The organism is Ureibacillus sinduriensis BLB-1 = JCM 15800, from assembly GCF_000772955.1.
Classification (GTDB): Bacteria; Bacillota; Bacilli; order Bacillales_A; family Planococcaceae; genus Ureibacillus; species Ureibacillus sinduriensis.
This window is the reverse complement of record NZ_JPVO01000053.1, coordinates 229,937-276,785: the sequence shown is the minus strand read 5'-3', so window position 1 is coordinate 276,785 and position 46,849 is coordinate 229,937. Positions and strand designations below refer to the sequence as shown.

Here is a 46,849-nt window from a genome sequence, read left to right as displayed (position 1 = left end):
CCCAATAAGACCATTTTTGTTGAAATAAAGGGGAACTGTCCAATAGAATAGCTCAATAAGACAACTTTTGCTGAAATAAAGGGGAAGTGTCCAATAGAGCAGTCCAAAAAGACAATTTTTGTAGCAGAATACTTTCCTGAAGGTACTGTATTTTATCTTGAATCTCTTGAAATGGACGTAGCTCAAATTTATAGAGCCTTATATGGCAAATGAGACAAAATCAATGGTTTGAAAAGTGTAATGGTATTCTAAGACCGTGATTATATGAAAGTTCAGGAGACTTCACGCTACAAGATGCCTTTATAAATTTATATATCCCCATTTTCTATGAAGTCGATATTGGACATATGCCACAATTAACATTGATTAATGGGGCTATGGCTGAAATTGATTTAGCCAATGAGAAAGGGATATTAAAACTGTCTCTGATTTAATGGCCTTTTTGATTAACAATAAAGAATATGTTGGTATGTATACTGAAAAAGTGTCGATTCCTCCTGTATATAAAGGAATCGACTTTAATTTGAGAAACGTGGAACTCTTATTGACTTTAATGATAGGATTTAAATGTGATTGGATTATATTCTTTTTTTTTACATAGATCGATGATAGTTGCTGCTAGTTGTTGAATACCAAGATCGATCTTTTGTTCATTTACTTGTGAAATGCTTAATCGGATAGCTTTCCTTTTGTTTTCCGCTAAGTACATTCTTGAAGCATTGTCTACGTATATATGTTTTTCATGAAGCAGATAAATCAATTTATCGAGATCTATATGGGAAGGCAAAAAAATCGTGAGATAAAAACCACTTTTTGGTTTTGTAAATTGTACATAGTTAGGTAAAAACACTGAACAAGCTTCTATTAATGTATTCATTTTTTTAGTGTACAATTTTTTTACGCTTTCTAAATGATATTGAAACATGCCGTTCTTTAAATAGATTTCTAATGCCCCTTGTGAAAGTGGTGATGTATTGAAATCAGTGCTAAATTTATTATGAATGAAAGACGGAATCATTGTTTCAGGGAGTACTACGGTAGCAATACGTAGCCCGGGCAAAAATACTTTCGAAAAACTCTTAACATAAATGACTCTTCCGTTAGGTTCGTACACAAACAAAGGGTCTGCTTTTGAATCCGTATCTAATTCCGCTAAGTAATCATCCTCTACAATGTACACCTCGTATTTTTCTGCAAGAGCAACGATTTTTTTCTTTTCCTCATTTGTGTAATGATGTCCCAATGGGTTGTGGCTTCTTGGGATGATGTAGAAGAATTTAATATCATTGTTCCGAAACAAATGCTCAAGTCTTTCAAAATCTATTCCTTTCATTGTTAATTCAATTCCTAACGTTGTAATCTGATTTAACTGTAAAGAATCTAGCATACCAAAGTATGTGGGTTGCTCTATTAAAATAGTTTTTTTTCCATTTGGAAACGGCATGACGCACAGAATATGAAGCGCTTGTTGTGATCCAGAAGTAATGACAAGTCGATCAGGTTTCGTGAACACCTGTAAATGTTGTAAATACTTCGCAAGCTCCTTCCGTAAGGAAAGAAGACCCTGTTGTTCACTATAAGTAAATAATTGCTCTTTATAATGGTCAATCGCCTGATTAATACAATGCTGAAAATCTTCATAAGGCATGATCCGTTTATCTGGACCAGCAGATAAAAAATCAATATCATTTTCATGGGGAATAGATATTTGGTAATCGTCCACTACGCAATAGCCGCTTTTCGGTTTGGCATAGACAAGATGCTGTTTTTCCAATGCGAGTAATGCCTTAACTACCGTATTTTTACTACATTGGAATTGTTCAGCGAGCAACCGAATCGATGGTAGTTTATCTCCTGTCTTTAACTTCTCATCCTCAATTTGTTGTTTCACCCATTCTGAAATGCTTTTATATTTTGTTGTCACAACCATTCTCCTTCGCTATCTGTCCTATGACAGATGGGAAATTCTCTTGTTTTAAAAAGAGTTGATATTCATTACAATCATGCTTAATTAGCTTAATCCTGTTAACTATGATTATGGGTTTTCTTTTTATGCTTGAAAAGGGGGAATTTGAGTGGAAAATAAAATTAAAAGAGGCATGTTATTAGGTTTTATTGGAGTAGTTTGTTTTAGTCTTACATTACCAGCTACAAGGATTTCTGTTCCTTATTTTGGAGAGACGATTGTTGGGTTAGGTAGGACAGTTATTGCAGCTAGTATCGTAGCGACTATTTTTGTCGTAAAGAAGCAATCGTTACCGAATAAAAAACAACTCAAAAGCTTGCTTATAGTCGCTGCCGGCGCTGTACTTGCCTTTCCATTATTAACTACATTTGCAATGAAATCACTGCCTGTGTCACATGGTGCAATACAATTGGCTTTATTACCGCTTGCAACAGCGGGCTTTTCTTTGTGGCGCGGGGGTGATCGACCTTCAAAACGCTATTGGATCGCTAGTGCAATTGGTGCGATAACTGTCATGATATATGCACTGGATTTAGGATTGGGGCAATTTCAAAAAGGAGATATTGCAATAATTGCTGCTGTACTTGTACTTGGATTAAGTTATGCAGAGGGTGGGCAATTATCAAAAGAGCTTGGAGGTTGGCAAGTTATTGCTTGGGCTATATTGATTGGTGCCCCGTTTTTTATAGTTCCTGTCGGCTTCAGCATTTCAGTTAATATGTTACAAGCGCCTATCGAAGCTTGGGTCAGTTTGTTTTATTTAGGTGTTGTAAGTCAATTTTTAGCATATGTTGCATGGTATGGTGGGATGTCTTTAGGGGGCATTGCAAGAGTAGGGCAGATTCAATATTTACAACCCTTTCTAATGATCGGATTTTCTGTATCATTCTTAGGAGAATCGATTACTTGGCTAACGATTGTTTTAGCTATTATCGTCGTGTTATGCGTAATATTAGGAAAAAGTGCACCCATGACAAAGAAAGAGTCACATGATAAATAATGTTTCTTTATCATAGAAGTAATGACCTATAGCTAATATAAATATTGGTTAATAAATATTTATTAATTTAATGCTCGACAAGATTATGAAATAAGAAAAGCGAAAAGTAATGCTTGTCTAGAAGTCCGTTTTAAGCCTAATACTTTGACTAATTTCATATCTAAATCTCTCCCTCTATTGACATTTAGCAAATGCGTGCTAGAATGATAACTAACTTCATTGCGTTGAAGCGTTGAAGTTTAAAGCGTGAAATTATATCATCTAGGAGTATGCAAAATGTTTTCTATTGAAGCAAAAACAAAACCGTCCGTATTCGAAGCATTAATCACCGTAATAGTAGTGATTTGTATCATTTCCATTGCGATAGGCAAGCTTGATGCTGTCCCACATATCCCAATTCTTTTATCCATTATTCTTCTTATTTTTTACGGTTTGCTAAAACGTGTACCGTTTAAAGAGTTGGAAGAAAGTATGAAATCGGGAGTCATGACAGGAATAGGAGCTATTTATATCTTCTTTTTAATCGGTATCCTGATTAGTAGCTGGATTGTTGGCGGGACAATACCAACACTTTTATATATGGGTTTTACTCTCGTATCGGCTAGTTTCTTTTATGCGATTGTATTTATCATTACTGCAATTATCGGAATAGCAATTGGTAGTTCATTGACGACTGTAGCGACGGTTGGGGTCGCTTTTGTCAGTATTGCGGGGGCTATTGATGCTTCTATGGCATTGACGGCTGGCGCCATTGTATCAGGTGCGTTTTTTGGCGATAAGATGTCTCCATTGTCAGACACTACAAATTTAGCTGCGAGCATCATCAACATTGATTTATTTGTACACATAAAAAATATGAGTTGGACAACAATCCCTGCGTTCATAATTAGCGGTGTCCTATATGCTGTTTTATCCCCTTCAACTGCAGAATTCAATAACACGACCATTGCATTCTATCAGGATAGTTTAAAAGAAGGAAATTTTGTGCATTGGTATGCGATTGTGCCACTTTTAGTCTTGATTGTTTGCACATACAAAAAAGTACCGGCATTTTTAACACTTATTGCTAGTTCCCTTGCAGCGCTTTTCTTGTCGATATTCCATACAACTTTATCTGTTAGTGATTACTGTGCCATTTTATATAGTGGATACGTTTCTGAAACAGGCGTTGAAGTAATCGATTCACTCTTAACTCGTGGCGGTATCAGCAGTATGTTCTTTACAATTATGCTCGTGGTGCTCAGCCTCAGCATGGGAGGGCTAATGTTTGCTTTAGGTATAATTCAAACATTGCTTGGCAAAATTGAAAATTTATTAAATTCAGTTGGTGCATTGATTACTGGAACGGCTTTTACTGCGATTGGTATTAATCTAGTAGTGGGGGAACAGTATTTATCGATCTTATTAACAGGGGAAGCTTTCAAGCAAAAATTTAGAGACCTGGGTTTGCATCCGAAAAATTTAAGCCGGGTGATGGAAGATGCGGGTACAGTCGTCAATCCGCTTGTACCTTGGAGTGTTTGTGGTTTGTTCATTGCCTCGATGCTCGACGTTTCTGTGATCGACTATTTGCCTTTTGCATTCTTTTGTTTACTAAGTCCGGTCCTTACGATACTATTTGGCTGGTTGAACCTGACAATAACAAGAAACTAAACGAATTCTCAATAGTAGTACAAACCAAGGACATGGTTTGTACTACTATTTTTCATGTACGAAAAACAATACATTCATATAGAAGTAAATATCACAAAAAAGGTATAAGTGGTAAAATTTAGGTGTAAAGTGAACCTAGAAATCTGATGTTGGGAGTGAGGATATATGGTCAGGAAGAAAAAGACCCTACCAAAAAATTTTGATGAATTAATTGAAACAGGCGATATATCAGCATTAAAAGAAGTATTTATTCAATGTGAGTTGGATGCACGTGGCGGTTACAGTAAATCAACTGCCTTGAGCTTCAGCAATATACCGAATGATTTGATTTGCTGGCTCGTTGAACAGGGGGCAGATATAAATGCCCGCGATAATTACGGAAGAACGCCCCTACATCAGCATGCGATGAGTTGGAACGGTAATACTAGATTGCTGCTTGATTTAGGTGCGGATATAGAAGCGGTTGATTATCAGAACGAGACCCCTTTATTTGCCGCCGCAGGTTCATTTAAGCCAAGTGCAGTTCAAACGCTGGTTTCCAGAGGCGCTAATTTCAACGCAAAAAATAAAATGAAACAGACTCCTTTGGAAAAAACTCTGATCAGGTGCAGAAACATTGATATTGTCAATGTGATGGAAGTTGCTGAAATCTTGCTTAACGCCGGGTCAATTGTAACGCAGGGAATGAAAGACTCAATAATTCGCATCGGAAACGAATTTGAGTTTCACAGAATAGGCTTCAATAAAGAATATTTGAATCAAACGGATGAGGCACTTTGCCGTCTTTATGAACTATTTGAGGTTTCCCCGATAGCGAAAAGAAAGTTCCACGACGGCACCTCTCCAATAACCATATCTACTAAAGGTTGGCAGGCGCAGCATCATGAACTCTGGAACTTGCTAATTCCTTCAAAAGGTCATGCACAAACCGTACAGGGTGAGGTAATCCGTATCACTGGTAAAGTGTCATATGAAATTTTAGATAACGGCGGTATCAACTGGGACAACGAATTTCGTCAGATGCTCGATAGTTTGAACCATTACTTTAGCTTGGGTATACCGTTGCAACCTGATGTACTTCAGAATGCAGCAATATTAACGAAAAAGCTGCACAATGGTATTGGTAATGATGAACCTGCGAAACTATGTGAATTGGCAGTCCAGTGGGTACTCAGAAATCCGAATCCTATTACTCTTGATCACCCTGTCTATAGGCGGTAACTTATGCTCCGCTATTTGGGATGGTATTTTAACTTTTGAGTGTTCGCTTTGAAGTAAACAGCAGTGATGCTTTTAGCTCTTCCATTATTCGTTTCTGTGCAGGCTACAACCGAGAAGCATCATTTTTCAACGTTTACCTAGAACAGAAATTCAGTTGAAAGGGGGGATGAAAAATGAGTGAGATAAACTCTCAAACATGCAATCTGAACATATGGTATTACTTACCTGATGAAATATGGGATAAAGTAACGAATTTATATGGGAGTATGCCGGGCTGGATAGGATATAAAAAAGGAATTCCATACTGGTTCGGGTGTGAAAATGATGATGTTTTTATCATGGCCTCGGTGGAACCTAGTGGATTATCATTTTATGGCAAGATGAGTAATGATGATTGGAGTTCCTGGATAGAAAGATTTAAATCGGAGGCGACCAAAGTAGTAGGTTTTGACGTCGGTGAACCAGAAGATGGATTTATCTGACTATACTTAAGTGTTGGACCACTCCACAAAACCATCGCCCATAAATAAACACGATCATGCATTAATGGAAAAATTTCGCTTGACCTTCGAAGATTTTCCTGTTATTTTTGATAGTAACAATATGTTATTAACAATTTGTTACTAAGTTGTGTTGTCTACTCAAAATAATTGGGAATATCGGAGGGATGCAAGATGAAGAATTTAACGGGTGGCTGGAACTTGTTCGAAATTACGTGGCTGGTGCTGTTTACCTCGATTGCTGTAGGGTTTACGGTTATTTCAAAGGACTCTTTATTCGGATTTACGGTTTTCATTACCGGAGTGCTTTGTGTAGTACTTGCAGCAAAGGGTAACCTGATGAGCTATGTTTTCGGTATGTACAATACGGTTGGTTATGCTTATTTGGCTTATATTAATGGCCTGTTTGGAGAAGTAATGCTAAATCTGCTATTCTTCGTTCCTATGAATATCATAGGTTTTTATATGTGGAAAAGTAACCGTCAAGAAGACGGGAAGTTGGCTATGCGACAGATGAACAAAATGGGGCTGCTCCAACTTGTGGTCGCTTGTGTAATTGGCTGTGTGATGCTCGGATTCGGACTTTCGTTCATTCCAGCACAAAACTCGCCTTACATCGATGCCGCTACGACGGTGCTGTCTGTTGTGGCGACCTTCTTGATGGTACGTAGGTTCAAGGAGCAATGGCTCGTTTATATTGTACTGAATTTATTTACTGTGCTGCTTTGGGCGATTCGCATGCTGGAGGGCAGTGGCGAAGGCTTACTGATGATTGTGATGTGGGGCGCTTATCTGATCAATGCTATTTATGGGTACTATGTTTGGAATAAAGGAGCCAAGGAGGCAGAGGGATGAAAAAGCTAGGACTAACATTGGGGAAGTTTGCCCCGCTGCATAAAGGCCATCAATTCATGATTGAAACGGCGCTCCAAGAAGTCGATGAATTGATTGTGGTCATTTACGATACGACGGTCACTCCGATTCCGCTCCATGTACGGGCAAATTGGATTCGCAAGCTCTATCCGGAAGTTCGGGTAATCGAAGCTTGGGATGGACCGGATGGGTATTCGGATGATAGGGAGCATGAGATTCGGGAGGAACAGTATATACTTGGTTTGCTGAACGGGGAGCAGGTAACGCATTTTTACTCAAGCGAGTTTTATGGCAAGCATATGAGCCTCGCCTTAGGTGCAGTAGATCGGCGGGTGGATGAAGCCCGCACTCGCGTTCCGATATCCGCGACGATGGTCCGTTCCGATCCTTATAAATATAGAGAGTTCGTAAGTGATATCGTGTACCGAGATTTGATCACGAAAGTGGTATTCGTTGGTGCGATGTCGACGGGGAAGTCGACAATCACCGAAGAGCTGGCCAGGCGGTATCACACGACATTCGCAAGTGAATATGGTCGCGATTATTGGACCGAGCATCAGGTGGACCGCCGAATCGACCTGGAAGCGTTTGATAAAATCGCGCTCGGTCATATAGAACGTGAAGAACAGGCAATACTAGCGGCAAACCGGTTTGTTTTCGTGGATACTAATGCGATTACGACATATATGTTCGCTTTGGATTACCATGGCCGGGCTCCCGAGCAGTTAACTCGGATTGCGCTGGAGAACGCTCAGCGTTACGATCTCTTCTTTTTGTGCGATGACGATATTCCTTACGACGATACGTGGGACCGGAGTGGCGATCAGAAGCGGCATGTTTTTCATAAACAGATCATCGCGGATTTGAAGGAACGCCGGATTCCCTATATTACGCTGCGTGGGAGCCTGGAGGAACGGATACGCAAGGTTGACGAGGTGCTGGCGAAGTTCGCGCCCTACGGAAACTATTTTGGGGAGAGCTGAAAGGTTAAATCAAATATAAAGGGGGCAATTCAAGTTGAGTTTATTGGATAAGGATGGAATTACGGAAAGTGAATTTTTGGAGCAGTACCGACCAGGGGATTACGAGCGGCCATCAGTGACGACAGATATGGTTATTTTCACTGTGACGGAAGAAGAGGCTGACAGTTACCGCAAACTGCCGGAAAAAGAGCTACGTGTCCTGCTTATCCGCCGGGGAGGACACCCCTTTCTTGGCAAATGGGCGCTTCCTGGCGGCTTTGTCCGACCGGATGAAACGACTGATCAGGCGGCAGTAAGGGAACTGCGAGAAGAAACCGGAGTGGGAGAGGTTTATTTGGAGCAGTTATACACATTCAGTGATATCGGGCGCGATCCCAGAACTTGGGTCATAAGCTGCAGCTATATGGCTCTCATCAACAGTGACAAGCTGGAGCTAAAGTCGGGGGATGATGCATCAGAAGCTGCCTGGTTCAAAGTATCTTACCGACCACTGCAGGAGCAAAAAGAGCTGATTGAGGACGGGTATATCAAGACGCGGAAGTACGAACTCGAACTTAATGGTGAAGAGAAACTTTCGGCGATCGTTTCGAGGACCACGACAGTGAAGACTACATCGACTGCTACTGAATATGAAATTGTATCGAATGATGGATTGGCTTTCGACCATGCGAAAATTATCGCATACGCTATCGAGCGGCTGAGGGGAAAAGTGAATTATACCGATATTGCACTGCACTTGATGCCGAAGTATTTTACTTTAACGGAACTGCAGCAGGTTTATGAGGTGGTTCTGGATAAAGAGCTTTTGAAGGCGGCTTTTCGTCGTAAAGTAGCCGATCTAGTGGAAGAGACCGACCTTTATACCGAAAATGCGGGGCATAGGCCCTCACGTCTATATCAAAGGCACCTGGAGGATTGACGATGATCTACAATATCGATGAGTTAAGAAAAGGATATAGTGAGGGGAGCAAATTCAAATTTGTGTTTTTCTGGGGTCATACGCCATCTAAGGACGGGAGCGTCGACAAAAGCTGCTTCAGCCAATGGTGGATGTGCCCGTTTACTATAGAAGGGACGCAATACTCCTGTGCGGAGCAGTTTATGATGGCCGAAAAGGCAAGGCTGTTCAATGATGACGAGATGCTCGAGTCCATCCTTAAAGCGGAGCATCCAAAGGAGATGAAGGCTTTTGGACGTGCGGTCCGGAACTTCGACAAAGATATTTGGGATAAGGAATGTTATGGCATCGTCAAAAGAGCCAGCTTTGCTAAATTTTCGCAGAATCCGAAGCTTGCCGATTACCTCAAACTGACGAAGAACCGCATACTCGTCGAGGCAAGCCCACGGGACCGCATTTGGGGGATCGGCATGGGCCAGTCCAATCCGGATGCGGAAAATCCCATTAAATGGCGGGGCAGAAATCTGCTTGGATTCGCGCTGATGGAAGCACGGGATGAGTTGCTGCGGAGTTAGTCCTTTATTGTGGTGATTGTTTGACCTTACGCCACTCTTCAGGGAAATATATATAATTGATTAAATCAAAGCCTGACTTAAAGAATAAAGTCTTGGAATTTTGCTCTAATGTCCAGGCCATCCATCAAGCAAATTTGTCTGGAGTTATAGAAGAGGGAGAATTTGTGATTTCAATCGTGCCTCTTTAAAAAAAATATGAACTTTTCCTTCAAGTGAATGGAAGTTTTTAGCTGGTATGGATTCTAAAGAATGGGATTACCAAAGGATTATATATCGTTCAAGCGATAAACGGGAAGTATAGGGATTTCAGGAAGATTGGCAAAGATCTGCCGGTTTCTTGCATGAAAGTTGTAAATTTTTGCCCTGAGTGAAGTGTACGCGTATATCTTTGACCTGGAAAATTGGGTATTTTGGGTAGGATGCCGGAAATTACCAAATGATGATATGTTTAAAACGGTTAAGTAAAAAGTCGTTTATTAGAATGGGAGATTTATCATGATAAAATATGAAATTCCTGAACTTTTGAAAGAACATGAAAACTTAATTAGAGGAACTTTTAGGTATAGTAATGAAATCCGTTTTAAGCGTGAAGAAACAAAACCTTGGGAAAGTAAATTAGGTGGCTGTCCTTATCTGAAAGAGATTAAAGATTATCCAACCGATGAAACTGGGAAACCTATGTTGTTTTTAGCCCAAATCAATCTGGCGGACCTTGAAAGTCTAGTTGAGTTACCAGAAAAGGGATTATTGCAGTTTTATGTTGCAAACGAAGATTTATTTGGTTTGGATGACCCGATTCTAGTGAAATACATTGAAAGTTTTGAAGAAAATGAAGAACAGCTAGTAAGGAAACATCCTTATGAAAATGAAGAATATAAGAACAATCTTCCTTTCTTATACAGCGGTAAAATGTATTTCAAAACGAGAGAAATGCCTATGTCTTCCTCCGTGGAACTGTTCCATGAAACTTTTGCGAACAGGTTATCGGAAGTGGAATATGAGAAACTGAGCGAAGATTGCTATAGTAGCGAAAGCAGAATTGGCGGTTATCCTTATTTTATTCAGCATGATTATATCGGTTTTGATGATGATGATTTTCTATTATTACAACTGGATATCGATGAGGAATGCGGCATTATGTTTGGGGATTCAGGTAATTGTGTTTTCTCTATTCCAAAGGAAGCATTAAAAAATAAGGATTTTTCACAAGTAGTGTACGACTGGCAATGCTGCTAGTTTGATACCGGTTATTCGTTCTGAAGTTTACAGGATAATTACAAGAAATGTGACTATTCCGGTAAAAAAGGTTTAACAGGCGTTTGCCAAGAGCTTTGTAATAAGACACTTTTGAGTTGCTTCTATCAATACAAAAGCAAGTAACTACTAATTTATAAGCTGGAGGAGAAAAAATGACCCAAGAAGTAAATACGACAGGGTGGAATGCAATTGAAGCGGAAGTAACGAAGTTGTACGGGGAACAGGAACCAAAGCATTATGGGACAGCGATCCCTTATATGCTGGGTGGTCAAGATCCTTTGGATGGCCTAAGCGCCTATAAAGCGGAGTTGCCTTTCCCACACTGGCATATTATAACTTTTGGTTTCTCGGAGCTCTATGAGAAGGAATCGGAAAACCCCGAATATAGCGGCTATGGATTTGAACTTACTTTTCGGGTGGCCCGCAGTAAGGATGAGGAGGAGCCTCCTGCTTGGGCATTAAACCTCCTTCAAAACATGGGACGGTATGTATTCAACAGCGGAAATGTCTTTGCTTCAGGCGATTATTTAGATGCCAATGGGCCAATCTGCTTGGGAGCCGATACACAATTGACCGCCCTTGCTTTTATACCAGATCCACAACTGGCTACACTGCATACGCCTAACGGGCGCGTTGAATTTCTTCAGATGGTTGGGATTACTGAGGATGAGCTGGAAGCTATGAAAACATGGAATACTAGAAGTTTACTAGAAGCTGGGAAAACAGAATTGCCGGGGTATATTACGGACTTATCCCGAAGTTCCATTCTGCAAGTCCCCGCTGTGCAGGAAAGTGTTCAAGTTGGAATTGAGCGTGACGGTTCGAGCACCGGATTTCTCTTTGTGGATCAGCTAGCCTGGGAGCCCGGCAAGAATGGTCTGTTCAGTAAGAAGCCGGCAGTACTTACACTCGGAGCGAAGCAGGCAGGTACGATTGGAATGCTCCTGCGTGGCCGGTTGCTTAAGGGAAAAGACTTGAGTTTAATGTGCAATGACCTAAACGTAACATTGGAGCCCGCTTCAACGACTGGAATCGAAATCGAGGAGCATAGCGTCCATTTAAAACTGGATGAAGCCGTTGTTAACGAGCTCATACACAAACTTCTGCCAAAAGAAGGAGAAATTCATTTGTCTTCTTATAAACAATTAAAACTTCAAATCGTTAAAACATACATCAAGGATCAAGAGGGAAATGTGGTATCCACTATCGGGTAGGGATTGTCTTTGCATGTAGAGCTTTTTTCGTTGAAATTCCAAAGCGACAAAATATTCACTATCGAGAATTCCTGTCCTCTGTATAAGCATAGACAACAGATAGAGGAGAGATACACATGGATAAACAGTCTTATGCAAAGTATTTGCTTCAATTATTGGACGATGAGAAGGAATCTGATGAACCAGATATTGATGAAGCTCTGTTCTATGGATATTTCCAAATGTATATGCCGGACGGAAAGGGTGTAGAAGCTACATTTAAACCTCTTGAGGATGGGCCCGCTTATTTGCAGAGAATATTACAAATCTATGAAATGCTAGCTCCCGAAGAGTTTAATGGATCAGCAGCGCCTGGCTATTTTACTAGGAAAGCCGGCAATGTACCTAATGAGAGATTAATACTTTATGGAAAGCAGTTTATTCGAGGACTAAAGGAGTTACTGTTGGAAGCTTCGACGAAGGTAGATACGGTGGATTCAGCAAATTACCTACTTGGAATCGAAGAGGTTCGAATTGTGCCTCCTGGATCGCTAGATGGAATCCGTCAGCAATACGATCCTGAAATCTATGAAACGATTTTTGATATCATCAGCGAACAGAAAGAGTACGATGAGCCGATTGAAGTTCTGGATGAGGCCTATTACTCGATTGCCTGTGATTACTGGATTTCATATTATCTTCAATGGCCCCGTTATGGATTGAATGGTGATCCGTTTGCATCATACTTTAAGCTGTACAGACGTGGATACTCAGCTATCTTCTCAGAAAACAAACTGTATATCGGCTCGTAATTACGGAGGTTAAATGAGATGACGGAACGTTTACCATGTAACATGGAATATTTTGCTGATTTAGACGACTATGCGGAAGGCATATTTTATATGTTTATTTGTCAAAGGAACATCAGTACAGCAACAATTTATCAGCAAACCTGAATTTTCCATGTCCACATTTATATGAATTTGGAAGCTTCATAGCGAGATTTATATAATAAATGATTTTACTAAAGGAAGGTGTTCGGATTGCTAAGTGAAGAACATAAAAATAAACTCGAGCGAATCGTTCATGAATATCAGTTCGAACATGCGATGGAATATTTGATTGCATCTGTTCGTCAAGGCATTCGCTTGTCAAAGAAAGAAATCGAAACATACACTGAAATCGGCCCATCTCGAGTAGGGGGCGATCCGGATCTGCCCGCCATGGTAGAATGGCCAGTGGATTCAGAAGGTACTCCGATGACGTTTTTGGCCCAACTGCGTTTGCAAGACTTGGTTCCTCATGATGTAGCAAAACTGCTGCCTGCAAAAGGCATATTATACTTTTTTGTAGGAGTGGATGAACCAGCGTATGGAATCGAGCACAAAGTGATCTATTTATCGGAAGAAGAACTACTGGAAGCTAAACGTTACCGTTCGCCTGAAGTGACTGCTCTTGAAGAAGAGTTTACCGGATATCGGGTAAGCGCTAAATCAACGATGGAACCTCCCAGTTATGGTTATGTAGATTATGAGATGGTGGAAGACGATGACCATGATTATGAACAATATGAGGAGCTATGCTTCGAGTTGAATGATGGGAATTCAAGTGATCTGGCAGTAATGTTTGGTTATCCCTCTACCCAGCACGGTGATTGTGAATATGAAGCAGCTCTTCATCTATTGACCGGCAAACCATATAACTATTCAGCCGATGCAGCATTGGAGCAGATCACTGATCATTTTAAAGGTGATTCTAACAGAGCGAGGCAGGAAGTGCAGGATACATTATTGCTGCTTGCGGTAGACTCCGATGACGATGTTGGATTCTGCTGGTGGGACGCTGGAGAATTACAGTTTTATATTCGGAAGGAAGATCTGCTTGCAGGGAACTTCTTAAACACATATTGCTCCCTCTATTCAAGCTGACCCTTTCATCTCTATGATGGTTTATATGCGATGATGGGGACCAAAGCAGTTTGCAATAAGAAGAGCCTACTTTAGAAACGGGCTCTTCTCAATTTCGGGGCATGTATTTAAACATGGTTACACTTCTATTATATTAGTTATTACTTCCTGTCCTTCGTTGGGCAACTTTATCCAAAGCTTCTTTCTGTCTTTGCCCATCAATCCTCTTAGAAACTCCGCAATAATATGGATAGAAAGGTAATCTCGATTTCATCTTCTTTATCGTCGTGAACAACTTTAGGTTCACAATCTTTTATTAAGCAAACAGTCATTCCAGGTTATATATAAATTGGTATAATATAGTAGAAGATACATGTTACGAGTCAAAGTAGCCCGAGAAGTTAAAATGGGGGGACGTTGGACACAACAATTTAAGTGATTATTTAATGGATTTGGAATTGGTGAGCAAGAGCGTATTGTGAGAAGTATTGATGGAACTTTCCAAAAGAAATGCTCCGAACCATATTTAGTGCGATAAGCAGGATGCAGCACGTTGCGACTACAAACAATGGAAAGATATCCTTCCTCCTACAAGCATGAATGTTTGAAATTTGGTGGTATGCCGGTTTGCTTGTTGCTGGAATTCATCCCCGTAAAAAGCAGGGAAAAGGCACAGTTTTTATGTCAGTTTACAACTTGTCTTGGGAAAGAAGATGATTCCCAGGAATGTGTGACATGTCGATTCGGAATGTATCTTTAGCATAAACAGGAGGACTAGGAATGGACGCAGTAGTACAAAGGTTTTTAGATGATGTGTGGGACAAGTTGATGACTATCTATACTAAAGAGAGCAAAAGAATTAGTGAGTTCATATATCGTCGTCCGCTTCAGGCTGGGGTAATGGATTATTTACAGGTCGCTTGGCGTGATGGGAAAATACAGATCGATATTGATGAACCGTTAGATTGGACTGACAGCTCTTATAAAATCGAGGCAGGTCCTTATGTTGCCAAACTCTCGGAAGAACTGATTAGAACGGAGCTTTATCCAACATTGCGTAAGCGAATAGAGGAGCTCTTTTTATCGGAAACATTGGGTCCTCGTTTTTTTGATTACCGATTCCAATTCGTACTTTCCGTTGAAATGGAAGACGAAGATATAAAATTTTTCGATCAGCTCGTAAATGTTGAGAAGCTGAACCAGCTCCGGCAATCATTTGAGAAGTTCATAACGACCAAAATCATGTCCGAACTTCCAATATTGCCAAGTGTGGATGACCAGTTTTTCTTTTCTCGTCATTTGTTAAACCCTGATTTAATCGAGCAGAAAGAAGAAGCGGTTGAACCCTTAATCCAGCGTTTATCCAGTAAGCTCAGCAGCAACAAAGAACGCTTAAACGAATGGATTGGCCAGTATACTTCGGCGTTTGATGATTGGGTACAGAATGTTTATCTTCCTCGCTATTTTAGTCGTGCAGACAGTTACTCCATGGACTTGATTGCCAAAGAGGATACAGCTCGCATAAATCCGGATGCCGATCAACTTGCATTCTTTGTGTATTGTGCTTTGCAAATCGGAAGGCAGAGACCGGGTTTGCGTGAGCGATATTTGAAATTTGCAGGCCAACTTGGGTCAAAACAGGCTGAGGATTATATCCAGTGGGGGAGCGGCAAATTCGCTCCAGCATATAAAGGGATCTACTCAGAAATTCATAATAATGATGTCACCCAGACTATTGATGTGCGAATTTTGGCCGAGGAGGAAGCAGCTTATGGGGAAGTGTTGGATCACATTACCGAATTGCTGCAAAAAGAATTTCCAAAAGAATATAACATGAAGCTGAGAAGCAAACAAAAGAACTATCTTCCTCTAAAAAAGATGGCTAAGTCCGACCTGCACCGCTTTTTTGCAGGTGCACTTACCTATCCTGCCCTTTATCCAAAATTGGAGGTGTATGCAGACATCGCTATGGAACCATATGCATGGTATAAGGATACGGAACCGAGTGAAAAATCGGTCATGCCTGGCACCTATGCGGTACTTGGATTAGGATTGTACAGCAAGGATTATTTCTCGCTCATTTCTCGTTATATGGCCATGGTGGATACGGGGCACCAAATGATACAGGAAGGTTATGCGGAAGTCTTTATTGATGCGCACGGCGTTGAACCGGATCTTATGCCAGTTTTGATCGACATTTTGCTTGCGGGAAATGACGAAGCAAGACGTGTGAAAAACTATCCAATTGATCGGATTGAGCTAGCTGAAGCGCTTATTCAAGGCCTGTCAACCAAAGAAATATATGAACGGGAACTGGTTTTATACCGCATATTCGGCAGTCTTGAAAAGCTTGAAAAGGTCGCCAAATCAAAGCAAACAATGCCTGATCTTAAGGCTAGGTTTGCAGAGCTGCTGGCTCTTGTATGTTGATTGAGGCCTGGGTCAGCCTGACTAATGAAAATCTAGCTCAAGAGATAGTAATTCAAGTTAAGTGGAACTGTTTCCCTTGATTGATAGCTTTTATGACGTTACAAAAATAACACTGAATTGGATGAGTAATGTGTGTAATAAGTAATAAAAGATGAAAGGAGAGGTTTAATATAATATACAAATTTACCGAAGTGCTGAATGATCTTATAAACTATTTCATCGTGGGAGATATTTTGCTGCTGGAAAACTGGAAAAATTCCAATCATCATTCAGATAATTTAGCATTGGAATTTACAACAACCGACAGCGGCGATCGTTTCGTGAATGAGGGTATCCTACTTCCAATGACAGGGATTGAAAACTATCCTTATACCATCATTTTTAATCTATCTGATGATACACCGGAATTGTTAAAAGCAGATAGCCGTTTGCAGATGAGACGAGACGGCTATTCGCTTAAAATTGAAAATAACATACTTATGCTTTTTACTTGGCGAATACTGGAACAATTCACCAATGAAAGAGTCAACGCTTTACTCAACCAGTATCGACAATACAAAAAGCCGTTGATTGATATTGATAACGGCTGGTACAGCATTGAGATATTGGGCGGGGAAACTATGCAGGATTCAGAGTATGAACCTACATTTGAGTTTGTTTTGAGAAGGACTGAAGAAAAGGGACCAGTGGAAATTGATATCGATTTAGAGTTTAAAATAAAAAGTTCCACCTATTAAAATTTTCTGGTAGATCGTTCATGCTTACTGAAGTTATTGTAAGTCAGTATGAAAGAGCTGAAGTTAATCAGTATACGGAGCTAGGTTTTTAATTAAACATATAAACCGTGGAGCTAATAATGGTTATTGGTAAGGAAATTAAATGTAAATATACTTCTAATAGTTAAATCAAGCTTGTGGAAATCGGTTGCAGTTGAGTCACAAATAAAAATCTCTCGCAGCCATTTCTTTAAAAAATCAATTACTAAACCGAGGTTTTACTATGGTACAAAACCAAAACAAAGCGAGAGTAATGAAGGTCATTACTGAAAGAAATTTAGTCTCAATCATGAATGATACAAAGTGGCGGGAACTCCAAGACGCGGTTATAAATAATTTGTTATTTCCGCCGCCATACCAAATAAAATATTTGTTAGAAAATCAATTACACCCGGAAGAATTTGAAGCGGATGTTTCTTATTGGGGAGATTGGAAAGAGGGCATCGTCCCATTCTATAGTGTTGAATGGATTCGAGTAAGGCCAAGATATTTGAAATATCGAGGCCGTCTGGTATCACCTGAAGTAGTAGATATTACAGATGACTTTGTCAAACTATTAATGGAATTATCAATTCCTTATCGACTACGGAGCGATACCTATTATATTTACGGTTACCTAAAAGATACAAGCATATTAACACTCTGAAGCCTTTGGGAGTCTTAAATACTAATAGTTAGTTTAAGGTAGTCAGTTCTGAAGTACGGTATGAAATTAGTAAAATAATAGTATTTACTGTTCTCATGGACGATGATTAGTCGAAATGATAGTTTATAGAGGTTAATTAAATAGTTAGTTCGAATAGGGTGGGACAAATATGAAAGAATCACTCGTATATCTCCATGATTAAAATCCAGATTGGAAAGAGTCTTTTGAATATGAGAAAATGCGAATCCTCAGTGCTTTAGGTGAAAAGGTTGTGGGAATAGAGCATATTGGAAGTACATCTATTAAGAAATTAAAAGCAAAACCAATAATTGATATTATGGTAGGTGTAAAAGATATTGATGAAGTATCTTACTTTGTTAATCCTTTGAGAGAAATAGACTATGAATATGTTCCTAAACCTGAGTTTAAAGATAGAAGGTTTTTTAGAAAGGGATTTTGGGGACAGGGTACTTGTCATCTTCATATTTGTGAATTCAATAGCAGTGAGTGGATTGAGAAAGTATTATTTCGCGATTATCTTAGGTTACATCCCCATGTAGCGTAAGAGTATGTTTCGTTAAAAAAAGAACTTGCCTCTAAATATTCATTCGATAGACCGACATATACAAAGAAAAAAGAGCCATTTATAAAAACAATTATCGAAAAAGCCAAGAAAGAAATATATACTCAATAAATTTCTCGCTTGTAAAGTAAATTGATGCTATTTGACGGTTATTCATTAATGGGCGCCATTGGTTTAGTGGATGGTATATATACGTTCTATGAGACTGTAAAAAATGTAAATACAGGTGAAGTGGTCATTCGTGAAAAAATGCAATTAAAATTCCGAACACAAGAGGAAATCCGTGATTCATTACAAAAAGCAGGCTATTCAATTCAAGTATATAGAGATTGGGAATTTAAACAAGCCACTGGCGAAACTAAATCTTTTGTTTTTCACTGTACAAAATAATTCCAGACTTCTTTCAATGATTTTCTTAATAGATTAAATAATATTATTTCAGTTAAAAAAGTTTGAAGATTAAAAATCGGGCAAAATTCTTAAATTTAAATTTGTTTTTTTCGTTAAAGGAGTGTTTATTGGAAAACAAAGAACATTAGACGCTTAACAAACATAAATAAAATGCTAATTGTGAAGGAGGAATATTTATCGTGAATCTCCAAAGACAGATGAAACATATAGATTTAATTCTTTTCCTAAGCATTATTTTTATTTGTGTATTTGGTTCAATATATTATGTTTACTTTTATACTCCTAAAAATTCTCTTGAATTATACCAAGCTATTTCCTTTGCAAATGATTTTGAAGATGCACAAAAATTAATCTTAAAAGATTACGAAGATAATTTTAAGAAAGAAGATTTTGATTATATAAATAGAATAGATACGCGTGCTAATAGTGTAAGTCAATTTACATTGTTTGAATATGATGAAAGAACTTATGTAATTATGACTTCTCCTGGAACAACAAAATTAAAAGTTCTCAAAGTAGAAACGTTGCCAGTAGATATAAGAAATTATTTTATTCAATTAGTAGACTAAAAACTCAATTATTCAACAAATTTGCGCAATACTGCATCAGGAATTATGACTTTTCAACTATTAGGGGTTAGATAGGAGTTTTTCAAAGGTTTCTGATAAATATAAGAAAAACATATGGATGACTGTTAAGTATCGTGGAAGGAGAATAGTAGTGGATATCGCACATTTTAAGGAGAACCTCTTTAAAATAAAAGAGACTTTTTTCTTTGATAAAAATGAATATCTTCGAGAAAAAACTTCAAATACTTTAAAAGTAATCCAAGTAATTCATGAGGCAGAAATCTTACTTAAAGGCAGCCATAAGGACGATAAATATTTCCTTTATGGAACACTAGGTAATTTATATAGCATAATTGGGCAGCCTAAAAAAGCTTTTAACAGTTTGACATATTGCCTTAACTATTCGGTAGAAGATAGAAATATTACAAGACAGATTGTCACGTTAATTCGACTTGGGGAGGCCCTTAAATACGATACTCATCATAAAGAAGCATTACTCAAATTTAATGAAGCCCTAAATCTTTGTATTACCAACAAAATCGATGCATACATAGACTTTGCATTGCAACACAAAGGTAAATGCCTCATGGAATTATCCTTGCTAAAAGAAGCTGAAGAATGCTTTTTAGAAGCATTGCATTTAAGGGAATTAAAAGAAGATTTCTCTTTGATCAACTCTACTAAACAAGCATTGAATTTTTTGTATAAGTTGCAACAAGAGTCCTCTATTGATGATTTAGATGTACAAGGGTAAAAATATTGGTGTCTTCAATGATCGGGCGTGTTTCTTTACTAAGTAATGCTTCTTATCTCACAATCGGGCTAAATTGGGCAATAAATTAAGTATGAGGTAGAACAAAATACATTTTTTTTAAATGCCTACAGTTTAATCACAAAATTTCCTTTTTCCTTTAAAAATTATGACAGGAGCATATTTGCTCGGTCTTTTTTTTTATTCTCCACTTTTATACCATACAGCGATGTGACTGAACCATAAAATAATATATCTAGATTAGGGAGGTGTAATTATGTCAAGTAGTTATGATGGAGGCAATTACAAGAATAACGGTAGTCAATTTGCATTGATTGTTGTTCTATTTATTTTACTAATTATTGTTGGAGCATCGTTTATGGGATACTAATTGATTTTCCACAGCATTCGAAGTTGTCATGTGGATTGATTAAACCGCCTTTGTGAATGTCGGAAGGCGGTTTTCTGTTTCGTGTTTAGATTGCAATTATTTCGCCTCTTTACGAATTATCTTCTTACGCAGAAATCATTGGTGTGAATTTTCTTCCTTGCAGGGAACAATCTTTCCACTTACCAGTAATGCGTATTATGAGCGTCGACAAACTCCCGTAATTCCTAATAATCTATATTCCTGACCGCACATGTATAACAAAGTCCTCTTAGGTAAGTGTTCAGAAGCTTGAAAGGTAACTAGCATATCCTATATTGAATAAAAAAGGAGGTGTATCATGGCGAATAATTTCCAACAATATGGCGGTTATCAGGACTACAGAGATAATGACTATGGATATGGTTATGACAGTTATGGAAGAAATCGAAGAAGAAGGAGACGTCCTCGTTATCAGTACCCGAATTTCCCATTCTATCGTATTTATCCAATCTATCCACCGTACTATCCACCGTACTATCCCTATCCATACTATAACCGACCATATAACCGACCTTATGGCTACTAATATCAGCAAGGTATACAATTTTCAAATCCGGTGACCTACTGAATCATAAGGATACTGATGTTTGTTCCTTTTATATGAATTCATATCGTCTTGTACACCCAAAGGGGATATCGTTTAGTAAGAGAGAACTGATTCAGTAGCTTTTTATAGTTTATTGTTTCAACATGGGACGCATTTCTTTTAAAGAAATGCGTCTGTTTTCATTAAAAATGCTTTTTCCTATAAAAGTTATGCTGTAACCGAATCGGGCAAACTATTGGACGTATATCAAATAAATAAAAGGACGGAAGTAAAGTACAGATCTCCAATCAAGACCAATCGCGCCCACAAGGAAAGAATTCAGTATATACATAAACGTGTTTAACTTGCACTTTGTTTGTAAGCCGATAAATATTTATGAACATTCAAATAATTAATTTATGGCAACTATTGACAAAACTACCTCGCTTGTAATATATTGTGTATACACGATATTCACAATTCGATGAGGAGGGATTTATGAAATGCTTGCATTAGACGTTCGAAACGTAAATAAGCGTTACCACAATTTTCATCTTAAAAATGTTTCGTTCCAACTGGAAAAAGGCTATATTATGGGTTTTATCGGTGAGAACGGCGCAGGGAAGACCACGACGATAAAATCAATATTGAATATGACGCACATGGATAGCGGGGAAATTCACGTATTGGGGCGAAATATGTCCGAGTACGAACTGGAGTTGAAGCAGGAAATTGGGTATGCCATGGGTGGCGTAGACTTTTACACCCGAAGCAAAGTGAAGGCCTTGACCGAAGTGATCAAAAAGTTCTACGTAAATTGGGACGATGAAACGTACCGCAATTACCTTTTGAAATTCAAGTTAGATGAAAACAAGAGGATTGCCGAGTTATCGACGGGAATGAAGGTGAAATACAATATTGCCATAGCCTTGTCCCATGGGGCAAAGCTTCTCATTTTCGACGAACCGACAAGCGGGCTCGACCCGGTTGCAAGGGACGAACTGTTGGATATTTTCCAAGGACTCGTTGCTGAAGGCGAGATTAGTATTTTGTTCTCGACACACATTACTTCAGACTTGGAAAGATGCGCTGATTTTATAACCTTCATTCAAAATGGGCAAATCGTCCGTAGCGGTGAGAAGGAAGAGTTCAAAGAATCCTATCTACTTCTAAATGGTGCTGCAACACAATTGAACCAAGTCAAGGACAGATTAATCTCCTATAAGATGAATTCTTTTGGATTTACGGGGTTGATTCTTGCAAGAGACTTCAATAACTCTTGGGACATGAAGGCAGCCACACCGAGCCTTGAGGAGATTATGGTCTATTTCGCGAAAAAGGAGGATGAATATGTATAACTTGGTGATGAAAGATGTAAGGTTGGCAATACATCCCTTTTTTTTCCTGTTTCCTTTCTTGATGGGTGCCTTAATGCTCATTCCCAATTGGATTTACTTTATCGTTCTCCTGTATTTCTGCTGGATTACGATTCCGAATTTGTTCAACCAATTTAAAGCACAAAACGATTTGATGTTTACGTCCGTGATGCCCGTCGCAAAACGAGATATGGTAAAGGCACGGGTACTTGTTATTGTCGGCTTAGAGCTATTACATCTCGTAACTGCCGCGATTTTCGGATTTATTTCGATGATTTTATATCCGGACACAAACTATCTTTTCTTCCCACCAAATATGGGATTTTGGGGGTTAAATCTTGTCATGCTTGCGATTTTTAATCTCATCTTTATCCCGTTGTTTTATAAGACGGCTTATAAATTTGGCTGGGCGCTGTTCGCTGCCGTTACAGCCGCCATGTTGTTCGCCGGAATCTCCCAGTGGCTTGGTATACAAAATGCGGTGGTGAATGATATTTTTTATGGAACCGATGCACAGCAAGTGAAGCTCCAAACCTTCATTCTGATTGCTGGAATCTTGATTTTTGTGGCACTCTCCATCATTGCCTATCGACTCGCGGTGAAACGATTCCGCCGAGTGGAAATCTAATGAACATCGCAATCTCGAACACATCCGACAAACCGATTTACCAGCAGCTTTTTGAGCAAATCTGCGCCCAAATTCTTAAAGGAGAGTTGGAAAACGGCTACTGTCTTCCACCAATCAGACAAGCAGCTCAGGAGCTTAGCATCAGTGTGATTACCGTTAAAAAGGCTTGGGAAGAACTAGAAAGAAGCGGGTTGATCCATACTGTAACGGGAAAGGGTTGTTTTGTCGCTGAACTGTCCACCGATCGGAAAATGCAAATTCGCAATGAGATGATTTTAAAGCAAATGCTTCTCGACACCTCCTACTACAAATCGTTCGGCCTTACCTTGGATGATGTGATGGAGATGTTGAAGAATATATATTAAGGCGAAGGGAGCTGTCGCGACAGCTCCTTTTGCTTTTTTCTGATCTACATAATGCTGTATATCATTTCAAAAGTGAATATCAAGGTTCATTGGAGCAAGATATATACAGATTCTTCAATAGACGGGCCCAACTCTTGTAAGGAAATGGGCTTTTTGTGGTATGGTGGCATATTATTGAATAACAACTTCTGATGAAGATTAACAAACGACGGATTTTTCATTTTAGAGGGTATTTATTTTCTGAAGTAACTATTTACTGAAGCTTTTTTCGTGTTGCTCCCGTATTTAATTAACGTATACCAAAAGGTTCTTTGGAGAGGAGAATAAGCATGTCTGAAAAAGGTTGTATAAAATGTGGAAGTAAAGACGCAAGCAAAAAGGAAGTTGCCATGACTGGAACAGGTTTATCCAAGATGTTTGATATCCAGCACAATCAGTTTATCGTTGTTTATTGCAATAACTGCGGTTATTCAGAGTTCTATAATAAACAATCTTCCGCCTCATCAAATATACTTGACTTGTTCTTTGGCTTAAAAGAAAAGTTTGTGAATATGTACTAGTCGATGCATTACTGAACAATGGTAATGCTCTTTTTCATATATGCTACATATTATCCAGCTAGGCTGTTTTTTTGTAATTGGATTTTGCGGTATATTGGTGGTAATAATTGTTTTTTTTGCTACGGCCAAGATACTAAGGGAAAGCAAAAAGAAGGACAGGGACAATAATTGTTATAAACCGATTCCTTGATAGACTTTTATTCCACAATCGGGAGCAATCCTTGAAAAAATGTGGATTATTCAGCAATAGTGCCGGATTGTAAAGGAGAGTACATACATATTTATATAAAAAATGTGGTATTGCATAATTGAATCATATGGTTCAGTTGTGAAGGAAAGGGAACGATGTAAGTCTACAACTAATTTGTTTTAGTTGCAGACCCACAAATAAGTAAATATTCATTTAAAACCTTATCAAGTGTTTGACTTAGTTTTATAGTAGTTGGATGGTTTAAACCATCCTTCATACCACTTTCTATTAATTCCGTACGAAGTACTTGTATTTTTTCCAGGTTATCACAATTTAAGAAGGTAGCTGCCATAATTACTCTCCCTATAAGTTTATACGTTTAATATACAGAAAAGGGAAAAATATGAAAATACCTAATTTATGAACAATATGAACAATATTTCGTATAACTAAATTAGAATCAAAGAGTCAAATACATAACTGTTTCAAGGGAAGTATTAACGCAACAAAATAGACTGTCGAGTAGTTACTTCAACGGTCAACAATTTTTCTACAAGGAATTGTAACTTTTTTTTCATCTCCAAAAGGAGTTATTGATGAATTAGAGCATCGTAAAGGATGGTTTGATGAAATAATACGGTAGGACAAGTAAAGCCTACCATCCAAAGTTTTTAATCTATCGATATGTAGTTTATTTAATAATTGGGCACAGTTGTTGTATAAGATTGAATTTTCAAGGTATTGATCCAAGAAGAATTAATGCTTTTTTCATTGAACTTATTGTACTAATGGGAGATTAGTGGAATAAGGGGATTAAGCAATTAAAGGCCAAATTTATCTTTAATATCGAGGATATTCATTTTTTAGAATTAGATTTTCCCTAACATTGTATATCTGCATTTTCCACAACCACTCAAGTTGCATAGGTAAAATATCGCTTTAAAAAGTTCTAAATACTCCTGAAGCAACCCGTCCTTGGTTAGAACGGGTTAGCTTTATTGAGATTTTAAATTTAGCAGTAATTTTGTCTCTTTTTATTACTTATCTTTATCCTCTAGCTAGGTTGAGTCTTTCTCCAACCATAAAATTTCATAACGTCTTTTGACCATATAAATCATCTCAATTCCCACCTTTCATGTTTTTTAATTAACAAAATTAATATTGACGAAAATAATTTTCTACTTTTCTTCGGTTCTCTTCAAAGATTTTGTTCACATGTTCATCATGAAGTGCTTTCTCCAGAGAGATTTCACGTTTTGTAATGGTTATCGTAAGAGAAAAAATGTGTAATGTCATATATAATCACCTCCTTAAATTACCCAAAAAATGAAAAAAACCGTAGAGAGATATCCCTACGGTGAAAAAAAGGCACAAAAATACCGCAGGGCGACACTTCTCCCTACGGTATGGGTATGCTTAATTACAAAAAAACTTTAAGCGATCCGTTCCGATCTGGTCGAATGTGTGATTTTCATTTTTGATGAAATTGTAACTACTAGTGACATTAAGTTAACGATAACGATCATTTCATTCGACCTCCTTAAGAATTTTTTGTTTACTTTGTAAGTATATTCATCCTTAAGCTGTTTGTAAACAATTTTTTCCAACTTTTCTAAAATTGTGCTGATAGCTGGAAAATTTTTTTGGTGCTAACATTACTAGTTACTTATTTTTTCGGAGAGAAAATAGAATCTAAAGAACACTTAAAGTAAAAAACACAGTTATCATTAAGGCGAGGATGAACACTGTACCTATGTCAGTGATATAGAAGACATAAGCGAGATATCTAATTGCATTTTTTCTACAACATGTTAAAATAGAAGCAAGTTAATACATTGGTTTGAGTAACTGAGAGACCTTATTGAATGCACAAGGCTATATTTGTGTATTTCTTTAAGGCCTCTCTTTTTTTGTATCATAAAGGAGGAAGAATTAATGGCGACAGCTTCAGCACTACAACGAGAAAGCATTATGAATGACTTGCAAAAAAAAGATTATGATGTGTTAGTAATTGGCGGGGGGATAACAGGTGTAGGAATTGCACTTGATGCAATTACGCGAGGTCTTTCTGTGGCATTAGTAGAAATGCAAGATTTCGCGGCAGGTACATCAAGCCGCTCAACGAAATTAGTGCACGGAGGTTTACGTTATTTAAAACAATTTGAAATTAAAGAAGTGGCATCGTTAGGGAAAGAGCGTGCCATTGTATATGAAAACGGCCCGCATGTAACGACGCCGGTTTGGATGTTGTTGCCGTTCCACAAAGGCGGTACATTTGGCAAGTTCTCCACATCCGTTGGACTGCGTGTATACGACTTTTTGGCAGGAGTAAAAAGATCAGAGCGACGCTATATGCTAAATCAATCACAAACCATCTTAAAAGAGCCATTAGTAAAGCAGCAAGATTTACAAGGCGGGGGCGTGTATGTAGAGTACCGTACTGATGATGCCCGCTTAACGATCGAGGTGGCAAAAGCGGCAATCGAAAAAGGGGCAGTGTTAGCTAATTATACAAAAGCATCCGGTTTTTTATACAACGATGAGAGAAAAATAATCGGTATTGAAGCAATTGATTTAATGACAGAGCAAAAGATTCAAATTCAAGCGAAAAAAGTAGTGAACGCCGCGGGTCCATGGGTGGATGATGTGAGAGCAATTGAAGGGCAAACGAACGGTAAGCATTTGATTCTATCAAAAGGTGTGCATATCGTATTTGATCAGTCGAAATTTCCGCTTCAGCAAGCCATTTACTTCGATACACCGGATGGTCGCATGGTATTTGCGATTCCACGTGATGGCAAAACATACGTCGGGACAACAGACACGTTTTATGAAGGGGATCCACGCGACATGAACATCGAGCAATCGGATCGTGATTATATAATGAATGCAATTCAATATATGTTCCCGAGTGTCAACGTAACAGATGCAGATATCGAATCGAGCTGGGCAGGTGTGCGCCCTTTAATTCATGAGGAAGGCAAGGGCCCATCAGAAATATCCCGGCACGATGAAGTATGGGAGTCAAAAGCAGGTTTAGTAACAATTGCCGGTGGGAAATTAACTGGTTACCGCAAAATGGCCGAAGCGGTTGTAGATCGTATTGCCACAAGTTTGCAGACGGAGTTTGGCATTGCAAGTAAACCTTGTATAACGAAAAACATGCCCATTTCAGGCGGAGAAGTCGGTGGTTCAAAACATCTACAAGCGTTTATCGAAAAAAAGACTGAGCTTGGCATCAAAGCAGGTTTAACAAAAGAAGAGGCCGCTTACTTGGCTGGTCATTACGGTTCAAATGTGGAGAAAGTATATAGTTATGTTGCACAAGCGAATGAATCCATGCCAGCCGCATTGTTCGCCCAGCTGCAATACGGCATTGAGCACGAGTTAGTAGCGCATCCGGTTGATTTCTTTGTCCGTCGTACAGGCAACCTTTTTTTCAATATCGCGAGCGTAAAGGCACATAAAGAAGCAGTCGTTGAACATATGGCGCAGCAACTCGGTTGGTCAAATGAACAGCTCTCGCTATTTACAGAACAGCTAAATCATGAAATTACTCGTGCAACAACTGCGAAATAAGGTAGAATATAATATATTAAAAATTATTGCTCATCATATGAAGATATTTAAACTTCATATGATGAGCTGAATTATCAAATTTTATATTTTCATATTAAGGAGAATAGTATGTCATTGAGTGATATAAAGCTTATTCCTGCAGCGCGAACGATTAAACAATTCGAGCAAGTAGTAAAAAGTGATTTTGAATATATTGTATTATTGGAAGTTCACATAAGTCATTTACGTTCATTAAAGCAAGAAGCTGATCGTTATGGGAAAAAGTTAATTATTCATGCTGATTTAGTTCATGGCTTGAAAACCGATAATTTTGCTGCGGACTTCTTATGCAATGATATTTGTCCTACAGGTATTATTTCGACGCGTTCCAATATGATTGTGAAGGCGAAGTCGCGTGGAATCATGGCCATTCAGCGTGTATTTTTAATCGATACAATTGCGCTTGAAAAGAGTTACTCGCTTATTGAACAGACTGCCCCGGACTATATTGAGCTGTTGCCAGGTGTTATTCCGGAGATGATTGAGGAAGTATACGAGCGTACGGGAATTCCAGTTATTACGGGTGGCTTAATTCGGTCAGATGAACAAATCACTCGAGCAATTGAGGCAGGGGCAGTGGCCATTACTACATCGAATAAAGAACTATGGAAACGTTTCCAAAAAAGTGTTGACTAATCATTGATTTCAAACTATTATGAGAACTAGGTCAATAAACACGTGGTTGAGTTGAGGAATCCGCATTTACCGTCTTATACATAACGTATAGAACGGTTATTTGCGGATTTTTTCGTCTTGTAATGCGTGTATAACTTGGGAGGTAAAACTATGTCAACTTTTACAGCCGAGCTAATCGGTACAATGCTTCTTATCTTATTTGGTGGTGGTGTCGTAGCAGGAGTTTCCTTACATAAGTCAAAAGGGGCAGGTCCTGGATGGGCAATTATTACGATTTGTTGGGGATTTGCAGTAGCTTTAGCGGCGTATGCAGTAGGGGGAATTAGTGGTGCGCACTTAAATCCTGCCTTAACAATCGCTCTGGCAACGATTGGTAACTTTGCATGGGCGGATGTTCCTATGTTTATTTTGGCGCAACTAATCGGTGCTTTTATTGGTGCAGTTTTAGTATACTTTGTTTACTTGCCGCATTGGAAAGGTACGAAAGACACAGGGGCAAAGCTTGGTGTATTTGCGACAACACCAGCAATCAAGCATATCCCTTCTAACATGATTGCCGAAATGGTGGGTACATTTGCTTTAGTGTTGGGGATTTTAGTACTTGGTACAAATGAGCTAACATCAGGTTTGAATCCTTTCTTGGTCGGGATTTTGGTTCTCGTAATCGGTATGGCATTAGGTGGTCCAACAGGCTACGCCATCAACCCTGCCCGTGACTTAGGTCCACGTATCGCTCATGCAATTTTACCGATTCCAGGTAAAGGTGATTCTGCATGGTGGTATGCTTGGGTGCCAGTTGTAGCACCGATTATTGGTGGTGTATATGGTGCGGTGTTTTATAGTTTCTTTTGGAACGGGGAAGACGCTTCATTATTTTGGATTTTCAGTGTTGTTGTAGTAGCAATCTTTGCAGCAGCACAAGCAACTATTTCGAAAGTAGAAGAGTAGAAGAGTAGGAGAATAGGAGGAATCTTTTATGACAGAAAAATTTATGATGGCTTTGGACCAAGGCACAACAAGCTCACGCGCAATTTTATTCGATAAAAAAGGGAATGTCTTCCATACTACACAGCGAGAATTCCCACAATACTTTCCACAGTCGGGTTGGGTAGAACATAACCCCGAGCAAATTTGGAGCTCCGTACTATCATGTATTGCTACCGTTTTATCGGAAAAAAACGTGCGTGCAGATCAAATTGCAGGTATTGGTATTACGAATCAACGTGAAACGACGGTTGTATGGGATAAACATACCGGTCAGCCTATATACAATGCAATCGTTTGGCAATCGCGTCAAACAGCTGACATTTGCGAAGAACTAAAAGCACAAGGCTTGGTTGATAAATTCCGCGACAAAACAGGCTTGCTGATTGATGCTTACTTCTCAGGTACGAAAGTGAAATGGATTTTGGATAATGTAGAAGGTGCACGTGAAAAAGCGGAAAATGGCGACCTATTATTCGGAACAATTGATACATGGATTATTTGGAAACTAACAAATGGCGCTGTGCATGTAACCGATTATTCGAACGCATCTCGTACGTTAATGTTCAATATTTATGATTTGAAATGGGATGAAGAGTTATTAGAGATATTAGATGTACCCGCTTCAATGTTGCCTGAAGTGCGTTCTTCTTCAGAAATTTACGGGTATACAGATGCAGACCAATTCTTCGGTCAGGAAATTGCTATTGCGGGAATTGCAGGTGACCAGCAGGCAGCATTATTTGGTCAGGCTTGTTTTGAACAAGGTATGGTGAAAAATACATATGGCACAGGCTGCTTTATGTTAATGAACACTGGTGAAACGCCAGTGAAATCCGAGCATGGTCTTCTTACGACAATTGCATGGGGTCTAGATGGGAAAGTAACTTATGCGCTGGAAGGTAGTATTTTTGTTGCAGGTTCAGCAATTCAATGGTTGCGTGATGGCTTACGTATGTTCCGTAAGGCAGAAGAAAGTGAAGCATATGCATCACGTGTGACTTCGTCAGAAGGCGTTTATGTAGTGCCGGCATTCGTAGGTTTGGGAACACCATATTGGGATAGCGATGTGCGTGGTGCTGTTTTTGGCTTGACGCGTGGTACAGAAAAAGAACATTTCATTCGCGCTACACTAGAATCACTGGCATATCAAACACGCGATGTATTGAGTGCAATGGAAGCGGACTCCAACATCCCGTTGCATACGCTGCGCGTTGACGGTGGCGCGGTAAAGAACAATTTCTTAATGCAATTCCAATCGGATATTTTGAACGTGCCAGTGGATCGTCCAGTAGTGAACGAAACGACAGCGTTAGGAGCAGCATATTTAGCAGGTTTAGCAGTCGGTTACTGGGATTCACTGCAAGATATCTCTAACTACTGGAATTTAGATAACAAATTTGTACCGGTAATGGGCGAAGAAGAACGTGAAGATTTATACACAGGCTGGGGTAAAGCTGTGAAGGCAGCGCAAGCTTTTAAATAATTCTTCAAAAATTGAAATAAAGTTAAACGCTAGTTTGCTATATATTGAGTTTATGCAAAGAGGATGATTCCTATATTAATAGGGATCATCTTTTTTTGCATAAATCAGATTTGGATATTTATGTTAAAATTTAGTATAAGTTGTGAGTAATTATATTTTATGAGGCAAGTAAGTGAAAGAACGACTTTGAATAATTAGTCGATTGATATAAAGAAATGGGGGAAGTGTATGTTTATAGTTAGCCAAGTGCTTGTATGGATCATTATATCAACTATCATTAATACATATTTAATGACATTCCCAATGCCTGTTTTACGCAAAAAAGACTATCCGGATAATTATCTAATTCAACAAAACAATCGAATCGATTTCCAAAAAAATAACGAATGTGCAGCATTTTCAACGGCTTTTCTGTTGCGTCATTTTGGCATAGAGGCTGAAGGTCAAGCTTTGTATGCGCATTTTCCAAGTAAAACGACTGCAGGCACTGTGTACCCAAAGGGAATCCGTACGGTGTTAAGAAATAATGGCTTTAAAACAAACTATTATAAGGGAAATATTAACACATTAAAGTGCGAGGTTAGTAAAGGAACTCCCGTGATTGTTTTTATTAAAACACAGAAGGATCTTAATCATTTGCATTTTGTCCCTGTTGTAGGCTATGACAATGATTACTTTTACCTTTCAGATTCATCAAGCCGTCTGGCGAATTGTGTTGATGAACGCAAGCATTATAACCGTAAAGTTCCGATCAATGATTTTAAGGAACTGTGGAATATAAAGAGAATTCACATGCTTTTTTATAGCAATACATACATAGCCGTCGACGCCACACAAAGCAAATAAAAACCAAGATGTTTTCAGGTACACCGAGAATAGTTATAGTTGAGTAAACTTGGTTACATGGAAAAATCAATTAGGTGTACTAATATAAAACGAATAATAGGTTTTACAGTTTGTAAAACGAATTGAATTTTGTTGGAATCCTTTATGGATAAAACAGTAAATTTGCAAGGGGGTAGTGAAAGTGGTTTTAGAAAAACAATACACAAATTTGTTTGAAGAAGTTTATACTCACGTAAAAGATACTGCTGAAAAGATAGGTTCCAGTGGAGGAGCTTTATTTATTATACAGAACGAAAAAGTTGTAACAGAGTCTTATTTTGGTAAACAGTCCATTGATACACACGCCAGGAATGTAAAATCAGATACTCAATTCCACATTGCCTCTGTAAGAAAGGCTTATATCGGCTTTGCTGCTGCCTACGCTATATACAATGGCTACTTTTCCATTGATGATCCGATCCGACAGTTTGTTGAAGACGCTCATTTATCAGCATACAATGGTGTAACCATCCGTCACTTATTAACTCACACACATGGATAAAAAATAGAGAAAAGTATATTAATAGGTGAATATAAACCCGGTGAATCATGGGCATATAGAGGTCCTAGTATTGATTTGTTGACATCTATTATCCTAAAAACAACGGGAAAATCTGTTGCCGATATTGTAAATGAGCAAGTCATTGAGCAAATGGGGTTGCAATCCACCGAATGGATTAAGATGAGTCAGCCTCATTTAAAAATTGCAGACACTTTAAGAGATTCAGATAGCATTTTCTGGACAGAGACAGATGTAGTAGATGGATCTGGAATGAATATGTATGCGTCTGCCCAAGAGCTTACTCTATGGGGTTACATCCATTTAACAGGAGGGAAATGGGGAGGAAAACAAATCATTCCTAGAGAAATTATTCAAATGGCAACCTCCATTCAGACGCCAAACCATAAACATCTTATTCAAAAGAATGGATTTTTATGGTTCGAGAAAGACAAAAACGATAGCTTTAATCAAATAGGAGATGCAGTTCCAAGTCGCTCCTATCAATTACTCGGCTATACAAATGTTGCCCTGCTCGTCATTCCAGAAGAAAAGGTAGTAGCAGTAAGAATGTTCAACCGATATGGTTCACCAGAAGGCTACGATTATCTAAAAGATATTCGCTCCTTTGGAGATACTGTTTATAAATGCTCCAAGAAAATAACAAGACGGTAACATCAATGATCGGAACATGTTTTAGACCTGATCAAATGTATATACTACATTCTGGCACAATTTTGTAATAGATTTATTATCCTCAATAGATTAATGTGCAGCAATACAAAATGAAGAGACATATGTAGTTAAGAGTATGCAATTTATAATCAGCAAACCGTGGATATCCTTTAATAAAGAATGTGTTCTTTTCATTGAGGAACTATATTTTAAATTGAAGGAAATTTTGATACGGATTGAGCATAATTCAATAATGTTATCGGAAAAATGTTTATGTTTAATAATGCTGCATAATGATCAACGGTGAAGATAATTATAGGCATAAGGTAAAGAAATCCAATTGTCTGGTTTTATATAGGTTGCTGATCTAGTAGAAAATACTTCAATCAATTGAGAAGAAATAGAATTAGACAAATTTATAAGCCAATAGGTATTATAATAATTGTTAATGAAATAAGAGCCACAAGAACTCCGATATGCTGAATAGTTTGTCCAATTGAAGTCAATGTACAGAAAAGAAAGGAGATAGAGGAACTTTAAAAAATGTGTGAAGTACTCTCGGAATTTTTTCTAGTTTACATAATATCTATTATAGGAAGTTGTGTTTCATTTCAAAAGTATACTTATAATAGTGAGACAGGATTAAAAAATTACCCGTATTGATCGTTTTGAATTTTAAACACGATTCATTTTTCTGTATCGATACGGTAACAAATACTGAATTCAATTATATTAAATAATTTATATAAAAGTCTCTTTCCAAATAACAAAAAGTCTTCAGTCCATTAATCCTTAAAATTAAAAATAAATTCGCTATTCTTCTTGCCGGTTTCAAGCGTTCAGCAATTGATGAGATTTCGCAATGTAACTAGGCTTCGAATTGAAGATGAATTTCGCTTATATATACCATGAATTTGCAAAATGGTTTTAAAATTCTATGATTGCGACCTCCAACAAACTTCCAATTTTTACTTCTCCATTGCTTCCCCATTATTTTGACTTAATTTAACTTAATCATAATACTACTATTTATTGATCTTAGATTCGTAGGAAATTTATATATTCAAATAATAATCTAAAATTAAGTTGTCACGCTATAAGTTAATCAAAATTTTCATCATTATACGCAAAATTGATGGCTTCCATGTAATTCGCCGATTTATTGATTGACTGCCATATCATCTCTAAAACATACGCAGAGTTGAGTTGTAGACGAATCTGTCCCCTTTTACAATTTTATATATCCTTGGAATATACTTAATAGATACGTAAGGGAAATGTTAATTTTAGGAATATCAATTCAACATATAGTTTCTCTTTTGGCTTCTCCATAATTGGAAATGTGATTAACAGAATAATATTTTTAAGTTATGAACTGTTCTGTATCGTAGTAATGAAAATAATAGCATTTGTCAATAATCAAATATTTTCATATTTTCTGGTTCACTTACATGTTGAAATAGGTATTTTTAATTGAATAAATCTCATTTTTAATCGTTTTTGTATAGAAATTCTCTAATAATCCTTAAAATTTTAAAAAAATTATACTTTATTTAAATAAAAAGTATTGCAATTTTGTGAACGCTTAAATAAAATGAGAAATGTAAAAACTATTAAAATAGAATTTTACGAACACAAAGTAGAAAAAAACAACTAAAAAAAGGGGGATGTTTATGGCGGGGAATATTAGAGAAAACATTAATTACGACAAGATCGCAGAAATGGAATCATTCAAACAGTTAACTAAAAAGAAGAATAATTTTTTATGGACTCTTACAGCAATTTTTCTTGCTGCTTACTTGTTGTTACCTATCTTAACGTCATTCACTGAAATTCTGCATCACAAGGCTGTCGGAGAAATCACTTGGGTGTGGTTCTACTCTGCTGGGCTGTTCATCATGACATGGGGACTAGCTCACTTGTATGTAGCGAAGGCAAATTCTTTCGATAAGGAAGCGAAAGCAATTATCGAAGAGTATGAGAGAGGTGTTAATTAATGAGTATTACAGCAATTATTATGTTCGTTGCCATCGTAGGCTTAACGTTAGTTATCACATGGTGGGCTTCTAGAAGAACAAGTAGTGCCAGTGATTTCTATACTGCCGGCGGAGGTTTGAGCGGTTGGCAAAATGGACTAGCCATTTCCGGTGACTACCTATCAGCGGCATCTTTCCTGGGTATCGCGGGATCGATTGCTCTAGCTGGATTTGATGGATTCTTCTTCTCTCTAGGTTACTTAGTAGCTTACTTGGTTGTTTTATACATCGTAGCTGAGCCATTACGTAATCTTGGTAAGTTTACACTAGCGGATATGATTTCTGCTCGATTTGATGCAAAAAAAGTTCGTGGAACTGCTGCTTTAAGTTCAATCGTTATCGTTTTATTCTACATGATTGCACAACTTGTTGGAGCTGGTGCACTTATTCAATTATTATTAGGTATCGACTATTGGGTAGCGGTACTTCTTGTAGGATTCATGATGACTGTTTATGTACTATTCGGTGGTATGACTGCAACATCATGGGTACAAATCATTAAAGCTTGTTTATTAATGCTAGGTACAGTAATTATTTCATTCTTAGTTTTAGCTAAATTCGATTTCAACATTTTAACAATGTTCTCAGAAATGGCAACTAAAACTGAAGCTGGGGCTGCTTACTTAAACCCAGGTTTAAAATATACAAATGGAATTGACACGATCTCTATGTTAATTGCATTAGTATTGGGTACAGCTGGTTTACCACACATCTTAATGCGTTTCTTCACTGTAAAAGATGCGCAAACAGCTCGTTCTTCCGTAATTTGGGCAACTTGGATTGTAGGGATTTTCTACGTATTAACAATCTTCTTAGGATTCGGTGCTGCTGCATTCGTTGGTAAAGAGGAAATCGTAGCTGCTAATGCTGCCGGTAACATGGCTGCCCCACTTCTTGCTCAAGCCCTAGGTGGAGATATTCTATTCTCCTTCGTATGTGCGGTTGCCTTTGCAACAATTTTAGCGGTAGTAGCAGGTCTTGTACTTTCAGGTGCATCTGCCCTTTCACATGATATTTATGGTCAAATCATTAAAAAAGGTAAAGTATCAGAAAAAGAACAAGTGGTTGCTGCTCGTGTAGGATCTATCATTATTTCAGTAGTATCGATTATTTTGGCATTAGGCGCTCAAAGTTTGAACGTTGCCTTCCTAGTTTCATTGGCATTCTGTATCGCTGCTTCGGCAAACTTGCCAGTTATTATATACACAATCTATTGGAAACGTTTCAATACAAATGGTGCAGTAGTTGGTATGTTAACAGGTTTAATCTCAGCGTTAGTCTTGGTGGCACTTTCACCAAACGTTTGGAATCCAGTTGAAGGTGCAGCGATTTTCGTAGGGGAAGCTTTATTCCCACTAGGAAATCCAGCAATTGTTTCTGTTCCACTTGGTTTCATTGGTGGATGGATCGGTACGATTCTTTCTAAGGAAACAGATGAAGCTAAATATCGTGAAGTTGACGTGAAAGCTCAAACTGGTATTTCTGTTCAAGACGTATCTCACTAATTTAAAAGTTTAACCTCGGGTTCTTAGGAGCTCGGGGTTTTCTTATTTCCCCTTCCCTTTTTCCCTTCAATGGAATATGATAATAATAAATAATCATAAGAGGTGAATGTATTGGCCAACTCCAAAGCAAAGAAAAAAAGGTTGAAAGAATTACGCGAACGAGGAAAAGATGTTACGATACAGCGTAGGCAAGCAGATTTCAGTACACACGTGCGAATGACTAAGACAAAAGTAGAAGCACTAAATAAAATAAATAAAAAGCATAAAAGGCATTTCCAGGTCAATCATACTGATTCCTCTGGAAATGCCTTTTATGTACTTAACTTGCGAGCGATCGTTCCCCATCTTTAATATAATTCACCATATTAATCCACACAACATCAATCCAAGCTGATAGAAACAAAAATACATGTGAAAAGTTGAATACGTAAATTCGCTCATAAAAAATATGCAAAAACGACATAGCGTTTTTGCATATCCATACACATTAATCAAGATCCCGTTTGTTCGTTGGCATCACCTTGACGCGCAATAATTCCCCATCATTCGAGACATCAATTTTCAATGAACCATTTGAATATCGATCTGCTTTCGATAGGTTCTTCACTCCAATCATTTCTGTTATATTTTCTTCAGTTTCCAGTAATACCGTGTCGCTTGATTGCACGACTTTCACATCAAAAATGCGGTGAGGGTTCGATTTTAATTCCTTAAGAACGACAACGCCTCTTTTGGCTCTAGAGCTTTTTTCAACCTCGGATACGTTCATGCGCTTTACTGCCCCTCGGTGTGTCACAATCACGACTTCTTGCTCTTGAGAAGGATGCAACAGGTTAACAGCAGTTAATACATCTCCATCCTTAAGATTGATTCCCTTTACGCCGCCTGTTTTAACACCGGTAACAGGAATTTCTTCAATATCAAAACGGAGACAGTAGCTCATGTTTGTTGTTAACATAACCTCTGTTTCAGCAAAAACAAGTTGAGCAAAGATCATTTCATCTTCGCCTTTAATATTCATCGTTTTAATAGGTTTGGAGTAGCGTGTAACAGCATAATCCGCCAAAGAAGAGCGCTTGATTTGCCCTTCCTTTGTTGCAGTAAGTACATAGACGTTTTCCTGTTCGAATTTTTCAATTCCTATGACTTCGATAATTTCTTCATCTTGTTCAATTGGAACAATACTCGAAATATGTTGGCCAAGATCCTTCCAGCGAATATCAGGCAGCTCATGTACAGGCTGGTAAATATAGTTTCCTTTATTTGTGAAGAGCAATAAATAATGCTGTGTATTTAGAGTTTCTTCGAATAAAAGATAGTCAGAATCCTTCATAGCAAAGTCCTGACCGTTGGAAGCGGCATGAGAACGTGTACTTGTCCGTTTGACATAACCGTCTTTCGTTACAGTTACGACTACCTCTTCACTAGGGACCAATACATCCAAAGTTAATTTAATTTCCTCAATTTCTGCTTGTATCACTGAACGGCGATCTTCCGCAAATTGAGTACGAATGTCGGCTAGTTCTGATTTAATTACTTTAATCAATTGTTTTTCATTCCCTAGAATATCCTTCAGTTTTGCAATTGATTGTTCAAGTTCTGCTTGCTCCGCGCGTAATTCTGTAATATCAGTGTTTGTTAAACGATATAGTTGTAAACTAACAATTGCTTCCGATTGAGCTTCTGTAAAGCCAAACTGAGCTTCCAAATTGGATTTAGCATCCCGCTTATCCTTTGATGAGCGAATTGTAACGATTACCTCATCCAAGATTGAAATGGCCTTAATTAGCCCTTCAACGATATGTAGTCGGTCATTTGCCTTTTTTAGTTCGAACCTGGAACGTTTAGTCACGACATCTTTTTGATGTGAAATATATGCATCCAGCATTAATGGCAAAGTCATCATTGTAGGACGTCGATTATGGATTGCAATCATATTAAAATTGTAGTTGACTTGAAGTTCAGTTGATTTATAAAGATAGTTTAATATACCGACAGCTTGTACATCTTTCTTTAGCTCGATAACAATTCGAAGTCCTGTACGATCTGATTCGTCCCGAATTTCGGAAATCCCTTCCAGACGTTTATCAACTCTTTGTTCATCAATTTTCTTTACTAAATTCGCTTTATTGACTTCGTAAGGGAGTTCGGTAATGATAATTTGTTCTTTGCCACCTTTGATTGATTCAATTGCTGCTTTTGAACGAACTATTATTTTGCCCTTACCAGTTTCATAAGCCTTTTTAATGCCTTCGATTCCTTGAATAATCCCACCAGTTGGGAAATCAGGTCCCTTTATCACCGTCATTAAGTCATCGACTGTACAATTCGGGTTATCTAATCGCATCAGGACCGCATCAAGTGATTCCGTTAGATTGTGCGGTGGAATATCAGTTGCATAACCTGCAGAAATTCCTGTTGACCCATTCACAAGCAGGTTCGGGAATCTAGCCGGTAAAACGGTTGGCTCCAAATCCTGATCGTCAAAGTTCGGTACGAAATCTACCGTTCCTTTATTGATATCGCGAAGCATCTGGGCAGCAATAGAAGATAAACGTGCTTCTGTATAACGCATTGCAGCCGGTGGATCTCCATCGACTGAACCGTTGTTCCCGTGCATCTCAATCAGCATATGACGCATTTTCCAATCCTGGCTTAAACGAACCATTGCATCATAAACCGATGTATCACCATGTGGATGGAAGTTACCGATTACATTCCCGACTGTTTTTGCAGACTTACGGAAAGGCTTGTCATTGGTATTTCCTTCATTAAACATGGCAAAAAGAATTCGACGCTGCACAGGTTTAAGGCCATCACGAGCATCAGGCAAAGCACGGTCTTGTATAATGTACTTACTATAACGACCGAACCGATCGCCCATTACTTCTTCTAAAGGTAATTCTTGAAATCGTTCGGGTGTCGTCATACTTCTAAATCCTCCTCATGTTGGATGAAATCGCTATCTAAAATATTCAAGTCATCCTCCATACCAAAATCAACATTCGATTCAATCCACTTACGTCTAGGTTCAACTTTATCACCCATCAACGTAGTTACTCGACGTTCCGCACGCGCTCCGTCTTCAATCGTTACACGAATGAGTGTTCTCGTCTCCGGGTTCATCGTTGTATCCCATAATTGATCGGCGTTCATCTCGCCCAATCCTTTATAGCGCTGGAGCATATAGCCTTTCCCGACTTTATTAATGGCGGATTGCAATTCTTTTTCTGTCCAGGCATACTCGATCACTTCTTTTTTACCTGAGCCTCTGGAAACTTTATAAAGCGGCGGTAGCGCAATATACACTTTTCCAGCATCAATTAAAGGTCTCATATATTTATAGAAGAAAGTTAACAGCAATACTTGGATATGAGCTCCGTCGGTATCGGCATCGGTCATAATAATGACCTTGTTGTAGGCAGAGTCCTCCAAATTGAAATCGGCCCCCACGCCTGCACCAATTGTATGAATAATCGTTGAAATCTCTTCATTTTTCATGATGTCGGATAGTTTGGCTTTTTCTGTATTGATAACTTTTCCGCGCAAAGGCAATATCGCTTGGAACGTACGGTCACGCCCTTGTTTCGCAGATCCTCCGGCAGAATCACCCTCCACTAGGTATAATTCATTTCGGGCAGCATTTTTTGACTGAGCAGGCGTTAACTTGCCTGACAGAAGGGTGCTGGATTTTTTCTTTTTTCCACTACGTGCATCTTCCCGTGCTTTACGAGCCGCCTCACGCGCTTGTTGAGCGCGGATGGCTTTACGCACAAGAGAAGCCGATAATTCTGCATTTTCTTCCAAAACATAAAGCATCTGCTCTTGTACAACGCTTTCAACCGCTGAACGGGCTTCCGTAGTACCGAGTTTGCTTTTTGTTTGTCCTTCAAACTGCAAGATTTGCTCTGGAATACGGACGGAAACGATGGCAGAAAGCCCTTCACGGATATCCGTTCCTTCCAGGTTTTTGTCTTTTTCTTTTAGTAGACCTACTTTTCGTGCATATTCGTTAAATACTTTTGTCATGGCCGATTTTGCACCTGTTTCATGGGTGCCGCCATCACGGGTACGAACATTGTTTACAAATGAAAGGATTGTTTCCGAATACCCATCATTAAATTGGAAGGCGAATTCAACTTCAATGCCTTCCTGGGAACCTTCCACATATTTCACAGGATGAAGAACATCTTTTTCCTCATTTAAATACGTGACGAAAGCTTCGATTCCGCTTTCGTAATGGAAAACATCTGCCTGACCTTCTCCTCGTTCATCTATAAGGTCGATTTTGAGCCCTTTTAATAAAAAGGCGGATTCGCGTAGACGTTCGGCCAATATATCATAATTAAACTTTGAAACAGAGAAAATATCTTTGTCTGGCAAGAAATGTACGTTCGTTCCCGTCTCTTTTGTTTTTCCTATCACTTCAAGAGTTGTAACCGGTTTCCCACCTTGTTCAAAGCGCTGGCGGAAAATCTGTCCATCTCTGTAAATCGTGACTTCCAGAAATTTCGACAGAGCATTTACTACGGATGAACCAACTCCATGTAAACCTCCACTTGTTTTATAACCACCTTGTCCAAATTTACCTCCGGCATGAAGGATTGTAAAAATGACTTCAGGTGTTGGTTTCCCCATTTTATGCATCCCTGTCGGCATTCCTCGACCATAATCTCGAACACTTATAGATCCATCTTCATGAATCTTCACGATGATATGTGATCCAAAACCGCCAAGTGCTTCATCCACCGCATTATCTACTATTTCGTAAACTAGGTGATGAAGACCTCGGCTGTCTGTGGAGCCAATATACATTCCTGGTCGCTTTCGAACCGCTTCTAATCCTTCTAATACTTGAATGGCATCGTCATCATATGCGATCCCTGGCTGATTTATTGCCAAATCAAATCCCCCTCCAAAAATACAAACATCCGTTCTCTCTATATTCATCGTACTGAGTATAGTAATTTCTGTCAATATTCCCTATCCAGAAATAAGCTTTATTATTGTATCAAAATCAAGTCACTTAGCACAAATACAAGTTTACACAACTAAACCCGTTTTGGCGCCTTTTGTACCTATTATTTATTATAACTGTAAATTAAAAAACATATTGTACATTTATTCACGATAATTTTCACTTTTTCCTTCCACTTCATTCATATTCTCTTAAAAAACTTTGAAAAGTTGGATTATCCAAGTCGATGAATTTGGATGAAGTCAATCATCCTCTCCCTCATTCTACCACCTATTGAAGTGCAGCAGTAGTTGGTTAGAATATGAAAATCCATTTACATCTTCCTCAAATGGCTAAAAAGGTGGTATATTGTTAATACAATTATTAGTACCAACTATTAATCTTGAAAGGAACATTCTATGGTCTATGCAATTATACTTTTATGTGCTTATTTAATCGGTTCAATACCTTCTGGCCTTTGGATTGGCAAGATTTTTTATAAAACGGATATCAGGGAACACGGCAGCGGAAATTTAGGGGCGACAAATTCTTTTCGGGTATTGGGAAAGAAACCAGGACTTGTTGTAACAATCATGGACATATTAAAAGGGACAGCAGCAACACTACTTCCACTGATTCCCTTTTTTGCTGACACAGCGATTCATCCGCTTATTTTAGGCGGTATAGCCGTTGTTGGTCATATGTTCCCTATTTTCGCAGGATTCCGTGGTGGAAAGGCTGTAGCGACTTCCGGGGGTGTCTTATTAGGATATGCCTGGCCTCTATTCCTCCTATTGGTTGTGAGCTTCCTTATAGCATTGAAAATTACGAAAATGGTCAGCTTATCTTCAATGATCATATCAATTGTTGCAGTAATTTATAGTATCATCTATGTGGTGATAACGGGAGACTACTCCTTGCTAATTTTAATTTTGCTGTTGACAGTATTTATTTTCTATCGACACCGCGCTAATATAAAGCGCATAAAAGAAGGCACTGAACCGAAAGTAAAATGGATTTAAAGACAGGCCTAAGGGGAGGCTATGGAATGAACATAAAAATTACCGAAGAAGCATTACGATGGTTTAAAGAAGAAATGGAAGTGTCTGCTGGCGATATGATTCGCTTCTACGCAAGGTATGGAGGCTCTTCTCCTTTTCATGAAGGATTTTCTTTGGGCATGAATCGTGAAGAACCTCATGATGTAGGGGTAAAGAAAATAATAGATGAGGTTCATTTTTATATAGAAAAGAATGACCTTTGGTTTTTTAATGACCATGATTTACTTGTCGATGTGAATGCAGGAACCGAAGAACTGAAATATGACTATATAAAATAAAGGTCCAAGCGAGGAGTGATTGTAAAATGACTTCTCGCTTTTTTCTTGCTACCGATGAAGGTTTTTCAAGCTTTAGAGACCATTAATATTACCAGGTTCGGTCGTAGTCTTCGTGAATAGAAAGATAGAAATATTGCTGCAACAACGCCCCGAAGGAAATTGGGGTTTGTCAGGTGGGATGTTGGAGAGCATGAGCCTATTATTACCCTTGCAACTTCTCGAGAACACAAAACACGAATATAAAGGGTTTATTCAACCATATATTTATAAACTACTAAGCTGATAGCAAACATCCAATATAAAACGAGCTGACCCTAAGCAATCAACTCGTTTGACCATCTATTTTATCCATCCAAGACAGTTTCACTATATTTCTATTCTCCTACTTCATTACAGGTGTTGGAGTAATGTTTCTCTCAACTGTCTTGCAGCGGCAATTGCTTTTGCATCCCCTTGAATCTCTCCGGGTTTACTTGCTTTACCGATAACATAACCTTCGAGAGCCATCCCGAAATAGTCGCAAATGTACTGAAACTGTTGAATCATCGGCAGTGCTTTAATTGCCGGCTTATCTCCTCCTACTGCAATAACATAGGCACTTTTTTTCGCCAAACTTTCCTTAAAGTCTGGATAATTTTTATCTCTTAAAGTTTGAGACCACCGATCAATAAACAGCTTCATTGTCCCGCTCATGCTATACCAGTAAACAGGGGTAGCAAAGATAAATACGTCATGCATCAAGATTCTTCCTATAAGATGATTGTAATCATCAAGAACCTCCTGAAACCCAGCATTTGTATGACGTTCATCCTTAATGGGCAAAATATTGTACTCGCGAAGATAAAACTTTTCAACGGGCACCCCACTTACCGCTTCCTCCGTTAACCATTCCGTATTCCCATTCTCACGGGTACTTCCATAAATGACTGCAATCGACATGTATACTCGCTCCTTTCCTACTATCTTATTCATTTTCAACATCTGAAAGAACTCACGACCGTAACTAGCCTGATGAAGAAACTTCTAATAGATGTTTAAAAAAATGTAGCATGTGTATTATGTAAAGTGAACAAAAAACTACATGTTTAGATAGGAGTTTTAGCATGAATTATAAAAAAATAGTGGTTGCAGGCAGTGGTGTGTTAGGTAGTCAAATTGCGTTTCAAACCGCCTTTAAAGGATATGATGTTGCAGTTTACGATATTAGTGATGAGTCAATCGATCAAGGAAAAAACCGAATGATGAATTTAAAAGTCCGCTATCAACAAGATTTAGGGGCTACAGATGAAGAAGTAAACTTGGCTTATAATCGCATGTCTTTTCATAAAGATCTTTCAGAAGCCGTTACAGAGGCGGATTTAGTAATAGAAGCAGTGCCTGAAGTGGAGGAAATTAAAAAAGCTTTTTATCAACAGCTGCGTCAAGTCGCTCCAGAGAAGACGGTATTTGTTACTAATTCGTCAACGATGCTGCCAAGCCAATTTGCCGAAATTACCGGGAGACCCCATAAATATTTAGCGTTGCATTTTGCCAATGAAATTTGGCTTAATAATACAGCAGAAATTATGAAACATCCCAATACCGAGAAAGAGGTTTTCGAAGATGTCATCGAATTTGCTAAATCTATCGGTATGGTCGCGTTGCCGATCCAAAGGGAACAACCAGGATATATTTTAAACTCATTACTCGTGCCATTCTTGGAGGCTGCCCAGATGCTTTTAGTAAAGAAGATTGCAGATGTCGAAACTATAGACAAAACTTGGATGATTGCTACAGGCGCACCAAAAGGTCCTTTTGCAATACTGGATATAGTAGGCATCAACACGGCTTATAACATTGCCAATGCAAAAGGAGAAGCCGGAAATGAAGAATTTAAAAAATTAGCGAACGTATTGAAGTCAGAGTATATTGATAAAGGAAAATTAGGGACTGGAACAAAACAAGGTTTTTATAGCTATCCAAACCCAAGCTATTTGGAACCGGGATTTCTAGACAGCTAAATTATTGCGGCACAGCGAGAAGTTGTGTCGCTTTTTTGACGGTGAAATACAGTACAATTCGTATCAGCGAGTAGAAAGTCTTTTGCCCTTCCTCTTTCAATATATGCAAACTCCTTGCATGCTTCTTAAAACAACATCCTCCGTTTTCTTCTGTTTCCAAGTTTAGAACATATAATAGAACATAATCTACTAGACTTCATATAGAACGTTAACCCCATCAATTATTAGGGTAAAAAGGAGTGTGTGAAAGTTGCCTAGAGGTTGGACTAAAAGAGACATTGGAGATTTAACAGGAAAAGTAGCAATTGTTACCGGAGGAAATAGTGGAATCGGCTTTGAAACAAGTCTAGCCCTTGCCGAAAACTTCGCAACGGTCATTCTAGCAGTTCGAAATATGAATAAGGGGCATGAAGCGGTCGATAAAATCAAAAAAGGATGTCCTAATGCAGACGTCCACGTGTTGAAATTGGATTTAGGCGATTTAGAAAGTGTGAAAGAATTTGCAGCCGAATTTAAAATGCGATTCCGCTCATTATCGTTGCTTATAAATAATGCAGGCGTGATGATGCCTCCCCGCAAAGAAACAAAAGATGGATTTGAAGCACAGTTCGGCATTAACTTTTTAGGGCATTTTGCTCTGACTGGCCTGTTGCTCGATTTAATTATCAAAACTCCTGATTCAAGGGTTGTTTCTGTTGGAAGTCTAGCAGCGCATAACTTGAAACCTGAGTTTGGTAAATTTACTGGAAAGAAATACAAAAGCACAGAGCTGAAAAGCTATGGTCAAAGTAAGCTTGCTTGTATGTATTTTGCAAAGGAGCTCCAATACCGGTTGCGATCCCGGAACATTGATTCCAAAAGTATTGCCTGTCATCCGGGAATAGCTCAAACTTATTTATTCGGTAAAGGTTCCCGAAGTCTTAAAGCTCGATTGACCCGTGCCTCACTAAAAATGATTGGTCAGAGCGCGGAGGCGGCTGCATACCCAATTTTATACGCAGCAACAGAGCACTCCATAAGAGGGGGAGAATATATCGGGCCAGATGGACGAAAAGGGATTAAAGGTTTTCCTGCCGAATTGGAACTGTTAAATGAGCAGTTTGTTGAAAATGTATCCAGTAATCTATGGACATTGTCGGAGGAACTAACCGGTGTTACATTTAAATTCTGAATAAATCCCCCCTTTCCATTAACAAGGGGGGATTCCATGTTATAATTCAAAAACGATTCGTCCAGCAACGACCGTTTTAACAGCCTTTGCTTGCAACATATCTTCAGAAGTACCATCAAATAAATCTCGATTAAAAATAGAAAAGTCAGCATCATACCCCGGTTGAATAAGCCCTCGCACATCCTCTTTGCCAATAGCTTGGGCACTGCCATAGGTGTAGGCGCGGATTGCCTCAAAACGCGTAAGCTTCTCTTCCGGAAGATAGCTTTCATTGTCAGAAAATGGCTTTTTACGTTCAACTGCTGCATAAATGGAAGCAATTGGGTTAATGTCTTCGATTGGGGCATCTGTTCCTGCTGCGCACATCATGCCGCTATCCAGCATTTTTTTCCATGCATAAGCGTATTCAAGACGAGCTTCTCCAAGTCTTTCTCTAACCCATGGGAAATCAGAAGAGACAAATGCTGGTTGGATGTCAATTACCGCTGGTAATTTCGTCATTCGATTCAGTAAATCTTCATTTAACACGCAACAGTGGATTAATCGATCACGTTTTCCTTTGGTGATAGGGTATTTTTCGATTGCCTTGACAACTTGTTCCGCCGCCGCATCTCCAATCATGTGTACGGCAATAGCTTCATTGTACTTGCGTGCTAACTTCACAAGTTCCTCGAGTTGGTCATCTGTATGAATGAGTAGACCTTTATTCGATGGCTGATCGGAATATGGTTCAATGAGCGCTGCAGTTGCCCCACCTAGTGAACCATCCGCAAATATTTTCATGGCACCTG

The 46,849-nt window shown here is 38.6% G+C and carries 43 protein-coding genes and 2 pseudogenes (1 of these 45 only partly in view); 38 read left to right on the top strand and 7 right to left on the bottom strand.

From position 1 onward, the window contains the following. Positions 1–550: 550 nt before the first annotated feature. Complete coding sequence (locus tag CD33_RS14025; RefSeq protein ID WP_036201597.1) at positions 551–1,924, bottom strand: aminotransferase-like domain-containing protein; 1,374 nt, start codon at positions 1,922–1,924, stop codon at positions 551–553. A gap of 175 nt (positions 1,925–2,099) precedes the next feature. Here CD33_RS14025 and CD33_RS14020 point away from each other — a divergent pair, with 175 nt between their 5' ends. The 25 genes and pseudogenes from CD33_RS14020 to CD33_RS13905 all read left to right on the top strand — a co-directional run bounded on the left by CD33_RS14020 (position 2,100) and on the right by CD33_RS13905 (position 24,077). Next, a complete protein-coding gene (locus CD33_RS14020) occupies positions 2,100–2,966 on the top strand; it encodes a DMT family transporter (protein WP_373906704.1) in 867 nt (288 codons plus the stop codon). A 276-nt stretch (positions 2,967–3,242) separates the two neighbouring features. Then, positions 3,243–4,619: a Na+/H+ antiporter NhaC gene (nhaC, locus tag CD33_RS14015; RefSeq protein WP_036201595.1), complete on the top strand. Its 1,377-nt coding sequence runs from the start codon at positions 3,243–3,245 to the stop codon at positions 4,617–4,619. Positions 4,620–4,784: 165 nt separating this feature from the next. After that, the gene (locus tag CD33_RS14010; protein ID WP_036201594.1) at positions 4,785–5,840 is read left to right on the top strand and encodes an ankyrin repeat domain-containing protein; all 1,056 of its coding nucleotides are present in this window, start codon (positions 4,785–4,787) and stop codon (positions 5,838–5,840) included. A gap of 173 nt (positions 5,841–6,013) precedes the next feature. Then, entirely contained in the window at positions 6,014–6,322 is a 309-nt protein-coding gene (locus CD33_RS14005; protein WP_036201592.1) for a hypothetical protein, read from the top strand. 192 nt (positions 6,323–6,514) lie between these two features. Then, positions 6,515–7,195, top strand: coding sequence for a nicotinamide riboside transporter PnuC (gene pnuC / locus CD33_RS14000; protein ID WP_036201591.1), 681 nt, complete (start codon positions 6,515–6,517; stop codon positions 7,193–7,195). After that, the gene (locus tag CD33_RS13995; protein ID WP_036201589.1) at positions 7,192–8,196 is read left to right on the top strand and encodes an AAA family ATPase; all 1,005 of its coding nucleotides are present in this window, start codon (positions 7,192–7,194) and stop codon (positions 8,194–8,196) included. Before pnuC ends, CD33_RS13995 begins: the two co-directional genes overlap by 4 nt. Before the next feature lie 34 nt (positions 8,197–8,230). Beyond that, entirely contained in the window at positions 8,231–9,115 is an 885-nt protein-coding gene (locus CD33_RS13990; RefSeq protein ID WP_036201588.1) for an NUDIX hydrolase, read from the top strand. Between the two features lie 2 nt (positions 9,116–9,117). After that, positions 9,118–9,669, top strand: a complete 552-nt coding sequence (ybiA, locus tag CD33_RS13985) for a riboflavin biosynthesis intermediates N-glycosidase (RefSeq protein WP_036201587.1) — start codon at positions 9,118–9,120, stop codon at positions 9,667–9,669. Between the two features lie 495 nt (positions 9,670–10,164). Further along, positions 10,165–10,905, top strand: a complete 741-nt coding sequence (locus tag CD33_RS13980; protein WP_036201586.1) for a YwqG family protein — start codon at positions 10,165–10,167, stop codon at positions 10,903–10,905. Positions 10,906–11,078: 173 nt separating this feature from the next. Further along, on the top strand, positions 11,079–12,140 hold the full coding sequence (locus CD33_RS13975; RefSeq protein ID WP_036201585.1) for a suppressor of fused domain protein: 1,062 nt from the start codon (positions 11,079–11,081) through the stop codon (positions 12,138–12,140). A gap of 116 nt (positions 12,141–12,256) precedes the next feature. After that, positions 12,257–12,931 carry a hypothetical protein gene (locus CD33_RS13970; protein ID WP_036201584.1) on the top strand — a complete coding sequence of 225 codons (675 nt, stop codon included), beginning with the start codon at positions 12,257–12,259 and terminating at the stop codon, positions 12,929–12,931. Positions 12,932–13,162: 231 nt separating this feature from the next. Further along, positions 13,163–14,047: a YwqG family protein gene (locus CD33_RS13965; protein ID WP_036201583.1), complete on the top strand. Its 885-nt coding sequence runs from the start codon at positions 13,163–13,165 to the stop codon at positions 14,045–14,047. 759 nt (positions 14,048–14,806) lie between these two features. Continuing rightward, positions 14,807–16,456, top strand: a complete 1,650-nt coding sequence (locus CD33_RS13960; RefSeq protein WP_036201582.1) for a DUF6138 family protein — start codon at positions 14,807–14,809, stop codon at positions 16,454–16,456. A gap of 233 nt (positions 16,457–16,689) precedes the next feature. Next, positions 16,690–17,193, top strand: coding sequence for a hypothetical protein (locus CD33_RS13955; RefSeq protein ID WP_258517006.1), 504 nt, complete (start codon positions 16,690–16,692; stop codon positions 17,191–17,193). A 262-nt stretch (positions 17,194–17,455) separates the two neighbouring features. Then, a complete protein-coding gene (locus tag CD33_RS13950) occupies positions 17,456–17,878 on the top strand; it encodes a DUF6678 family protein (RefSeq protein ID WP_052130247.1) in 423 nt (140 codons plus the stop codon). A 214-nt stretch (positions 17,879–18,092) separates the two neighbouring features. Then, positions 18,093–18,572, top strand: a pseudogene (locus CD33_RS13945) (GrpB family protein); the annotation flags it as partial. A 24-nt stretch (positions 18,573–18,596) separates the two neighbouring features. Continuing rightward, positions 18,597–18,851, top strand: a complete 255-nt coding sequence (locus CD33_RS13940; RefSeq protein WP_036201580.1) for a hypothetical protein — start codon at positions 18,597–18,599, stop codon at positions 18,849–18,851. A 200-nt stretch (positions 18,852–19,051) separates the two neighbouring features. Next, entirely contained in the window at positions 19,052–19,441 is a 390-nt protein-coding gene (locus tag CD33_RS13935; protein ID WP_235863221.1) for a hypothetical protein, read from the top strand. Positions 19,442–19,592: 151 nt separating this feature from the next. Next, positions 19,593–20,195, top strand: a complete 603-nt coding sequence (locus CD33_RS13930) for a hypothetical protein (RefSeq protein WP_036201579.1) — start codon at positions 19,593–19,595, stop codon at positions 20,193–20,195. A gap of 274 nt (positions 20,196–20,469) precedes the next feature. Continuing rightward, complete coding sequence (locus tag CD33_RS19960; protein WP_084591372.1) at positions 20,470–20,583, top strand: YjcZ family sporulation protein; 114 nt, start codon at positions 20,470–20,472, stop codon at positions 20,581–20,583. A gap of 337 nt (positions 20,584–20,920) precedes the next feature. Beyond that, entirely contained in the window at positions 20,921–21,148 is a 228-nt protein-coding gene (locus CD33_RS13925; protein ID WP_140422953.1) for a hypothetical protein, read from the top strand. Between the two features lie 503 nt (positions 21,149–21,651). After that, a complete protein-coding gene (locus tag CD33_RS13920; protein WP_036201577.1) occupies positions 21,652–22,506 on the top strand; it encodes an ABC transporter ATP-binding protein in 855 nt (284 codons plus the stop codon). Further along, complete coding sequence (locus tag CD33_RS13915) at positions 22,499–23,152, top strand: ABC-2 transporter permease (protein ID WP_036201576.1); 654 nt, start codon at positions 22,499–22,501, stop codon at positions 23,150–23,152. Before CD33_RS13920 ends, CD33_RS13915 begins: the two co-directional genes overlap by 8 nt. After that, on the top strand, positions 23,152–23,517 hold the full coding sequence (locus tag CD33_RS13910) for a GntR family transcriptional regulator (RefSeq protein WP_036201575.1): 366 nt from the start codon (positions 23,152–23,154) through the stop codon (positions 23,515–23,517). Before CD33_RS13915 ends, CD33_RS13910 begins: the two co-directional genes overlap by 1 nt. Positions 23,518–23,846: 329 nt before the next feature. Beyond that, on the top strand, positions 23,847–24,077 hold the full coding sequence (locus CD33_RS13905; RefSeq protein WP_036201574.1) for a zinc ribbon domain-containing protein: 231 nt from the start codon (positions 23,847–23,849) through the stop codon (positions 24,075–24,077). A gap of 359 nt (positions 24,078–24,436) precedes the next feature. Here CD33_RS13905 and CD33_RS13900 read toward each other — a convergent pair whose 3' ends face one another. Then, on the bottom strand, positions 24,437–24,619 hold the full coding sequence (locus CD33_RS13900; protein WP_036201572.1) for an aspartyl-phosphate phosphatase Spo0E family protein: 183 nt from the start codon (positions 24,617–24,619) through the stop codon (positions 24,437–24,439). An 803-nt stretch (positions 24,620–25,422) separates the two neighbouring features. Then, positions 25,423–25,563, bottom strand: a complete 141-nt coding sequence (locus CD33_RS19955) for a YrzI family small protein (RefSeq protein WP_084591371.1) — start codon at positions 25,561–25,563, stop codon at positions 25,423–25,425. A 639-nt stretch (positions 25,564–26,202) separates the two neighbouring features. Between CD33_RS19955 and CD33_RS13895 the strand changes: the two genes are divergently transcribed. From CD33_RS13895 to brfA, 9 genes and pseudogenes are all read left to right on the top strand, one after another. Next, positions 26,203–27,846, top strand: a complete 1,644-nt coding sequence (locus CD33_RS13895) for a glycerol-3-phosphate dehydrogenase/oxidase (protein WP_036201571.1) — start codon at positions 26,203–26,205, stop codon at positions 27,844–27,846. A 108-nt stretch (positions 27,847–27,954) separates the two neighbouring features. After that, on the top strand, positions 27,955–28,521 hold the full coding sequence (locus tag CD33_RS13890; protein WP_036201570.1) for a glycerol-3-phosphate responsive antiterminator: 567 nt from the start codon (positions 27,955–27,957) through the stop codon (positions 28,519–28,521). A 150-nt stretch (positions 28,522–28,671) separates the two neighbouring features. Then, positions 28,672–29,469, top strand: coding sequence for an MIP/aquaporin family protein (locus tag CD33_RS13885; RefSeq protein ID WP_036201568.1), 798 nt, complete (start codon positions 28,672–28,674; stop codon positions 29,467–29,469). Positions 29,470–29,497: 28 nt separating this feature from the next. Next, positions 29,498–30,991 (top strand): glycerol kinase GlpK, encoded by a 1,494-nt coding sequence (glpK, locus tag CD33_RS13880; protein ID WP_036201567.1) that lies wholly within the window; start codon positions 29,498–29,500, stop codon positions 30,989–30,991. A gap of 228 nt (positions 30,992–31,219) precedes the next feature. Continuing rightward, positions 31,220–31,837 (top strand): C39 family peptidase, encoded by a 618-nt coding sequence (locus CD33_RS13875; protein WP_036201565.1) that lies wholly within the window; start codon positions 31,220–31,222, stop codon positions 31,835–31,837. A gap of 175 nt (positions 31,838–32,012) precedes the next feature. Continuing rightward, positions 32,013–33,050, top strand: a pseudogene (locus CD33_RS20765) (serine hydrolase domain-containing protein). Between the two features lie 1,667 nt (positions 33,051–34,717). After that, positions 34,718–35,047 carry a DUF485 domain-containing protein gene (locus CD33_RS13865; RefSeq protein ID WP_373906699.1) on the top strand — a complete coding sequence of 110 codons (330 nt, stop codon included), beginning with the start codon at positions 34,718–34,720 and terminating at the stop codon, positions 35,045–35,047. Continuing rightward, positions 35,047–36,591, top strand: coding sequence for a solute symporter family protein (locus CD33_RS13860; RefSeq protein ID WP_036201561.1), 1,545 nt, complete (start codon positions 35,047–35,049; stop codon positions 36,589–36,591). Before CD33_RS13865 ends, CD33_RS13860 begins: the two co-directional genes overlap by 1 nt. Before the next feature lie 111 nt (positions 36,592–36,702). Then, complete coding sequence (brfA, locus tag CD33_RS13855; protein WP_036201558.1) at positions 36,703–36,942, top strand: ribosome rescue factor BrfA; 240 nt, start codon at positions 36,703–36,705, stop codon at positions 36,940–36,942. 136 nt (positions 36,943–37,078) lie between these two features. Here the strand turns inward: brfA and parC are convergent, their stop codons facing one another. Both parC and parE read right to left on the bottom strand, forming a co-directional pair. Next, complete coding sequence (gene parC / locus CD33_RS13850; RefSeq protein WP_036201557.1) at positions 37,079–39,520, bottom strand: DNA topoisomerase IV subunit A; 2,442 nt, start codon at positions 39,518–39,520, stop codon at positions 37,079–37,081. After that, positions 39,517–41,493 (bottom strand): DNA topoisomerase IV subunit B, encoded by a 1,977-nt coding sequence (parE, locus tag CD33_RS13845; RefSeq protein ID WP_036201556.1) that lies wholly within the window; start codon positions 41,491–41,493, stop codon positions 39,517–39,519. The genes parC and parE overlap by 4 nt, the downstream gene beginning before the upstream one ends. Before the next feature lie 474 nt (positions 41,494–41,967). Here parE and plsY point away from each other — a divergent pair, with 474 nt between their 5' ends. Both plsY and CD33_RS13835 read left to right on the top strand, forming a co-directional pair. Then, positions 41,968–42,570: a glycerol-3-phosphate 1-O-acyltransferase PlsY gene (gene plsY, locus CD33_RS13840; RefSeq protein WP_036201554.1), complete on the top strand. Its 603-nt coding sequence runs from the start codon at positions 41,968–41,970 to the stop codon at positions 42,568–42,570. 26 nt (positions 42,571–42,596) lie between these two features. Next, on the top strand, positions 42,597–42,887 hold the full coding sequence (locus CD33_RS13835) for a HesB/YadR/YfhF family protein (protein ID WP_036201552.1): 291 nt from the start codon (positions 42,597–42,599) through the stop codon (positions 42,885–42,887). A 390-nt stretch (positions 42,888–43,277) separates the two neighbouring features. Here the strand turns inward: CD33_RS13835 and CD33_RS13830 are convergent, their stop codons facing one another. After that, the gene (locus tag CD33_RS13830) at positions 43,278–43,826 is read right to left on the bottom strand and encodes a flavodoxin family protein (RefSeq protein WP_036201551.1); all 549 of its coding nucleotides are present in this window, start codon (positions 43,824–43,826) and stop codon (positions 43,278–43,280) included. Between the two features lie 164 nt (positions 43,827–43,990). Here CD33_RS13830 and CD33_RS13825 point away from each other — a divergent pair, with 164 nt between their 5' ends. Next, complete coding sequence (locus CD33_RS13825; protein ID WP_036201550.1) at positions 43,991–44,887, top strand: 3-hydroxyacyl-CoA dehydrogenase; 897 nt, start codon at positions 43,991–43,993, stop codon at positions 44,885–44,887. 250 nt (positions 44,888–45,137) lie between these two features. Continuing rightward, the gene (locus CD33_RS13820) at positions 45,138–46,058 is read left to right on the top strand and encodes an oxidoreductase (protein WP_036201549.1); all 921 of its coding nucleotides are present in this window, start codon (positions 45,138–45,140) and stop codon (positions 46,056–46,058) included. A 39-nt stretch (positions 46,059–46,097) separates the two neighbouring features. Here the strand turns inward: CD33_RS13820 and CD33_RS13815 are convergent, their stop codons facing one another. Further along, positions 46,098–46,849, bottom strand: the end of a protein-coding gene (locus CD33_RS13815) for an amidohydrolase (protein ID WP_036201548.1). The gene runs 826 nt beyond the window's last position; 752 of the gene's 1,578 nt are visible here — the last part of the coding sequence; its start codon lies beyond the right edge, outside the window; it ends in the stop codon at positions 46,098–46,100.

Bases quoted from the DNA above. Each gene is read 5' to 3' on its own strand.
- CD33_RS14005 (WP_036201592.1), top strand. From the start codon at position 6,014: ATGAGTGAGATAAACTCTCAAACATGCAATCTGAACATATGGTATTAC.
- CD33_RS13885 (WP_036201568.1), top strand. From the start codon at position 28,672: ATGTCAACTTTTACAGCCGAGCTAATCGGTACAATGCTTCTTATCTTA.
- CD33_RS13890 (WP_036201570.1), top strand. From the start codon at position 27,955: ATGTCATTGAGTGATATAAAGCTTATTCCTGCAGCGCGAACGATTAAA.
- CD33_RS19955 (WP_084591371.1), bottom strand. From the start codon at position 25,563: ATGACATTACACATTTTTTCTCTTACGATAACCATTACAAAACGTGAA.
- CD33_RS13910 (WP_036201575.1), top strand. From the start codon at position 23,152: ATGAACATCGCAATCTCGAACACATCCGACAAACCGATTTACCAGCAG.
- ybiA (WP_036201587.1), top strand. From the start codon at position 9,118: ATGATCTACAATATCGATGAGTTAAGAAAAGGATATAGTGAGGGGAGC.
- plsY (WP_036201554.1), top strand. From the start codon at position 41,968: ATGGTCTATGCAATTATACTTTTATGTGCTTATTTAATCGGTTCAATA.
- CD33_RS13960 (WP_036201582.1), top strand. From the start codon at position 14,807: ATGGACGCAGTAGTACAAAGGTTTTTAGATGATGTGTGGGACAAGTTG.
- glpK (WP_036201567.1), top strand. From the start codon at position 29,498: ATGACAGAAAAATTTATGATGGCTTTGGACCAAGGCACAACAAGCTCA.
- CD33_RS14010 (WP_036201594.1), top strand. From the start codon at position 4,785: ATGGTCAGGAAGAAAAAGACCCTACCAAAAAATTTTGATGAATTAATT.
- CD33_RS13980 (WP_036201586.1), top strand. From the start codon at position 10,165: ATGATAAAATATGAAATTCCTGAACTTTTGAAAGAACATGAAAACTTA.
- CD33_RS13835 (WP_036201552.1), top strand. From the start codon at position 42,597: ATGAACATAAAAATTACCGAAGAAGCATTACGATGGTTTAAAGAAGAA.
- parC (WP_036201557.1), bottom strand. From the start codon at position 39,520: ATGACGACACCCGAACGATTTCAAGAATTACCTTTAGAAGAAGTAATG.
- pnuC (WP_036201591.1), top strand. From the start codon at position 6,515: ATGAAGAATTTAACGGGTGGCTGGAACTTGTTCGAAATTACGTGGCTG.
- CD33_RS13915 (WP_036201576.1), top strand. From the start codon at position 22,499: ATGTATAACTTGGTGATGAAAGATGTAAGGTTGGCAATACATCCCTTT.
- CD33_RS13995 (WP_036201589.1), top strand. From the start codon at position 7,192: ATGAAAAAGCTAGGACTAACATTGGGGAAGTTTGCCCCGCTGCATAAA.
- CD33_RS13975 (WP_036201585.1), top strand. From the start codon at position 11,079: ATGACCCAAGAAGTAAATACGACAGGGTGGAATGCAATTGAAGCGGAA.
- CD33_RS13900 (WP_036201572.1), bottom strand. From the start codon at position 24,619: ATGGCAGCTACCTTCTTAAATTGTGATAACCTGGAAAAAATACAAGTA.
- CD33_RS14020 (WP_373906704.1), top strand. From the start codon at position 2,100: ATGTTATTAGGTTTTATTGGAGTAGTTTGTTTTAGTCTTACATTACCA.
- CD33_RS13925 (WP_140422953.1), top strand. From the start codon at position 20,921: ATGGCGAATAATTTCCAACAATATGGCGGTTATCAGGACTACAGAGAT.
- nhaC (WP_036201595.1), top strand. From the start codon at position 3,243: ATGTTTTCTATTGAAGCAAAAACAAAACCGTCCGTATTCGAAGCATTA.
- CD33_RS13970 (WP_036201584.1), top strand. From the start codon at position 12,257: ATGGATAAACAGTCTTATGCAAAGTATTTGCTTCAATTATTGGACGAT.
- CD33_RS13905 (WP_036201574.1), top strand. From the start codon at position 23,847: ATGTCTGAAAAAGGTTGTATAAAATGTGGAAGTAAAGACGCAAGCAAA.
- CD33_RS13830 (WP_036201551.1), bottom strand. From the start codon at position 43,826: ATGTCGATTGCAGTCATTTATGGAAGTACCCGTGAGAATGGGAATACG.
- CD33_RS13920 (WP_036201577.1), top strand. From the start codon at position 21,652: ATGCTTGCATTAGACGTTCGAAACGTAAATAAGCGTTACCACAATTTT.
- CD33_RS13860 (WP_036201561.1), top strand. From the start codon at position 35,047: ATGAGTATTACAGCAATTATTATGTTCGTTGCCATCGTAGGCTTAACG.
- CD33_RS13875 (WP_036201565.1), top strand. From the start codon at position 31,220: ATGTTTATAGTTAGCCAAGTGCTTGTATGGATCATTATATCAACTATC.
- CD33_RS13950 (WP_052130247.1), top strand. From the start codon at position 17,456: ATGGTACAAAACCAAAACAAAGCGAGAGTAATGAAGGTCATTACTGAA.
- CD33_RS19960 (WP_084591372.1), top strand. From the start codon at position 20,470: ATGTCAAGTAGTTATGATGGAGGCAATTACAAGAATAACGGTAGTCAA.
- CD33_RS13865 (WP_373906699.1), top strand. From the start codon at position 34,718: ATGTTTATGGCGGGGAATATTAGAGAAAACATTAATTACGACAAGATC.
- CD33_RS13895 (WP_036201571.1), top strand. From the start codon at position 26,203: ATGGCGACAGCTTCAGCACTACAACGAGAAAGCATTATGAATGACTTG.
- CD33_RS13825 (WP_036201550.1), top strand. From the start codon at position 43,991: ATGAATTATAAAAAAATAGTGGTTGCAGGCAGTGGTGTGTTAGGTAGT.
- CD33_RS13940 (WP_036201580.1), top strand. From the start codon at position 18,597: ATGCTATTTGACGGTTATTCATTAATGGGCGCCATTGGTTTAGTGGAT.